47 protein-coding genes (1 of these 47 only partly in view) are annotated in these 46,016 nt (G+C 31.0%); 9 read left to right on the top strand and 38 right to left on the bottom strand.

The genetic code is table 11. The annotated features are described in order from the left end of the window. On the top strand, positions 1-234 hold the 3' portion of the coding sequence (locus HRU50_RS05495) for a YceI family protein (RefSeq protein ID WP_296348987.1). It extends 393 nt beyond the left edge of the window; only the last 234 of its 627 coding nucleotides appear in the window; its start codon lies beyond the left edge, outside the window; it ends in the stop codon at positions 232-234. A gap of 47 nt (positions 235-281) precedes the next feature. Here HRU50_RS05495 and HRU50_RS05500 read toward each other — a convergent pair whose 3' ends face one another. After that, complete coding sequence (locus HRU50_RS05500) at positions 282-980, bottom strand: tetratricopeptide repeat protein (protein ID WP_296348989.1); 699 nt, start codon at positions 978-980, stop codon at positions 282-284. A 103-nt stretch (positions 981-1,083) separates the two neighbouring features. Further along, on the bottom strand, positions 1,084-2,016 hold the full coding sequence (locus HRU50_RS05505) for a peptidylprolyl isomerase (RefSeq protein WP_296348992.1): 933 nt from the start codon (positions 2,014-2,016) through the stop codon (positions 1,084-1,086). 133 nt (positions 2,017-2,149) lie between these two features. On the opposite strand from HRU50_RS05505, the gene HRU50_RS05510 reads away from it, so the two are divergent. Beyond that, positions 2,150-2,584, top strand: a complete 435-nt coding sequence (locus HRU50_RS05510; RefSeq protein WP_296348993.1) for a hypothetical protein — start codon at positions 2,150-2,152, stop codon at positions 2,582-2,584. Positions 2,585-2,592: 8 nt separating this feature from the next. Here the strand turns inward: HRU50_RS05510 and HRU50_RS05515 are convergent, their stop codons facing one another. From HRU50_RS05515 to HRU50_RS05525, 3 genes are all read right to left on the bottom strand, one after another. Continuing rightward, positions 2,593-3,990 (bottom strand): S41 family peptidase, encoded by a 1,398-nt coding sequence (locus tag HRU50_RS05515; protein ID WP_296348995.1) that lies wholly within the window; start codon positions 3,988-3,990, stop codon positions 2,593-2,595. Between the two features lie 59 nt (positions 3,991-4,049). After that, positions 4,050-5,180, bottom strand: a complete 1,131-nt coding sequence (locus tag HRU50_RS05520) for an AraC family transcriptional regulator (protein WP_296348996.1) — start codon at positions 5,178-5,180, stop codon at positions 4,050-4,052. 102 nt (positions 5,181-5,282) lie between these two features. Then, positions 5,283-7,484: an ATP-dependent DNA helicase RecQ gene (locus HRU50_RS05525; RefSeq protein ID WP_296348998.1), complete on the bottom strand. Its 2,202-nt coding sequence runs from the start codon at positions 7,482-7,484 to the stop codon at positions 5,283-5,285. A 221-nt stretch (positions 7,485-7,705) separates the two neighbouring features. Between HRU50_RS05525 and HRU50_RS05530 the strand changes: the two genes are divergently transcribed. The 4 genes from HRU50_RS05530 to lptB all read left to right on the top strand — a co-directional run bounded on the left by HRU50_RS05530 (position 7,706) and on the right by lptB (position 10,648). Further along, positions 7,706-8,671, top strand: a complete 966-nt coding sequence (locus tag HRU50_RS05530) for a KpsF/GutQ family sugar-phosphate isomerase (RefSeq protein ID WP_296349001.1) — start codon at positions 7,706-7,708, stop codon at positions 8,669-8,671. After that, positions 8,671-9,495: a twin-arginine translocase subunit TatC gene (tatC, locus tag HRU50_RS05535; RefSeq protein ID WP_296349003.1), complete on the top strand. Its 825-nt coding sequence runs from the start codon at positions 8,671-8,673 to the stop codon at positions 9,493-9,495. Before HRU50_RS05530 ends, tatC begins: the two co-directional genes overlap by 1 nt. Next, on the top strand, positions 9,488-9,835 hold the full coding sequence (locus HRU50_RS05540; RefSeq protein WP_296349005.1) for a carboxymuconolactone decarboxylase family protein: 348 nt from the start codon (positions 9,488-9,490) through the stop codon (positions 9,833-9,835). Before tatC ends, HRU50_RS05540 begins: the two co-directional genes overlap by 8 nt. A 72-nt stretch (positions 9,836-9,907) precedes the next feature. Then, complete coding sequence (gene lptB / locus HRU50_RS05545; RefSeq protein WP_296349007.1) at positions 9,908-10,648, top strand: LPS export ABC transporter ATP-binding protein; 741 nt, start codon at positions 9,908-9,910, stop codon at positions 10,646-10,648. Here the strand turns inward: lptB and HRU50_RS05550 are convergent. The 3 genes from HRU50_RS05550 to HRU50_RS05560 are packed head-to-tail and all read right to left on the bottom strand — an operon-like array spanning position 10,645 to position 12,561. After that, positions 10,645-10,953, bottom strand: a complete 309-nt coding sequence (locus tag HRU50_RS05550) for a hypothetical protein (protein WP_296349009.1) — start codon at positions 10,951-10,953, stop codon at positions 10,645-10,647. The genes lptB and HRU50_RS05550 overlap by 4 nt on opposite strands. Before the next feature lie 12 nt (positions 10,954-10,965). Next, positions 10,966-11,784, bottom strand: a complete 819-nt coding sequence (locus HRU50_RS05555; RefSeq protein ID WP_296349011.1) for a tellurium resistance protein TerC — start codon at positions 11,782-11,784, stop codon at positions 10,966-10,968. Between the two features lie 18 nt (positions 11,785-11,802). Then, positions 11,803-12,561 carry a CDP-alcohol phosphatidyltransferase family protein gene (locus HRU50_RS05560; protein ID WP_296349013.1) on the bottom strand — a complete coding sequence of 253 codons (759 nt, stop codon included), beginning with the start codon at positions 12,559-12,561 and terminating at the stop codon, positions 11,803-11,805. 145 nt (positions 12,562-12,706) lie between these two features. Here HRU50_RS05560 and HRU50_RS05565 point away from each other — a divergent pair, with 145 nt between their 5' ends. Beyond that, on the top strand, positions 12,707-13,777 hold the full coding sequence (locus tag HRU50_RS05565) for a PorV/PorQ family protein (RefSeq protein ID WP_296349015.1): 1,071 nt from the start codon (positions 12,707-12,709) through the stop codon (positions 13,775-13,777). Between the two features lie 9 nt (positions 13,778-13,786). Then, positions 13,787-14,956 carry a DUF4105 domain-containing protein gene (locus HRU50_RS05570; RefSeq protein ID WP_296349017.1) on the top strand — a complete coding sequence of 390 codons (1,170 nt, stop codon included), beginning with the start codon at positions 13,787-13,789 and terminating at the stop codon, positions 14,954-14,956. Positions 14,957-14,959: 3 nt separating this feature from the next. Here HRU50_RS05570 and HRU50_RS05575 read toward each other — a convergent pair whose 3' ends face one another. From HRU50_RS05575 to HRU50_RS05665, 19 genes are read right to left on the bottom strand one after another with little or no spacing between them, the layout of a single operon-like run. Continuing rightward, a complete protein-coding gene (locus HRU50_RS05575; RefSeq protein WP_296349019.1) occupies positions 14,960-16,354 on the bottom strand; it encodes an exopolysaccharide biosynthesis polyprenyl glycosylphosphotransferase in 1,395 nt (464 codons plus the stop codon). 54 nt (positions 16,355-16,408) lie between these two features. After that, positions 16,409-17,416, bottom strand: coding sequence for a glycosyltransferase family 4 protein (locus HRU50_RS05580; RefSeq protein ID WP_296349020.1), 1,008 nt, complete (start codon positions 17,414-17,416; stop codon positions 16,409-16,411). Then, positions 17,370-18,725 carry an O-antigen ligase gene (locus HRU50_RS05585; RefSeq protein WP_296349022.1) on the bottom strand — a complete coding sequence of 452 codons (1,356 nt, stop codon included), beginning with the start codon at positions 18,723-18,725 and terminating at the stop codon, positions 17,370-17,372. Before HRU50_RS05585 ends, HRU50_RS05580 begins: the two co-directional genes overlap by 47 nt. A gap of 10 nt (positions 18,726-18,735) precedes the next feature. Further along, positions 18,736-19,812, bottom strand: a complete 1,077-nt coding sequence (locus HRU50_RS05590; protein WP_296349023.1) for a glycosyltransferase — start codon at positions 19,810-19,812, stop codon at positions 18,736-18,738. Next, the gene (locus tag HRU50_RS05595; protein ID WP_296349025.1) at positions 19,812-20,927 is read right to left on the bottom strand and encodes a glycosyltransferase; all 1,116 of its coding nucleotides are present in this window, start codon (positions 20,925-20,927) and stop codon (positions 19,812-19,814) included. Before HRU50_RS05595 ends, HRU50_RS05590 begins: the two co-directional genes overlap by 1 nt. After that, complete coding sequence (locus HRU50_RS05600) at positions 20,924-22,072, bottom strand: glycosyltransferase family 4 protein (protein WP_296349026.1); 1,149 nt, start codon at positions 22,070-22,072, stop codon at positions 20,924-20,926. The genes HRU50_RS05595 and HRU50_RS05600 overlap by 4 nt, the downstream gene beginning before the upstream one ends. A gap of 1 nt (position 22,073) precedes the next feature. Further along, on the bottom strand, positions 22,074-23,447 hold the full coding sequence (locus HRU50_RS05605) for a hypothetical protein (protein ID WP_296349028.1): 1,374 nt from the start codon (positions 23,445-23,447) through the stop codon (positions 22,074-22,076). 8 nt (positions 23,448-23,455) lie between these two features. Then, a complete protein-coding gene (locus HRU50_RS05610) occupies positions 23,456-24,163 on the bottom strand; it encodes an acylneuraminate cytidylyltransferase family protein (protein WP_296349030.1) in 708 nt (235 codons plus the stop codon). Then, the gene (gene neuC / locus HRU50_RS05615; protein ID WP_296349032.1) at positions 24,163-25,320 is read right to left on the bottom strand and encodes a UDP-N-acetylglucosamine 2-epimerase; all 1,158 of its coding nucleotides are present in this window, start codon (positions 25,318-25,320) and stop codon (positions 24,163-24,165) included. Before neuC ends, HRU50_RS05610 begins: the two co-directional genes overlap by 1 nt. Beyond that, positions 25,317-26,327, bottom strand: a complete 1,011-nt coding sequence (locus tag HRU50_RS05620; RefSeq protein ID WP_296349034.1) for an N-acetylneuraminate synthase family protein — start codon at positions 26,325-26,327, stop codon at positions 25,317-25,319. The genes neuC and HRU50_RS05620 overlap by 4 nt, the downstream gene beginning before the upstream one ends. A 34-nt stretch (positions 26,328-26,361) precedes the next feature. Further along, a complete protein-coding gene (locus HRU50_RS05625) occupies positions 26,362-27,438 on the bottom strand; it encodes a glycosyltransferase family 4 protein (protein WP_296349035.1) in 1,077 nt (358 codons plus the stop codon). Positions 27,439-27,440: 2 nt separating this feature from the next. Further along, entirely contained in the window at positions 27,441-28,454 is a 1,014-nt protein-coding gene (locus HRU50_RS05630) for a glycosyltransferase family A protein (RefSeq protein ID WP_296349037.1), read from the bottom strand. A 12-nt stretch (positions 28,455-28,466) separates the two neighbouring features. Then, positions 28,467-29,189 carry a class I SAM-dependent methyltransferase gene (locus tag HRU50_RS05635; RefSeq protein WP_296349039.1) on the bottom strand — a complete coding sequence of 241 codons (723 nt, stop codon included), beginning with the start codon at positions 29,187-29,189 and terminating at the stop codon, positions 28,467-28,469. A gap of 5 nt (positions 29,190-29,194) precedes the next feature. Then, a complete protein-coding gene (locus tag HRU50_RS05640; protein ID WP_296349041.1) occupies positions 29,195-30,130 on the bottom strand; it encodes an NAD-dependent epimerase/dehydratase family protein in 936 nt (311 codons plus the stop codon). Continuing rightward, positions 30,127-31,011, bottom strand: a complete 885-nt coding sequence (locus HRU50_RS05645) for a glycosyltransferase family A protein (RefSeq protein ID WP_296349043.1) — start codon at positions 31,009-31,011, stop codon at positions 30,127-30,129. The genes HRU50_RS05640 and HRU50_RS05645 overlap by 4 nt, the downstream gene beginning before the upstream one ends. Next, positions 31,008-31,790, bottom strand: coding sequence for a glycosyltransferase family 2 protein (locus HRU50_RS05650; protein ID WP_296349045.1), 783 nt, complete (start codon positions 31,788-31,790; stop codon positions 31,008-31,010). Before HRU50_RS05650 ends, HRU50_RS05645 begins: the two co-directional genes overlap by 4 nt. Before the next feature lie 4 nt (positions 31,791-31,794). Next, positions 31,795-33,018 (bottom strand): glycosyltransferase, encoded by a 1,224-nt coding sequence (locus tag HRU50_RS05655; RefSeq protein WP_296349046.1) that lies wholly within the window; start codon positions 33,016-33,018, stop codon positions 31,795-31,797. A 2-nt stretch (positions 33,019-33,020) separates the two neighbouring features. Next, a complete protein-coding gene (locus tag HRU50_RS05660) occupies positions 33,021-33,773 on the bottom strand; it encodes a glycosyltransferase (RefSeq protein WP_296349048.1) in 753 nt (250 codons plus the stop codon). 2 nt (positions 33,774-33,775) lie between these two features. Then, on the bottom strand, positions 33,776-34,612 hold the full coding sequence (locus HRU50_RS05665; RefSeq protein WP_296349050.1) for a glycosyltransferase family 2 protein: 837 nt from the start codon (positions 34,610-34,612) through the stop codon (positions 33,776-33,778). Between the two features lie 106 nt (positions 34,613-34,718). Here HRU50_RS05665 and HRU50_RS05670 point away from each other — a divergent pair, with 106 nt between their 5' ends. Beyond that, entirely contained in the window at positions 34,719-35,390 is a 672-nt protein-coding gene (locus tag HRU50_RS05670) for a sulfotransferase family 2 domain-containing protein (RefSeq protein ID WP_296349051.1), read from the top strand. Between the two features lie 70 nt (positions 35,391-35,460). On the opposite strand, the gene HRU50_RS05675 is transcribed toward HRU50_RS05670, so the two are convergent. From HRU50_RS05675 to HRU50_RS05725, 11 genes are all read right to left on the bottom strand, one after another. Then, positions 35,461-36,675, bottom strand: a complete 1,215-nt coding sequence (locus HRU50_RS05675; protein WP_296349054.1) for a glycosyltransferase family 1 protein — start codon at positions 36,673-36,675, stop codon at positions 35,461-35,463. 1 nt (position 36,676) lies between these two features. Next, the gene (locus HRU50_RS05680; protein WP_296349056.1) at positions 36,677-37,435 is read right to left on the bottom strand and encodes a class I SAM-dependent methyltransferase; all 759 of its coding nucleotides are present in this window, start codon (positions 37,433-37,435) and stop codon (positions 36,677-36,679) included. After that, positions 37,428-38,537: a DegT/DnrJ/EryC1/StrS aminotransferase family protein gene (locus tag HRU50_RS05685; protein ID WP_296349058.1), complete on the bottom strand. Its 1,110-nt coding sequence runs from the start codon at positions 38,535-38,537 to the stop codon at positions 37,428-37,430. The genes HRU50_RS05680 and HRU50_RS05685 overlap by 8 nt, the downstream gene beginning before the upstream one ends. After that, positions 38,534-38,962, bottom strand: a complete 429-nt coding sequence (locus HRU50_RS05690) for a hypothetical protein (RefSeq protein WP_296349060.1) — start codon at positions 38,960-38,962, stop codon at positions 38,534-38,536. Before HRU50_RS05690 ends, HRU50_RS05685 begins: the two co-directional genes overlap by 4 nt. Next, positions 38,962-39,927: a sulfotransferase gene (locus HRU50_RS05695; RefSeq protein ID WP_296349062.1), complete on the bottom strand. Its 966-nt coding sequence runs from the start codon at positions 39,925-39,927 to the stop codon at positions 38,962-38,964. The genes HRU50_RS05690 and HRU50_RS05695 overlap by 1 nt, the downstream gene beginning before the upstream one ends. Positions 39,928-39,933: 6 nt before the next feature. Then, complete coding sequence (locus HRU50_RS05700) at positions 39,934-41,208, bottom strand: ABC transporter ATP-binding protein (RefSeq protein WP_296349064.1); 1,275 nt, start codon at positions 41,206-41,208, stop codon at positions 39,934-39,936. After that, positions 41,205-42,074: an ABC transporter permease gene (locus tag HRU50_RS05705; RefSeq protein WP_296349065.1), complete on the bottom strand. Its 870-nt coding sequence runs from the start codon at positions 42,072-42,074 to the stop codon at positions 41,205-41,207. The genes HRU50_RS05700 and HRU50_RS05705 overlap by 4 nt, the downstream gene beginning before the upstream one ends. Positions 42,075-42,224: 150 nt before the next feature. After that, entirely contained in the window at positions 42,225-43,202 is a 978-nt protein-coding gene (locus HRU50_RS05710; RefSeq protein ID WP_296349067.1) for an SDR family oxidoreductase, read from the bottom strand. 14 nt (positions 43,203-43,216) lie between these two features. Beyond that, positions 43,217-44,512: a nucleotide sugar dehydrogenase gene (locus HRU50_RS05715; RefSeq protein WP_296349069.1), complete on the bottom strand. Its 1,296-nt coding sequence runs from the start codon at positions 44,510-44,512 to the stop codon at positions 43,217-43,219. Further along, positions 44,502-45,098, bottom strand: a complete 597-nt coding sequence (locus HRU50_RS05720) for a sugar transferase (protein ID WP_296349072.1) — start codon at positions 45,096-45,098, stop codon at positions 44,502-44,504. Before HRU50_RS05720 ends, HRU50_RS05715 begins: the two co-directional genes overlap by 11 nt. 13 nt (positions 45,099-45,111) lie before the next feature. Further along, positions 45,112-46,016 (bottom strand): CpsD/CapB family tyrosine-protein kinase (locus tag HRU50_RS05725; protein WP_296349075.1); only part of this gene is annotated, 905 nt, incomplete at its 5' end.

Here is a 46,016-nt window from a genome sequence, read left to right on the forward strand (position 1 = left end):
ACAGCTACCTTAACTATGAACGGCGAAACTAAAGACTTACCACTTGAAGTTAATATTACCGATGAAAGACGTGTAACTATGAATGCCGTAATGCAACTTAAAGACTGGAATGCTCTAGATGCTTTAGCGTCCTTAAACAAAGTTTGCTACGAATTACATAAAGGACCAGATGGTATCAGTAAAACATGGGAAGAAGTTGGTATTGAAGTTAGCACTTACCTAAGAAAAAACTAAACTCAATTACTAAATAAAAAAAGGTGCGGTAATTACCGCACCTTTTTTTATTTGTCCTCTTCTGAAAGATAAGCCTTTAAATACTTCTCAGCTCTAAAATTATTCGGGTTTCTCTCGAGAGCTTTTCTGTAATTATTATAAGCCTGCAAGCTATCACCACTTTGTAGGTATGCATCTGCTAAACTGTCATAAACATTATCACTATTTGGGTGAAGTTTAGTGTTTAAAGTAAAAACATCTATAGCTTTTTGATAGTCTTCATCTCTTAAATGCCTATAACCTATGCGATTGAATTCCCATTCTTCAATATAAGAACTTGTAGAATCTTGAGCTTTAATTTCTAGATAACCAGCAAGAGCTTTCTCATAATTTCCTTCTTTAAGATACTGACTCGGTGTCTTATAGTCATCCGATAATTTCTTGTAATTATAAGAAATCTTGGTTTCATCATCTTTAGAGATTACAGATAAGTACATCACTTTAGTTTCAGGATGTTCAACAAATTGAAATTTCTTATACATATCTGGAATAAAAAACTCATTGTCGTTCAAAACAACTGGTTCTATTTTTCCGCCTTTAAAATTGAAAAAGATCTTATTACCGTCATAAGATACTGTCATTATTTCGTCTGGATGATATAAATACTTGCCTGAAGTTTCATTTTTATATTCTTCTGTAAATTCAACAGAATTTGAGCAGCCCAATATGAATAGCGTAAATACAAGTAATAGAAGTTTAGATTTCATTTTTTGATTGGTTTGGTTAAATGACAAATTATTTGAAACAAAAAAGTCTCACTAAAAGTGAGACGATTTTATTTAAAATATGTTACGACTATTACAAAAAGTCCTACTTAATAGCCATTAATTCTACGTCAAAAACCAAAGTTGCATTTGGTGGAATAACACCACCAGCACCAGCTGCGCCATAAGCCAAGTCACTAGGAATTACTAAACGTGCTTTATCACCAACATTTAATAAACAAATACCTTCATCCCAACCAGGAATTACTTGTCCTACACCAACTTGAAAATCTAAAGGTGCATTTCTTTTGTACGAAGAATCAAATACAGTTCCATCAGCTAATTGTCCTTTATAGTGTACAGAAACCATATTTCCTTTTTCAGCTTTTTTACCATCACCTTTTTGGATGATTTGGTAACGTAAACCTGAAGCTGTTTCTTCAAAACCTGAAGCAAGTTTATCTAACTCAGCTTTAGCAGCTTCACGCTCAGCAGCAATACGTGCTTCTCTTGCACCTTCAAAAACTCTAAACGCCTCAATAGCATTAAAATTTTCTGCATCTGCACCAACTCTGATGATTTCTAATTTTTCAATTTTATCACCTTGTGCAACAGCATCAACAACATCTTGTCCTTCTACTACATTGCCAAAAACAGTATGCTTGCCATCTAACCATGGTGTTTCTACGTGCGTAATAAAGAATTGACTTCCGTTTGTTCCAGGACCAGCATTTGCCATAGATAATTTCCCAGGTGCATCATGCTTTAAATCTGGATGAATTTCATCATCAAATTTATAACCAGGATTACCAGTTCCTGTTCCTTGTGGACATCCACCTTGAATCATAAAATCAGGAATTACTCTATGGAAATTTAATCCGTCGTAGTAAGGATTACCTTGAGGTTTAGCCGAGTTTTCCATATTTCCTTCTGCTAAAGCCACAAAGTTACCAACTGTTCCAGGTGTTTTTTCAAATTCTAAATTCACTAATATCTCACCTTTTGAGGTGTTGAATTTTGCGTATAAACCGTCTTGCATGTTTTTGTCTTTTGTTTAAGGCCGCAAAGATAATCAATGATTTACGATTTACGAATTATGAGTTAGGATTTTGCTATCGGCTTTTGACTTTTAAAAAATTATTTTTTATGTAGCTTTGGCAAAATTTATTTTCATGGGGTTTTCATTTTCAAAATTATTAGGTAGAGATAAAATAGCATCTGAGGATACAATTGAAGCAATAATAGCGTCTGTTGAACACAAGCCTTATGGTATATCGGAATCAAATGTACTTTTCTCTGGTATGAATGAACTTGGTGGCTATTTATTCTTTCAAACTGTAATTGTTGGTGACCTTAGCACGAAAGTAAAAAATGGTGCTACGCTGACATTTAAAGGTAACGATTTTGAATTAACGTTGAGCTCAGATTCCCTAGAATTTGAATCTAGTCCAACGGAAACTAAAGGCAGAAATGCTACCAGCATAGATTTTCAGATTGAAGAGTCTGATATTAAAAAACTGCAAAACGCTAAGCTTAAAGAGATTGTTTTAAAAGTTAAAAAGCAAGAGATTTTGTTTAAAAAATATAAAACGAGATCTGATAACTAATAATCAATTTATCTCTTTAATCTTTTTAAAAGGCCTTCTACAATTTCATCTTTTTCATCTAAAAGATGGTCTCTAATAATTATTTGTGGTATAAGACCATTGCGACTTTCTTCACCATTAATTCTATATATTTTTCCTTTAGGAACGTCTACTTTAATACCGGTAAAAGGAAGCTTATAGGTAAATATAGAAGCTAATAAAGTTGGATATTCAGCTGTTTCTTCACCTACTATTGTACCAAAATTATAGTCTTTTATTAGAGCTGCTGTAACTGTAGACTGAGAATAAGAATGTCTATTGACTAGGACGTATACTTTTCCTTTAAATCTCTTTGATTTTTCTTGAGGTTCAAAAGGGCTAAAATTGTAATTAAAAATTTCTCCATTTTTATGATTCAAAAATGCTTGCCAATACACATTTGTAGTATCCTTTGTTTTTATCACATTTTCCTTCAATAAACTGCTAGTTTTTAGTTGAAATTTAGAATTCCATTGAAATGGTTTGTCAGCAAAATAAGAGACCAAATAATCGCCGTATATATCATCACCACCAGAGTGATTCCTTAAATCAATGACTAAATCACTATAATTCTGTTTATTAATTTCAGTAAAGGAGGAATCTATAAACTTTTTGTACTTATCTAAATCTCCACCAAAACTACCTGGTCTTAGATAAGCAACAGATGCACTTAAAAACTCTAATACCCTATTGTTTTTAATGATACTTTTCCATTTAGATTCATATGTATTTGCTTCAATTGCCTTAATCTTAATTCTTTTTAAACTATTCTGCTCACTAATTTCTACATCAAATGCATTCTTTTCCCCAAATACGCGCCAATAATATCTAGGAAATGTAAAACTCTCTATCAATGCATTACGAAAATATTTGCGTTCAGCAGAGACATATGGATATATGCGATCAAGGACCTCCTTTATCGGAATACCATTTATTGATTTGATTTCCGATCCGATTTTTATACCTCTATTGTCTGACCAATTTCTTCTTACATATACTCGATTATCCTCTATGGCAAGTTCTAAGGGAAATACAGTTCCATTTTTATCCATATGAGCAACATAAGATTGTACCTGATCATAAAATTCTATTCTTGTGTGCCCGTTGTTTACACTTGCTACTAGCCTTTGAAAAAGCATGGCCACCTCAAAGTACGAAAGGCTATCTTCTGCGATTTCCATTCTAACTTCATTATATTTTTTAACGAAGTCTTCTTTGGCTATATGATGATATAAATCAAAATGTGTCCTTTCCAAGGAGGATCTCAAATAGTCGAGATCTGAAATAACATCTTGTTTTGAGAAATTTTGTGTAAATACGATTAAACTATTTGAGAGAATTAAAACTCTAATTACATTTTTAATCTTAAAGATACTTATCACCTTCATTGTATTTTTTTATTGCAAACTTAGTCACTTAGGTAAGTACTCGCGACCGAATGCTTCCATTAGGACTCTTTTTTCAAACTCTTAAGATACTCGCTTGGCGTTTGTTGAGTCATCTTCTTGAAAGCACTATTAAATGTAGACTTAGAATAAAAACCACATTCTAGCGCATGACCTAGTAATGACATCTTTGATTGATTCTCAGATTGTAATCTCTCTTTAAATGCTTCCACTCTATAGGAATTAATTAGATCGTAGAAATTCTTCTCACAGTTTTGATTTATTTTAGTTGATAACTGTTTTGGTTTTAATTCTATCATTTCAGAAAGCATTGTTAAATTTAAATCTGGATTTAAGAATGGTTTTTTTGTTTCCATCAAATTCTGGAGCATTGATAAAAATTCTTTATCTTTTTCTTTGATGATTAACTTTTCTGAATTGTTAGTATTAGAAGTATAATAAGTAATTTCTTGTTCTTTCTGAATGTAGCCTTTAAAACCAATCCAACAAGTCACAGCAGCAAGAATCACAAAATTGGGTATAAAATAGTACTCTCTTAAAGTTTTATCAAAAGCAAATCGATCTATTTCTGTTATTAATCGCCATAAAAAATGGTAGCTTACGTATATTATAATAGGTGTTTGTAACCATTTTAAAGATAAATTCTCAATCTTTGAATAATAACTTTTGAGACGTTTATGGTACTTAGAAAGTACAATGATTGAAAGAATACTATATAACCAAATGGAAAAAACCCCAAGCCATTGTTGGGTAAAATATATGTACGAATAGGTTGGCATTTCTTCTAAATACAAACCATCTGAGCCAATACGATAAATGGATGTGCGATAAAAAATAAACTCAATCAATAACGGTAAAAAATGAACTAAATGTTTGTTTTGAAACTTAAACTTTGGCTGACTTATGCATTTAGTGTAGAAAAATATGGAGGGTCCAATACCAAATAGCATTTCCATTTGTATATATCTAAATACAAAGATTAAATCAAAATCTTTTAAAACATTAACGAGTACAATATTTAAACCAATTAAGGCATAAAAGAATACCATTAAAGCTAAAAAAATATTAGCTTGTCTTTTCGGTCTTTTCCTTAAGATGAGACCGCTAAGAACTATTGCTTGAAGTCCAAAAACACATATAATTGTAAATAATATTGGATTAGAAGTTACCATACGGATGTCTTCAATTTCAAGTGAGTTAAAAAGAACTTAAATGGATCCCAATTATTGTTTTTTTTTAACAATTAAATGTCCAAATAAGTATTGTCGATATAATTAATTAGCAACCTCACTAATAAATTTTATACGATATAAGCGTAGTTCTTCGTCCTCATAGTCACCATCAAATTCATCGATAGCATCAGAGATTTTATCGCTTTCAGATTCCATAAAGTAGTCATGGATTTCTTCTTGCTGGTCTTCGTCTAAAATTTCGTCAATCCAATAACTAATATTTAGCTTGGTCCCAGAATAGACAATAGATTCCATTTCAGAAATAAAATCTGTCATTTCCATACCTTTTGCTGAAGCAATATCATCTAGAGGTAATTTTCTATCTACATTTTGTATGATATATAACTTTAAAGCAGAATTAGAACCTGTTGATTTTACAACCATATCGTCCGGCCGCATAATATCATTTTCTTCCACATACTCTGCAATTAAAGCCACGAAGTCTTTACCATATTTTTTAGCCTTACTTTCACCAACACCATGTACATTGTTCATTTCCTCAATGGTAATAGGATATTTTAAAGCCATATCTTCTAATGATGGGTCTTGAAAAATCACAAATGGTGGCACACCGAGTTTTTTAGCATTGCGCTTTCTCAAATCCTTAAGCATTGTCATGAGCTTTTCATCTGCCGCAGCACCGCCACCTTTTCCGTTAGTAATAATACCATCATTAGAGGCTTCATCATACACATGGTCTTCTGCCATCATAAAAGATTCAGGTGTATCAATAAAAGCTTTTCCTTCATCACTTAGCCTAAGAACACCATAAGTTTCGATATCTTTCTTCAGTAGATCTGCAACAATAACCTGACGGATTAAAGCCATCCAAAAACGGTCGTCTTTAGCTTTACCAATTCCAAAAAAAGGTTGTGTATCCGTTTTATGTGAAGAAATTAAAGCATTAGCCTTACCAATGATTACTTGTACTAAATCTTTGGGTTTATACTTTTCGTTTGTGTTCTTAACTGTATCTAAAAGAATTTTAACCTCATCTTTAGCTTCGGTTTGCTTTTTGGGATTACGAACATTATCGTCCATATCGCCACCTTCACCAGTTTCGTTATCAAATTCTTCTCCAAAATAATGAAGAATAAATTTACGACGAGATACCGAAGTCTCTGCAAAAGCAACAACTTCTTGTAATAAAGCATGACCAACTTCTTGCTCAGCAACGGGTTTACCAGACATAAACTTCTCTAACTTCTCAATATCTTTATAAGCGTAGTATGCTAAACAATGACCTTCTCCTCCATCTCTGCCTGCTCTACCAGTTTCTTGATAATAACTTTCTATACTTTTAGGGATATCATGATGAATTACAAAACGCACATCTGGTTTGTCAATTCCCATACCAAATGCTATCGTTGCAACAACAACATCTGTATCTTCCATTAAGAACATATCTTGATGCTTTACTCTTGTTTTAGCATCTAAACCAGCGTGATAAGGCACAGCCTTGATACCATTAACTTGAAGCACTTGTGCTAATTCTTCAACACGTTTTCGACTGAGACAATACACAATGCCAGATTTACCTTCATTTTGCTTTATAAAACGTATAATATCTGCATCTACATTTTTAGTTTTTGGTCGTACTTCGTAGTACAAGTTTGGTCTGTTAAATGAGGCTTTAAAAGTCACCGCATCAGTCATTCCTAAACTCTTTAAAATATCCTCTTGTACTTTTGGTGTTGCTGTTGCTGTTAAACCCACTATTGGAATATTATCACCAATACGTTTAATGATGAGTCTAAGGTTTCTGTATTCTGGCCTAAAATCGTGTCCCCATTCACTAATACAGTGTGCCTCGTCAACAGCCATAAAAGAAATTTTAACTGTTCTCAAAAAGTCAACATACTCTTCTTTAGTTAAAGATTCGGGTGCGACATATAATAATTTGGTTACACCATTTGTTATATCATCCTTAACACGTTTTACTTCTGTCTTATTTAGTGATGAGTTAAGTACATGCGCCACACCTTGATGCTCAGAAACCGCACGTATCGCATCTACCTGATTCTTCATTAAAGCAATTAGTGGTGATACAACAATTGCTGTTCCTTCTTTTATTAATGCCGGAAGTTGATAACATAACGATTTTCCACCACCAGTTGGCATAATCACAAATGTATTATTGCCAGCAACCACATTTTGTATGACTTCTTCTTGAAGTCCTTTAAATCCAGAAAAACCGAAGTACTTCTTTAATGCGGAGTGTAAGTCAATATCTTCAATACTCATTAATCCCTTTTTGGTATTTGTAAAAATTTTGTTCTGTAAGAAACTAAATTTTGGTCGTTGAAAATACAAAATTTAGTTTGCTTCAATAGCCATTATATTTATAGACAATTTTTGATTCAATATGAGTTTGAAATTTACTATTGAAAAAAAATCGTGTACTTTTGCAATAACCTAAAGATAACAATTTCTTTAATTCTAAAAAAAGTAATAAAAATTTAGTTTTGAATCCTAAGTCATCCATTTTAAACACTGCAAAAAGCACCATAAATTTAGAAAGCGAAGCTATTTCTAATTTGGCGAATTTACTTACAGAAGATTTTGTAGAAGCGGTGGAATTAATTTATAATTCTAAAGGTAGAGTTATAATTACTGGAATTGGTAAAAGTGCCATAATTGCCAACAAAATTGTAGCTACTTTAAACTCAACAGGCACACCTTCAGTTTTTATGCACGCGGCAGATGCCATTCATGGTGATTTAGGTCTTATTTTAGAAGATGATATAGTCATTTGTATTTCAAAAAGTGGTAATACACCTGAAATAAAAGTGCTTGTACCGTTAATTAAAAACGCCAAGAATAAAATGATTGCGATCACAAGCAACAAGGAATCGTTTTTAGGTCAGCAAGCTGATTATGTACTTAATGTCTATGTTGCCCAAGAAGCGTGTCCTAATAACCTTGCACCTACCACAAGTACCACGGCTCAACTTGTAATGGGAGATGCCTTAGCAGTTTGTCTGTTAGAACTTAGAGGTTTCTCGAGTAGGGATTTTGCTAAATATCATCCTGGCGGATCCTTAGGTAAACGATTATATCTTAGAGTCAACGATTTATCATCACAAAATCAAAAGCCAAAAGTGGGATTAGAGGCTAACATACAAGAAGTCATCGTTGAAATATCCGAAAAAATGCTTGGTGTTACAGCTGTTGTAGAAGATGATAAAATTATTGGTATCATAACTGACGGTGATTTAAGGCGCATGCTAAGTAAGAATTCTGATTTCTCTAATTTAAAAGCCAAAGACATTATGAGTAAAGATCCACGTCGTATACAAGAAGATGCTATGGCTGTGGATGCAAAAGAAGTTATGGAAGAGCATGGTATTTCTCAATTACTTGTTGAACACAATGGTAATTACGCTGGCGTAGTTCACTTACATGACCTAATCAAAGAAGGCATTATATAATGGCAAAGAAAAATGTAGACGAAATGTCATTTTTAGACCATCTTGAAGATTTAAGATGGCACTTAATTAGAGCAACTTTAGGCATTGTTATTGCTGCTTCAATCGCAGGTTTCTTTTATAAGTTCATATTCAATGTCATTATTTTCGGGCCAACCGAGATGAGTTTCCCAACGTATAAGTGGCTTTGTAAAATGTCAGAACTGATAGGAATGAATGACACCACCTTTTGTGCCGATGAACTGCCGTTTATTATTCAGAATAGGACAGTTGCTGGTCAATTTTCAGCGCACATTTGGACATCTATTTATGCTGGCTTCATCATTGCATTTCCTTATGTTTTGTATCAACTTTGGAGCTTTATTAGCCCAGGATTAAGATCTAACGAAAGAAAGAATTCAAGAGGCTTTTTGATTGTTGCTTCATTCTTATTTTTCCTCGGTGTATTATTTGGTTATTATATAGTTACACCATTGTCTTTAAACTTCCTCGCAAATTATCAAGTAGCCGATAAAATATCTAACGAATTTGATATTAGCTCTGTAATTGCTTTGGTAAGATCATCATCGCTTGCTTCAGGATTTGTATTTGAGCTGCCAATAATCATTTATTTTTTAACTAAAGTTGGACTTGTTACTCCGCAATTTTTAAGAAAATACAGAAAATATGCACTAGTTATTGTATTAATTCTGTCGGCAATAATTACACCTCCAGATATTGCGAGTCAAGTGATAGTTGCTATTCCAATATTAATATTATATCAAGTAAGTATATACATATCTGCTATTGTTGTACGAAATCAAAAAAGAAAAAGAAAAAATGTCTGATCCAGTAAAAGAATTTAATGAGTACCGCACTAAAATGAATGATAAAATTTTAGCGGACAATAATAAAATAGTTAAACGCATCTTTAACCTAGATACCAATGCATTTGCTGAAGGTGCTTTAGATAAAAAAACTAAAGAACTTTTAGGGTTAGTAGCCTCTACTGTATTACGATGTGATGATTGTGTAAAATACCATTTAGAATCTTCTCATAAAGAAGGTGTTACAAAAGCTGAAGTCAGTGAAGCACTTGGTATTGCTACCCTTATTGGTGGTACTATTGTTATACCTCACCTAAGAAGAGCCCACGAATATTGGGAGGCAATTGAAAACCAAGGTTAAACTTTTTATAAAAGAAAGCTAAATCTATCTAATAGATATGATTTTGCTATTTTTAGCGTTACAAACGATACTATGAAGCTACGCGCAGAAAATTTAATGAAGTCATACAGCGGCCGAAAGGTTGTAAAGGATGTATCACTAGAAGTTAATCAAGGGGAAATTGTAGGTTTACTTGGTCCTAATGGTGCCGGAAAAACGACATCTTTCTATATGATTGTTGGTATTATAAAACCTAATGGTGGAAACATTTATTTAGATAATACAAACATTACCAAGTTCCCGATGTATAAGCGCGCACAAAATGGTATTGGTTACTTAGCACAAGAGGCTTCTGTTTTTAGAAAATTAAGCATCGAGGATAATATTCTTAGTGTTTTGCAACTTACCCAATTGAGTAAAAAAGAACAGCACGAAAAAATGGAATCTCTGATAGAAGAATTTGGTCTTGGTCATATAAGAACAAATAGAGGAGATCTACTTTCTGGTGGTGAGCGCCGAAGAACAGAGATTGCGCGAGCTTTAGCCACGGATCCTAATTTTATCCTATTAGATGAACCATTTGCTGGTGTAGATCCTGTGGCCGTTGAGGACATTCAGCGTATTGTAGCTAAGTTAACTAAAAAAAATATTGGAATTCTCATCACAGATCATAACGTACAAGAAACACTCGCTATTACAGACAGAACATATCTAATGTTTGAAGGAGGAATTCTTAAAGCAGGTAAGCCTGAAGAATTAGCAAGCGATGAAATGGTACGTAAGGTATACCTAGGTCAAAACTTTGAGCTCAGAAAGAAAAAGCTAGAATTTTAAAACGAGTCTTGTTTTTTTAATCTTTTAAAAACTCTTTTTACACCATAAACAATTACGGTTTGAATCATCAAATTTAGACCACCATAGATCGCCGTAATTAAAACACCTTCACCAGTATAAAAAGGAAGATTTTTATTAACTAAACTTAATGGAATACTGATAATTGCAATTAAAGTTGAAGTAATATCGGATATACCTGAATCACCCAGAAACAATTCCGCAGCAACAATTGCAGCATGTATTATTAATAATTGAAAAAAGATTTTAAAAAACTCTTTTAGCTTTCTTTTAGTTCTTCTTCTCATGGCTATATGTTTTTAAAGGCTCGCACCGTTAATCTCTTCTTCTTTAATCAATTTTTTCTGATATCGTCCTTGTACAATATCTACTATTACTAAGACAGCAATAACGAAATAAAAGGTTGTTTTGCTCATAGGAGTAATTTCATTACCAAAAATCCTTAAATGTGCTAAATGTCCACCTTCTGTCACCAACATTATTCCAACAATAAATAAAATAAATAGACCAAGTACTTCATACATTCTATTTTTAGCTAGAAACACTGAAATTCTATCAGCTAGCAGTAACATTAATAATCCGCTAATTACAATTGCAATTGCCATAACAATAAATGCGGTCGTTTCATTTTCTATATCACTTGTGAGTCCTATCGCGGCTAAAATAGAATCAAATGAAAAGACTAAATTCATTATCACAATACTAAATATAGCTGCATTTGCAGTTTTGCTTCTACTAGATTTCTCATCGGATTCAACATCAACTTCTAAATCCTTAGTAGAAATCATGTGCCAAATTTCTTTTAAGGCTGTGTAAATTATAAAACCACCACCGAGTAATACAATTATACTGTGACCATTAAACGCAAAGTCAAGCACATCATCAATATGACCAGTTAGAAAAGAAAATGGTTCTTGAAAAAAATCAATCAATGAAACTAGAAGAAATAACAATACAATTCTTAATCCTATAGCAATAAAAATACCCATTTTACGCACACGCTTACGCTCATTTTCAGGTGCTTTTTTAGACTCTAATGAAATGTATAACAAGTTGTCAAAACCCAGCACTGCCTGTAACATCACAAGCATAATTAAGGTAAAAATAGCTTCAGCCATAGCTTATAATTTGGTGATTTAGTTGATGTTTTTTCTATCTAGAATTGATAATATGATATATAAAGTCATGATAAGAGGAATCGCTGCAAATTGAAAAACAATTAATGTCACAATGCTTAATAGCATAAATAGATATCTCACCGCATTGTTTTTAAAACCCCAATCTTTAAATTTTAACGCAAATAATTTGATGTTAGAATTCAGTAAGTAGCAACTCAATAATGTCAATGCAATTAGAAACCATTTATTAATAATAATGGTATTCATCAAATCACTATTCTGGTACTCTAAAATTAATGGCAATGATATAATTAACAGCGTATTTGCAGGAACTGGTAACCCTTTAAAATAAGTTTGTTGATCTTCATCTAAATTGAACTTAGCTAATCTTAAAGCAGAAGCTAAAGGAATTAAAAGTCCAATTAAAGGTACAACTGATAATTTAAATCCTTGCCAATGAAAAACAGAATTCCAAGTATCTGAATAATCATTATACTTTGGTGCATCTACTGTGAGTGACAACAATTGAAACATTATAATGCCTGGCACTACTCCACTAGTAACCAAATCGGCCAACGAATCTAATTGAATTCCTAATGGACTTTGTACATTTAGTTTCCTAGCTAAAAGACCATCAAAAAAATCGAAGAATATACCTAAAAAAACAAAGAAAGCAGCAACAATGAAATTGTTATGAACAGCAAAAACAACTGCAATACAACCTGAAAATAAATTCAGTAAAGTAACAACATTAGGGATATGTCGTTTAATGCTCATGATTAGTTAGTTTCCGTAAAAATAATAAAGTATTTGAGTTACACTTAAAATAATTGTTCAAATACCTTGAAATAGGACAATAATAAGGACATTTCTAAGTTAAGTATAAAAAAAATATTGTGCATCTTTGTAAAAAAATTTGCTATTGAAAAATTACCTTGTAGTCTTATTATTTCTTGCTACAATTATATCTAGCGCTCAAACAACAAGAAAATATTCAAACGAATTTATGAATATTGGTGTTGATGCGGCTGCCTTAGGTATGAGTAATGCTGTAGTGTCTCACACCAATGATGTAAATTCAGGTTATTGGAATCCTGCAGGATTAATTCATCTTGAGGATAAACAACTTGCCTTAATGCATTCTAGTTACTTCGCTAACATTGCTAATTATAACTACATTGCTTTTGGTATGCCAATCGATAAAAAAAGTGCTGTAGGTATATCTATTATAAGATTTGGAGTTGATGACATTTTAGACACCACTCAACTTATTGACGACCAAGGAAACATCAATTACGATCGTATAAGCACGTTTTCTACCGCTGATTATGGACTCACATTTTCATATGCTAGAGATTTGCCTTTAGATGGTCTGACTTTTGGCGTAAACGCTAAAGTGATAAGACGTCTTATAGGAGATTTTGCATCGTCGTGGGGATTTGGCTTAGATGCTGGTATTCAGTTTGAAAATAAAGACGACTGGAAGTTTGGTATTATGGCAAGAGATATCACCACTACATACAATGCTTGGTCTATTAACGAAGATAAATTTGAACAAATAAGTGGTGCCGTAGATGGTCAAAATCAAGAGCTTCCTGAAACTACTGAAATCACTATACCAAAGTTAGAAATTGGTATGTCGAAAAGGTGGATTTTTAACTACGACTATTCTTTATTAGCGGCTGCTAACCTAAATGTTAGGTTCGAACAAAATAACGATATTATTTCTACCTCTTTTGCAAGTATAAATCCTGCAGTAGGATTTGAATTTGGCTATACAGATCTTGTCTTTTTAAGAGGTGGGCTTGGTAATTTTCAGAATGAATTACAAATAGATAATTCTGAAAATATCACTTTTCAGCCAAACTTTGGTGTTGGTTTTAAATACAAAGGAGTTCAAATAGATTATGCGTTTACGGATATTGGTGATCAGAGTGCAGCACTTTACTCTAATGTATTTTCACTAAAAGTAGATTTTAGTATTTTTAGATAATTCTAAAATATGAAACTTAACGTATCACTTCTTATTGCTTTCTTTACTGTGTGCATGGTAAAGGCGCAAAGTATAACTTTATCAGAACAAGCAGAAATCTCTGTTTTAACTTTTGGCCCTGGCACATCTCTTAACGATGCCTTTGGCCATAACGCCTTTAGAATTAAAGATCGTACTAACAGAATTGATTTTGTTTATGGTTATGGTCAATATGATTTTGACGCACCTAACTTTTATCTGAAATTTGCAAGAGGAAAACTCAACTATCTCATAAGCAAACATAAGTACCCTAACATTTATTATCATTATTCTAGTTATGATAGAACTATTGAAGAACAAGTTCTAAACCTATCAGTTACAGAAAAACAAAAACTATTTAATTATTTAGAGCATAACTACAGACCTGAAAACCGCGGTTACTTATACGATTTCTTTTTTGACAACTGCGCAACAAGAATCAGAGATGTAGTTCAAATAAACTCAGATAATAAAGTAAATTATAACTTTGACAATAGCACTCAAGGTAAAACCTTTAGAGACTTAATTTATGAGCATGTAGATAAAAACACTTGGGGAAGCTTTGGTATTGATATTGCGCTTGGCTCTGTTATTGACAAGGAAGCAACACTATATGAGTACATGTTTTTACCAAAGTATATTTCTAGTTCATTTGAAAATGCAGATTTCAACAACTCAGAAAAATTAGTAAAAAGTTCTGCCATATTATATCAGAGCCGAAGCACCGACAAAAGCCCTAATTTTTTGTTTAGTCCAATTTTGATATTGGGGTTATTTTCAGTTTTAATCATTTATATCACTTACAGAGATTTCAAAAAGAAACAAAGAAGTAAATGGTTAGATATAATAATATTTAGTTTAACTGGACTTGTTGGACTTGTACTTGTATTATTATGGTTTGCAACAGATCATACAGCGACCGCGTACAACTATAATTTGTTATGGGCTTTTCCTTTTAATTTAATTTTACTAACCCAGGTCTTCAAACCTAAAGCAAAAAAATGGGTTAAACCATATCTAAAGTTTTTAATAATCATGTTGTGTTTAATGACCATGCATTGGATTCTTGGTGTACAAGTTTTTGCAATTACCCTTATACCGGTTTTATTGGCTTTAGTAGTGAGGTACGTTTACCTGATTTCTACATTTGAAAAAAGCTAATTTTTACTGTCCACGATAATACAAGATTGTACTTAAGGTTTTTAAACAGATATTAAAATCTAGAAAAACACTACGATGCTTAATGTAGTACAAATCGTATTGTAATTTTGTAAGACTATCATCAATTGAAGAACCGTATCTCGTATTAACTTGTGCCCATCCTGTTAAACCAGGTTTAATAACATGCCTAGTTTCGTAAAAAGGGATAATTCTGGATAGCTCATTCACAAAAAATGGTCGTTCTGGTCGAGGGCCAATCACACTCATCTCACCTTTTAAGACATTATAAAATTGGGGAATTTCATCTAAACGTGTGCGTCTCAAAAAATTGCCAAAAGCAGTTATCCGCTTGTCACCTTTTGTTGCCCATTTAATACCATCAACTTCGGCATTAACCACCATTGTTCTGAGCTTCACTATTTTAATCTTTTTTCCATTTCTACCAACGCGTTCTTGGGTGTAGAATAAAGGACCTCTATTTCCTATTAAATTCCCAATTAATATTAATGGAGACACAAGTAAGCCAAAAGTTAAACCAATAACTGCAGAAATAATGTCAAAAGTCCTGTGAAAAAAAATGTAAAGCTTGTTTTCGGTATAGCGACTAAATGGGAAATACTTATAAAAATCTTTTCCTACAAATTGTACTGGTACACGTTTTAAAAGCTCTTCATACACCTGTGTGTAATCTCGTATCTTAAATCCTCTTTCCATTAGTAAAATCAAATCATGATAAATCTCAGTTATAATAGATTCCGCATTTATATTAGCTACAATAATCTCAGATATTCTTTCTTCTTCAATGACATTAAGGAACTCTTCGGCTTCAAACTCTTTTAAACCTTTAAATTTTATGGCATCGTCATCAACCTCTTCGCTATTAATAAAACCTACGATTTTATGATTTGGATCTTTCTTACCAAGCGCTTCAATTAAACTCTCTACATTAGAAACTTCAGCAACTAGTAATATTCTTTTATAAAATCTTGCAGATTCTATAAGCTGTGTGTATATAATACGCCAAAGCAGCAAGGACACTATTAATGATAGATAGAAAAATAAGATTTGGATTCTTTGTTCTGGTAATACTGGTGACAAAAATGGTGTAAACAAATAAAACAACACCACTGTTGAGGTAGTTAGAACAATGTTTCTAAAGGTTGTATCTAACTTACTTGCTTGTTGTAAATCATACAGCTCAAATACGGTTCCGAAAACGGTAAAATACACAAACAATAAAAGTAAGGGGACAGCATTTTCTTTGCTTAATATGATATAATCGAAATCTAAGAATAAATTTAAGGCGTAAAGTCCTAAGAAGACCATTAATAAGTCTAAAGACCTTAGAAGTACCTTTCGTTCAGATACCTCAAAGTGAATACCTTTTTTATGTCGCATTAGTAAGGGATGGGTTTGCGTAAATATAAAAAGACTTTAGCTTTTAACTAAATTTTATCTTAGAAGAGATTCCCATTTTGGTTTAACAACATTCCAATCAAAATTTTCTGCTTTTTTTCTCGAATTGTTTATCAGTTTTTCTCGTAGTGACTTATTTTCTTGAAGTTTTATAATTTCTGAAACCAATTCATTTACAGCATTAGGCGACACAAGTAAAGCTTCTTCATTTTGAGATACTAAAAATGGAATACCACCAACATCTGTGCTGACAATTGGCAACCCTAAAGCCATCGCTTCTATAATACTAACAGGAGTGTTATCAAAGTTTGTAGTATTAATAAAAACATTATGAGTATGAGACAACTCAATCCATTCTTCTTTAGATAGTTTCCCTGTAAAATTAACTTCTACCCCATTTTCCTTGGCATACTTTTTAGTTTCTTGTAATGAGCCATCAACTTCTGGTCCAACCATAGTTAAAGAAGCTTTGTAACCTTGATTCAATAAACTTTTTAATACTGATACGGCTAGTTTTGGATTATAAATTGAAGAGAATGACCTTACCCATAACAATTTAATCTGGTCTATAGAACGATTAGAAAAGGGATATTTTTCAATTTCTATAAAATTAGATATGTATAAAACTTCTTTATAACCAAAGTCTTCAAATGTAGATTTTAAAAAGTTTGAAGGTGCTACTAATTTGTAGGCATTCTTAAAAACTGAAGCACTCATCTTAGGATTGTTTTTTAAACGCGACTCTAGATTACCACCATGTAAAATCGGAATATATTTAAGTTCCAAAAACCTACACAACTGACTTATAATGTATGCATAATAAAAATTAAAAGTACTGTAGGTATCTATTAACACATAATCTGTATGAGTTATATTTTTAAAAACCAGCCACACCATATCTAATAACCTTAAAACTTTATTAGACTTTTGAGATGCTATCTTAATTGAACAAAACTCACCTAACCGTTCACCTAAGGTCTCTATAGTTGTAATGGTTTTACCTGTGCTCGATAAGGCGTTTCCTATGTACAGAACGTTTTTCATAAGTTATATTCAATAAGGCCAAAGCATAAATAAATCCTGGGGCAGCAATACGCATTGCCGAATGGTTAATAGTTGCAAACCAAAAAATTAAAAAGGCATAAAACAAGATATTTCGAGTATTATTTGCTCTGTAAAAAAGAGGTGCAAAGAATAAAATCACTAAAATAATTACACCTAAAATTCCATGTTCGGATAAAATCCTACTTAACTCATTATGCGTAGCGACAACCTCACCTGAGTTCTGCAATCTCTGTTCTTTCATCCCACTAGCCCCAACACCTAAAAATGGATTATCTATAAAACCCTCTAGTTCACCAATAAAAATTTCAACTCTCCCTGCGGAAATATCTTCTTTCTCTCTGCCTTTTGCATCCTGATTTGCATAACGTTTATCAATCAACCCACTCGTTTGGCTAGAACTTACAACCCAAGTTGCTACAGAGACTAATAGTAATAATACCAATGAAATACTAACTATTCTTCTATTTCTGTAATTTGATTTAAAATAATAAATAGTCAAAAAAGCCAGAATCATTAAAATGGCAGTAAAAATACCACCACGACTAAACGTAATTATACCTCTGTAGCTTATAGCAGCAAAAATCATAATATTTACGACTTGTACTAGCATACTCTTTGACTTTAGAAAAAAGTTAACACAAAATACAAACATACCAATACCAAGGACTGTTGAAACTTGGTTTGGGCCAAAACCACCAGAAGCCGCAAAATTAGATTGTGTTCCACTAAAAATATCTTCTAAACGAACCGTGTATAAGAACAGATAGGTTGTAAGACTTACTATGGGCAAACCTAAATAGAGTAGAATTGAATTGAGTTGATTTGAATTAATTTTTTTATTATAACAAAAGAGTGCTGAGATCCCTAAGCAAACTGGGCCACTTAATACGAAAGCAATATTCTTTCTTAAGTTAGAATCTAACCCTATATTGGTTGAAGCCACAACTATAGACGGGATAAGCAAAAACAAATACAATAAATAAGGATAAGACCTGTTAGACAGACCGCTAAAAATCATTCCCATAACCATAAATAGTATGACCAAATACTTTGAAGATTCATAAAAAATCCCAGCTTTCGTCATTCTAAATAAAACCTCAACACCAACAATATAAGCACATGCACTAATTACAGAAATAGTTTTTTCATTAGGTAATGCTTTTATTATGTTGACTAAAAAATATGCTATAACTCCAAAGAAAAATAGACGTGGAAAAAAACCAACATAGTAAAGCAAAAACCCAAAAACGATGTGCAACGCTATTTTAGTTAGGTAATTGAATTTCAAAATATAACGCTTATAAAATGGATTTATAAATTTCTAATATGTCTGATAAAATTCGTTTTTCAGAATAGCTTTTGGAAACTTTCTTATTAAAATTCTTTGCACAAGATAATCTATAATCTTCATCTGAAATAAACATCTTTATACTGTCGGCAAATTTTTCTACATCATTACTTTGAACCAATTGACCTAAAGAATTATCACTAACCAACTTTTTACAGTCTCCTACATCAGTAACTATTACTGGTAGTTTTACCAAGCCATATTCTAACAATGCCAATGGTAAACCTTCAGATTTTGAGGACAATAATCCTATTTGGCATTGACTTATAATATTTAACACATCAGATTTACTATCGTAAAAATGCACATTATCTTGAAGGTTTAACTCTTCTATTTTATTAAAAAATGTCTTAGAATATTCATCTTTAAAATCTTTACCAACACAATGTAATGACCAATCTGAGAATTCAATATTAACCCTTTTAAAAGCCTCTAACAGCATTAGATGATTCTTCTGATCTCTTAGATTAGCCAGACATAATAAACGTTTTCCGTCTTCTCCTTTTAAAATTGTGAGTCTTTCTTTTTTCTCAATTAATACAGGAAAGTTTTTTATATACTCAACGTTGTTAGATCTTAAGTACTTTAAAGACCATTCTTTCAAATTTTTATTAACACTAAACACATATGAAAAAAAGCTCGAACAAAGACTTAATACTCGCTTTGGTCTTTGGTCTAACATCTCACTTTTACCATAATGATCGTGCCAAACAACCTTTACCCTTGGTATTAAAACCTTCACTAAAGAAGCTATAAAATACGATGAAGAATGCGCATGTATGATATCTATATTATTGGACTTTACATATCTTCTCAATCTTAAAATTGCTTTTATATCTATAGTAGATGCACGCTTTAAAAACAAATAACCAATAGCATTATCTATCGCATCTAACAATGAACCTTCATCTCTTGTAGTGCAAAGATGAGACTCAACTCCAAGCTTGGACAAACCATTTGCATAGTTTACAGCTAAACGTTCAGATCCGCCAGCTTGTAATGTATCTATGAGCTGTAATACTTTCATTAATGCGCCAATAGTTTTTGAATTTCTTCCTCAAAATAATCTAAATTATATTGTTGAGACCAATCTTTTGCAGCTTTTGATATTCTATTTAAATTCTTTTCTTCAATTGTGTTAATAATTTGGCTTACACACATGTCTTCATTATCGTCTACCAAAACTCCTCGTTCTCCATAATTAAGCATCCATGGCACACATGACACTTTGCTCGCTACCGGAATAACCCCATAAAACATAGCTTCTGCTATAGCCTTTGGCCAACCTTCGCTCTTAGATAATAAAATGCTAAAATGAGCTATTCTTAGTGCTTTTTTAATATCATCTTTAGATACATTGCCTTTGAGATGAATTCTGGTTTCTAGATTATTCTCTTTAATATAATCTTTTAATGATTGTCTTAAAACGCCATCTCCATAAAGATCTAAAGTAGAATCAATACTTTTTTTGTTCAATTGTTCAACAATTTGAACCGCTTTTAAAGGTTGTTTTCCTTCTACTAGACTTCCTACAAACACAAAACGAAGCGTTGAAGTAAAATCTTTTTGAATGGATTTCTCAACTTCTGAAGCATTAAATGATGCCGTAAAAAATGACTTTATATTTTTAGTTTGCTTAGGCCAATTACCATAAACCAAAGTTTGCATTCGCTTTGTAAAAAAAGTATTCCTCAATATCTTTTTCTGAATTCTATAGCTTAAAGGTTGTTTACTTTTTGGATCCCAATTACCAGCATATTTGGCTGTTTTAAACTTATACGGAAAGCATATCTGAATAAACGCACCAAACATACCAATATTTCCTGGACATCTTAAATGTATATGGTTTGCACGCATACAAGCTACAAAAATCTTCCACTTTATTACTGGTATCTTAAAAAGTGATTTTAGAGCATGTGTAAAAGATGTAAACTGAATAATCGGAATTTTAGAGAATCTGAGATTAGAATGTACATAACAAGCATCTATTTTGGTCAATTCACCTTTTTTTAAAGGTGCTACAACTTCAACCTCATCAACATGTTTTAGCCACAAATTCATTTCTTGTATGTATGGTTCATAACCATAATACTTTCCTTCTTTTTGAATATGTTCTACATGTGTAATTATGAGGAATTTCATCCTAATGATTTATAAAATGCTATGTTTTTATCTACTATCGTATTCAGATTAAAGGTACTTTCTACATACTTTCTTCCGTTTTTTGCTATTTCAATACAAATTTCAGAATTATTTAATACCCACAAAATGTTACTAGAAATAGAATCTATATTGTACGGATTACATAGCAAACCTGTTTCTTGATGATTTATAGTTTCTGGACCTGGACCTAATTCGGTAAACAGCACTACTTTTTCCATTGCCATAGCTTCAGGCGCAACTAAACCTTGAGTTTCCATTAAAGATGGAAACACACAAACTCTTGCCGAAGCATATTGCTCTGAAAGCTCTTCTAAAGATACTACACCTTTAAAAACTATATGATTTTTGTACTCACCTAATTGAGGAATTACATAATCTTTTAGATATTGAATGTATGAACGTCCATCTTTAAAAAACCAATCTCTACCATATATTTCTAGTATGGTTTCTGGATAAACTTCTAAGACTTTTTTCATCGCAATGATTAACTGACGTATACCTTTCTTTTCACATACAGTTCCTGCAAATAATAGTTTATTATCATCAACTTTTATCTCAGGTTTTGGTTGAAATCTATCTAAATTAATTGGGTAATTTATCTTCGCATTAGGCTTGTTATGATAGCTTAAATACTTTGAAGTATGACTTTTCACATAGTCTGAAACTGCTATAAAACCATCTGCTTTTTTAAAGGCTCTTTTTTCCTGAAAACCTTTCCATATATCAATACCTCTTTCTTCTGATTCTGCAAAAAAATGGTGTCCACCATGAAGCCTAATCACATATTTTATACCAGATATCTTCTTTATAAAAGCTAATCCTAATTCTGGAGTTTCAACAATATCAATTGAATTTGCTATATGCAATTCTTTAATTTTTTTATTGAGTGATTTAAAATTAAAAAACCACGTTAACCATTTAATCTTTTTCAATTTTAATCTATAAACATCTACACCTTCATCATTATACACTTCATCTATAAAGTCATATTGATTTACACCAACAATAGATACTTTGTGTCCTTCCTTAACCAAAGCTCTTGCAAATGTCTGTATAAAAGTACCTATTCCACCATGTGGATAGTTTGCCTTTGGATACTCGTGTGTAATAAAGCAAATATGCATACTACTCAATTAATAATTTTGAAATTTCTTCTGAGCTATTTATAGAAGAATCGTTTATAACTTTAAACCACTCTTTGCCTTTAGAGCTATTATCTTGCATCACCTTTTCTATTAAAGGAATAAAATCCTCTTTAGAGTTAATCCAATACACAACATCTTTATGAGGCATTGACCTGAAGTGCTGGTACTTGTAAATTGTTTTCACAGACCAATTTTCAGCTGGCTTTACATCATAATTTAAATATGCAGACGCATTATTAAAATACGTAAAATCATGCGCCATTGTTGAACCTAAATTAATTACCAAATCGCAATGCTTGCAAATATTAGCTAATAAGTTGACATCATCATAAATTGGATATATCTGAGTCCATTGTTTTTTTGTATTACTCCATACAGGCTCTATAGGAATAATTAAATGTTCATATTTATTTACAATTTCATCATATCTACCAGAAACATCTACAGGACTCCTTCTAAACACAATCTGAACTTTGTCTTTGTAATCACTAGAATTTATAGATTGTGCCAAATGCTCTAAATAATTTGGATCGTTAGGTGATGTGCGAACATCATCACCAGAAAAACAAATGGTAAACCTGTTTGTGTCTAAATTATTATGCTTAAAAAATGTAACTCTTTCTAGTATGTTTGCATTTTCATATAAACTGAATTGTGGTGTACCTGTAATAATTACATTGTCTTGTGAAATCTCTGGATAATACTTCTTAAATTCGTTTTTCATATGTTCTGACCATACCAAATACTTACTAGTTTTTATTGCTAATCTGGCTTTTGGTAAATTATCCCAAGAATATATTGCGCCTATAGTTTTTATCCCTAAAACTTCCGCTGCTTTAAAAACCGGAACTGCGTTAATAGCTCTTTGATGTGTGCAAAAAATTGCATCTGGTTTGTATTGCTTTAAAAACTCTAATTCATTAACAATGCTTGTTTCAATAGACTTCTGATATTTCTCTTCGAGCTTTAATATCTTGCTATAACTCTTATGCTTTATTATTCCATAGAATTCAACTAGTTTATAAAACCACTTCTTTTTACCTGTATGCGTTTTCTTCCAAGTGGCTAATAGTGTTGGATTATCTTCTAGCTTTACGTAAAATAATAACCTTGCATAACAAATACTTTCTCTTAAAAATTTCTGTTGTAAAGTCTCACTATACTTTGGTAATTGTTTGGTAGTTAACTTAATATTATGCAATTGTTCTACTTCTGTAATAGCATCTTTGGAAAGCACATGATAAATGAGTAATTCTGTATTTGATTTGAGTAAATAAGAGATTAGTTCAGAGAATAAATAGTTTCTTATTCCTGTTCCGTCAGGTACTACAAATATTATTTTTTTCTTTTTCAAGCTTTACTCTATTTGGAAAGTTTTTTTCTATTGACTAAATATTCTTCAGCTAATTTCCAATCTTCTTCTGTATCAATATTTATATCTTCTTGATTTGGTGATTCAATATAAGACATCTTAGAACCGTAAAGAGAATTCTCTTCTAATACAATACTAGACTTAGTAATGTAAATACTTCCATTTCTATGATAAGCATCTGGTAAATCTTGTCTACGAGTTATAATTTCTTCATCTCCTGTAGCAATATTTAGATAACCATCTTTATTTGACACAAAAGCCCAATGCGGGTTATAAACATGCGGTATTTTGGATACAGAGATTAAAGAATCTGAATCTTCTTTAATGAATTTATCTATAGCTTCATCTAAAAAATGAACCTCTCTAAATGGATACGTTACTTGCAATAAACAGACAGCATCAAAAGCTTCTCCTCTTTCTTTATAAAAATTTAATGTATGCTGAACAACAGATAAAGATGTTGAGTTATCTAAAGACAATTCACTTGGTCTAACAAAAGGTACTTCTGCGCCAAGAGATTTAGACACTTCTATAATCTCTTCATCCTCAGAACTTACAATAACACTGTGAAGCAGACTAGACTGTTGAGCTATTTCTATTGTATATTGAATTAAAGGTTTACCATCTAATAACTTAATATTCTTTCTTGGTAGGCCTTTAGATCCACCTCTAGCTGGTATTAGACCTAATATTTTCATTAATAACTAATAGTTTTATGAAACTTAAGTTCTACTTTCGCTAAAACATCTGCTATCTTTTCACCAGAATTACCATCACCGTAAATGTGTTCGCTTTTAATATAATTAGCGTTCATTTGAGAACGAATAGCTTTTATAATATCTTCTTTATTATAATCTACATCGATTACATTATTTCCTCTAAGTCTTCTATTCTGTCTTGTACCTATATTGACAACTGGCACTCCTAAAAATGAACATTCTCTTATACCGACACTAGAGTTTCCGACTAAACATTTAGAATTATACAATAGCTTTAAAAAATCATTAGATTCCATATTCTTAAAAAATCTAATGTTCCTAGGTTTTTCTAACTCTCTAAACGAACGAATTCCGTTAGAAGTACCATCTGCACCTGCATCTACATTAGGCCAAAACCAAAATGTTGGAACATCGAGTTCCTTTATAGCATTTAATGTTTTTAATACATCTTCTTTAGCTTGGCTATATTCATTGGTTACAGGATGCTGCATTACAACAACATAACCACTTTTCCAATCTTCTATTTCTCCTACACCACCATACTTTTCTACAGGATTAAAATCTAATTGAGGTTGAGACAATACATGCTTTGCGATATCAATTGATGGACAACCTGTATTAAAAACAACCTCGGGATTTTCTCCCATTTTTATTATACGTTGCTTAGCATCTTCTGAAGCTACCAAATGTATATCTGCTAATTTAGTATTAGCGTGTCTTACTTTTTCATCAATATTACCCGTAACTTCACCACCTTGAATATGAATTAAAGGTATATTTTGATATGCTGCCGCTATGCTGGTAGCAATAGTCTCAAATCTATCTGCTATTGTAATCACAGCATCTGGTTTTAGATTATAAAACACATTAGAAAGCTCCATAACACCCAAACCTGTGGTTTTTGCCATGGCGGTTTTATTTTCGCCTTCTAAAACCATAAAAACTTTTTCGTCTATTTTAAAACCATCTTTCTCTATAAAATTTATTGCATTGCCATATCTATCTAATAATGCCGAGCCTGCAACTACCAATTGCAACTCAAGATTAGCATGATGTTGTATTGCTTTTAGTACTGTTTTTATTCTACTATAAGATGGTCTTGCTGTTATAACAACACATATTTTCCTTTTACTCATACCAAATCATTATAACTCAAAAAATCCCATTTCTTTTTATCAACTGCTAAAGTCTTACCTATTACTTCTTCAAACTCATTGGCAGATATTCCTTGTGCTTTTGGCTTTTTAGCTTCTAAATCATCAAAAGTTATGGTATAACCTGCTTTTAAATCTTTATTTATAGCCAAGGATTTTTCAAAAATATTTTTTAATTCTGTATATTTTGTATTATCAGTTTTATCTACTGGATGCTCTATTGATGTTGAAATTTTTCTAACCGACTTTACTAATTCTTTAGTTTCATCTATTGTAAGTGATGACTTTGCATCTGGCCCAAACATTTCTTTATGAAATACTACATGAAATTCTAAAATTTCAGCCCCTAATGCTGTAGCTGCAATACAAGTTGATATATGTGAAGAATGATCTGAAAATCCAATACTAACATCATATCTTTCTTTTAATTCAGTTATAACATTAAAACCAAAATTTTCTGGAGATGTAGGGTATGATGTTGTGCATTGAAGTATTGAAAACTTAACATCTCTTTTCTTTAAAAAGTCTACCGTTTCATCTAACTCAGAATATGAACTCATCCCAGAAGAAAGTATGACTTCTTTTCCTGTATTGGCTATTTTAGAAAGCATTAATAAATTATTTACTTCTCCTGAACCAATTTTATAATACTTAACATCTAGTTTCTCTAGCCATTCTACAGCTAAATTACTAAACGGAGAACATATAAAGTCTAAACCAACTTCATCACAATGTTGCTTTATCTCTTTCCATTGCTCAAAAGAAAAACTTGTACGTTTCCAATAATCAAACCTTGTTTTATCCTCATAAGAAAAATTAATCCTAAATGGTTCGTGCACACTACTTTCTGCTTCAGCAATATGCATTTGAAATTTTATAGCATTTATTCCTGTCGAAGCTAACACGTCTATATAAGAATGAAGCACACCAAGACTTCCATCATGGGCTTGTGCTATTTCTGCAATTATATAGGGTTTTTTACTATTCATTTCTATTATTAAAATTACAAAGATTAGTGTTATTTTATGCTATTGCGTTATAAAACTTACCTTCCCATTCATCATACGACCATACTGATGAAGCATTTTCTTCAGTGATTTTTAATTTTCCAAAACTTGTTTCTTTTCTAGCTTGTTCTAACTTATTCAGCCATAAATCAAAATTGTATTCGTCTTCTACTTGATAAGAATAATCTAATCCTGCCAATACTTCTGGAATTGCACCTTTGCTAGTTGTAATAACAGCATTACCTGATTTATAGGCTTCTATAAGTGAAAGTCCAAATCCTTCTTCGTACAAAGTGGTGAACATATAATAACTTCCAATCTGTAAATATTTTGCGACTTCGTTATTTGGAATACGCCCTACATTAAAAACATTTGGATGATTTATAACTTGCGACGTTCCAATTAATATAATTTTTATTTCCTTATTACGTTTTAGTAACTGGTTTGTTATTTCTTTAAAAATATGAAACCCTTTTTTTGGTCTATCATTAGCCATCCAAATTAAGATCTCTTCATCTTCTTTATAACCTTTTATCTTTCGTGCAGATTTATAATCTTGAAAACTTAAAGGATAAAAAAGTTGAGAATCAACTGCATTACCAACTACTATTGAATTTGGAAAAGATTCATAATTAAGTCTATTCTTTTTATGTGCCAATTGAGATAACCATAAAATTTTATCAACTGATTTTAGTACTTTATCATCTAGATTAAGATTAAAACCATGAAACGAAAAGACGAGCTCCACTTCGCATTTTAATTTACTTTTAATTAAGGTGATCGATTGCAATAAATACTGATCATCCATTACAACAATAACTAATTTATCTAATGTTTTTGATAGTCTTTTAAGCGCTTTTATATAATCTTTAGATACCCAACGCAGAAGTTGAATATTTCTAAGTGATTTCTTCCATGTAATAAAGTTTCCCTTTTTACAGTATAACGAAGATTTTAAAGCATCAGTAGGTGACAAAATATGAAGAAAAAAATCGGGATTATTGTCAATAAACTTCTCCATTCTTGTTGTCCAACTACCAATTTTGGAAGATGGTAAAGCTCTATTACTAACTAAAACTCTAGCTAATTTCATTATTAATATGGAACATTAATTCCTTTTAATTTGAAATACTGACTCTTAAATTTCTTAAAAAGTAAAATCCGAAATAACTTACCTATATGGTATTGCAATTTTGACATAGATTTTGCTTCTGGAAGTTTTTCTAGTATTTCATTATTTCTAGAACTACTTATAACTTCTGCCATTTTTTCTTTCATCCAAGGCTCAAAAGCATTACCCAAATGATACGCATAGTTATTTTTTGTTGCTAAACGAAGAAATCCGGCTTCATCATTAGGAATATCAAAATATAAATTTTCACTTCCGCCAACAATTTTATGCTGACATACTTCTAATGGTGCACTTTTAAACACTTCTGCTCTTAGTGTTGCTACAAAATGTCCACAACCTACTACTGCTGTATCTCTTCTGTTTGAAACAGTAAGGTACTTTTCTAAATGTATGGTCTTATACATTTCTCTACCTATACTTTCTTGAAATTTTTTAAGACCATCTGGACTTTCAACATCTTCAAACCTAATTTTACCCTTAAAGACCCCATAGTACACAGTACTATTTACAAACTTACTTCTGTAACCTAAACTACTTGGCACAGGTGATACCATACCAGCCTCAGGAAAATTAACAAATACTTTTTCTACTTCTGATTGCCAATTTTCTAAAAACATTACATCTGCATCTGCAATGGTAATTAGTGGTTCTAAATTACTTTTTACTGCCGAGTATATAGCATTTACCTTTCCTAAATTAATTTTAGAATTTAATAATTGGTCAATACAATCATGTTCTTTATACAGACTTTGCAGATATTCTATAACTTCATTACAACAACCATTATCTATAAGTGAAACTTTTGTCTTAGAGTGAATGGTCTTTAATAATGACTGAATGCATAGTTTTAATATTGCAAGTCCATCTTTAAAATAATCTTCTTCTAAATTAGGAATGTAAACTGGTATAACTACACGATGATAGTGTTCTACAGATAACTGATTATTCTTTTTTTCTGGATTAGCTCCTATCCTCATATTTAATAAGTTCTAATGACTTAATGGTTTGGTTGAAAAGTTATGACCTTTGCTAATTGTTGCATATATTTTTTCAATTTTTAATTGTCCTTGACATTGTTTGTTCCACTGCTCTGCTATTTCTTTTTCACCTATTCTTCTAATATCATCTAAAAAAACGCAAAATGAACTTGCTAATTTTTTTTTCAAACTAGGTAACGCTGGATATCTCATATATATTGACTCTGCGGTACTAGGACCATCTACAACAACTAAATCTATATCCTCTAGTTTTTCTATTGCTGCCTCAATTACTTCATTTTCATACCAGCTATTATTGTTATAAAATAAAAAATCTGGATTTTTATTTTTTTTAATTTCTGCATGAAGAAGAGTAAGTGCATCAGTAGCTGAATATTTACCAACCTCTTTTACTACTATTTCTTGCCAATTTTTATTATGGTCAATACTTAATATTTTAGTATCCAAATTATTAACCTTTATAAATTGAGCTATAATAATTGTAGAAATACCTGAGCCAAATTCTACAATCTGCTTTCTTTGATTTAAAATTATATCATTAAGAACATGAACAATAGTATATGGGTTTAATGAGAATGGTGTAAACGGTAAATAAGTACCATTTTCAAATAATTTTTGAATTATCTGTAAAGCGTATATATCATCATTACTACGATGAATTTTATCTAAATATCGCCTATAATTAATAAATTGTTTGATCCTCTTATGCAACATAACACCTAATGTTGATTATTGTAAAAAGAGATTAATTGGTTTAATCCATGCTTTAATGTTATTAAATCTCGTCCTAGTAAATCTTTCATCTTTGTATTATCTGGACATCGTCTTTTCATATCGCCTTCTTTTAATGCAGGTAAATGTACTATTTGAGATTGAGAGTTAGTTAGATTGATTACACTTTGCGCTAATTGCAAAATAGTCATTTCTATATCACTACCAATATTTAGTACTTCATTGGTATGTTCTTTACTGTACATAGCTTTTATGCAAGCATCTACATTATCATCGACATAGCAAAATGATCTTGTCTGGCTTCCATCACCATAAATGTAAAGTGGATCATTAGCAATTGCTGCTTTTAAAAAACGAGGTACAACAAAATCATCACTTTGATTAGGACCGTAAGTATTAAAAAATCTAAAAATGGTATACTCTAAACCATATTCGTCATAATATGACCTAAAAAATGCTTCTCCAACATTCTTTACAATTGCATATGGTAATCTAGAATTTAATGGCGTAGTTTGTTCATTTTGTGGAATCTCAAATGGCTCACCATAAACTTCTGAAGAGCTAGAATAAAACACACGTTTTACTCCTGTGTTTTTAGATAAATTAAGGATATTTTTAATGCCTTCTATATCTTCTAAAACAGACATTGGATTTTCTAAAGTACGAGCAACTCCTACAACTGCAGCATAATGAAATACGTAGTTAAAATCATATCTACCAAATATTGCAACCATGTCATTATAATTATTGACATCTGCCTTTATAAAAACAACATTCTCTGTCTTAGGAATTTTATGCTTTCTACCTGTTGTTAAATTATCTACTATAACAACCGTATTATTGGTGTTTTGGACTAATTTACTAGCCAAAGCACTTCCTACATTTCCTGCTCCACCTGTAATTAGAATTGTACTTCCTATCATGTGATTACTCTTTTTACAATAACCTTTAAAAGTCGAAAGTTAATCATCCAAAATGGATTAAGCTTGTTTAAATTTAAGAATGTTTTTAAACAGCTTATATTTATATGTTTAGCTTGAGACTTACATATATTATTTAATAAGATTTTGTATTCGGTTTTGCTTATATTTTCACTTTTTATTTCGTTATCTATAATCTGCTTTAGGTGTAATGGCAAATCAACATACTTTTGCTTGGTTGCCGAAATATTATCTTTATGGACTCTATACAATGCTAATGACTTATCTAAATAGTAGAATTTGGTGTAAAAACTACATCGTGTCCAAAATTCTACATCTTCTAATGCAGATGGAATATTAACATTAAATAATCCTATACTATCAACAACAGAACGTCTTATTAATGGTGTTGGCATTTTTAGTGTCCAATTACCAATCATTTTATATCTAACATCTCCATGTTTATCATCTAAACGCTTTGGTCGTCCTATAGACTTACCTGTTAGTTTACCGTATTTATCAATAACATCACAATAACAATGTACTAAACCAAATTCTAGATTATTCTCTAAAATCTTAACTTGTTCTGTTAACTTATTTGGTTGCCACAAATCATCATCATCTAAAAATGCTATGTATTGTCCATTAGACTTTTTAAAACCATAATTTCTTGGAGTCGCAGGTCCACCACTATTTTTTATCATGTAGTAATTTACCTTAGCATATTGGTTGCAAAGTACCCTATTATTATCATTAGTTGAACCATCATCAACTACAATAATTTCAATATTAGGATATGTTTGGTTAATGACACTTTCTAAAGTTAACTTTAAATAATCTGTACGATTATATGTAGGTATAATTATAGAAACTAAAGGATTCAAAATAATCGTTTAATTTTTTTTATTGCTCGGTTAAAAACACCATTGATAGTTTGTCCTTTGGCAATACTTAACGCTTTCTTTAGTTTAAAAAACTCTAAATAATCTTCATAAAACAACCCAAAGTGTTTCTTAAACATGTGTTCATCTTCTTCTTGCTTTAGACTCTTATATTCTTTCGCATTACTTTTTCCTGAGAGATCAAATAATGATAAGGCAATAGGAATATGAGAGAACTGTAATTTTCTACTTAAATAAGCTCTAAAAAAATGTTCTCTGTCACCTATAATTTTATAATTCTCATCATAATTACCAATAGTTTGAAAAGTCCTTTTACTAATTAATGTACTTTGATGTGGTAATGAAGAACGCATAAAAAACTCTGGTGTTAACTGATTTGGATACTCTTTTTCTCCTTTTTCAAACTTATAATCACCATAGATAATATCTCCTTTAAATTTAGAATGATTTACAAAACTATTAAGTACTGTTGCTGAGGTAAACACATCACCAGAATTAAGGAATAATAAATAATCACCAGTTGCTTGGGTAATTCCTTTGTTCATTGCATTAAAGATGCCACTATCTTTCTCACTTAGCCATAAGGAAATATTCTTAGTTTCTTTTTCTAATAGTGTTTTACTTCCATCATTAGACAAACCATCAATAATTATAAACTCAATATCTTGATAGGTCTGTTCCTTAACAGAATTAATCGTTTTTTTTAAACCATCAACATTGTTATAATTAATAGTAATAATTGAAATTTTTGGATAATTCATCTATCTAATTCAGTAGTCTATTATACACACTAATATATTTAGAAGCTTGATTTTTAAAAGAAAAATTATCCGCTGCATATTGCTTTATTTTATCCGTATCAAACTTGTTTTCTTTATTAAAAAAATCTTCAACAGTTTGTTTTAAAGATTTAGAAGTTAGGTCTTTTACCAATATTCCATTACTATTTTTATCTATATGTTCCTTCATACCACCAACCATAAAACTAATAACTGGTACACCATAAGAAAACGCTTCTAGCATTGTATTTGGAAGATTATCTTCTAAACTTGGTAAAACTAATACATCTGCAGCATTATAAGCTTTTGTAATTTTATCTATATCATTTACAAAACCTAATGACTTTACCAAAACATTAGTGTTAGCTATGGTAACTTCACCTTTACCTACTGTTAACAAAGTTATTGATATATCTATACTTTCTAATGCTTGCTTTAGGAGTTTCAATCCTTTTCTTTCAATTTCTATGGCATTAGAAACAAATAGTATAACCTTTTCAGTTGTTGTTAAACCTAAATCTGCTCTTGCCTCTTCTTTTGAAGTAAATGTCTTTGCAGATTTAATATCTATTGAATTTTGAATAACTTCTTGAGTCTTAAAATTGGAGAATACGCCTGTTTTTATGGCTTCATCTAACAACCATTTTGAAGGACTTACCAATGCACCATTATTAACATTAATTAAAGCTTCCTTTTTTATATTAAGCATATTTGCTTCCCAATCTTTAAAATCTGGATTTTTATTCTCATCCGTCTGATAGTGAAATATACCTTTAAAAGGATTCATATCATGCATTGTATATACAATTGGTTTTGAAAAATTATTAAAAAAAGTAGAATAATTTACCAAATCACCAACCCAATGCAAATTAATAATATCTGCCTCTAACACCAATGGATGTTCATGCAATTTGTACTTAGAAACAGGTAAAGAAACTATCTCACAATCTATTTTTTTCTTTATAGAGTTAAACTTAGAAATTAGTTGATTATTAGTACTTAGCGATATTTTTGCAATAAACCTCTTTAACAATGAAGGTTTTTTATATTCAAAAAAAGAATCTTTAATAATGTTGTTATTAAAATCGACACTTAAGCCTTTAGATATAAATGCAGATTGAATTCCTTCAACATGTAAAGCTTCATGCAATCTTAATGCTGCAATACCAGCTCCTCCTCTATTTGACGTATTGATATGTAAAACCTTCAATGTTAATTTTTAAGTATTAGTATGTGTACTATCTTTCTGGTAAAACCTCTAACATATCTTATTAGGTAAGATTTGGGATAGCTATAAAACAAATAATCTAAAATAACTGTCTTTATGTTTTTTAGAAGATTCCATATAGTTTCTCTTTCTTGTTTTTGTGCCCAAGAATGATCCCATAAATGTACTGCAACACTTTTTGAAGTTAAGAATTTATTAAAGTCCTCCTCTCTATTTTGATAAGTAAAGCTATAAAAGAATTCAGGCGAATATATGCATTCATTCTCTGTAATTTTTGAGTCATTTATTATTGATGAAAATGTATGTGTAATCACTGGTAATGAAAACTGATTAAAATGCATAGTGTCATAAAACTCTTGCATCAATTTAAAAAATCTATGTCCAGAGACTCCACCAAATAACCCAAAGGCTATTCTATCTTCTACTTCATATCCACTAAAGAATTTATATGCTAGTATATGATCTAAAGGCTTTAACAATAACATATCTAAATCCATATAAATACCACCATATTTATTTAAAACCGAAACTCTTATTACATCTGCTACAAAAGCATACCTTTTTTTACGATAAGCATCTTTGTAAAACTTATTATGAAATTGTTTAGTATTATCTTCATTCCATTCTTTAATTTCAAAATCTGGCGCATACTTCTGCCAACTTTCTATACACTTTAATGCTATCTCAGACTTTGGTTTACCTCCAAACCAACAATAATGAATTATCTTAGGAATCATTGCTAAAGCTGTTCGGGAGTTTTTCCTTTAGAAATAAATAACACTAACCTTAACCATAAGCTGTTAAGTTTTTTACAAAAAGTAGTTTCTTCTAACACTTTTAAGGCTTTAAATCTATTGTTATTGAGCAAAGTAATGTCTTCATAATCATCAATAAAAGTAGAAAAATGTTCTTGAAGGACTAAAGTTCTTTCATTTTGTTTTTTATCTTGACTTTCTATATCATTAGATACACCATTAGTATCAAAATCTGACACTAATATATCTAAATGACAGTATGTTGCATTAAACTTACAAACCGTACAAATAAAGAACTCCCAATCTGAGACTATCTCATAGTCTTCGTTATAATAAAATACCTTATCAAACAGAGATCGCTTTATTAATGTTGCCATATGAGGTAACGACCTATTATTTAAAAAATACTGAAACGTCAATTTCTTAGGATAAGACCTTATAAAGCGTTCTTTTTCTGAAATAAACTGCAAATTACCGTAAACTAAATCATAATCGTCAAGATTATTTACCATCTTAGAAATAACTTCATCATTATGTAATTTATCTCCACTATTTAAAAATAAGACATACAAACCTGAAGCATTATTTAAACCTTTGTTCATTGCATTGTATATACCACAATCAGGTTCACTTATCCAAAAATTTATTTCACTTTCGTATGATTTTATTATATCTAAACTATTATCTGAAGAATCACCATCAATAACAACGTACTCAATATTAGGATAACTCTGATTAACAACACTTTGTATTGTTGCACCTAAACCGCTTGAGTTATTATAATTAATAGTAATTATAGATATTTTAGGTTTTATGCTCATCTTTTGAATCTTATAACAAGATATCAATTTTTAAAAGTTGATATTTGTAAATATAAATCTATTTATTCCGAAACAAACAGTCATAACTTATTAATTCTTTCTGTAAATGATTTCAAAAACACACAAGTGTATTTTTATTCATAATTATAAAACAGGTGGCACTAGTATTGAAAAGAAATTAGGACACTTTAATGAGCTTAAAAGAGATGTCCAAGACCACAGAACAATTAAGGATATTGAATTAATATTTAACACCAATTATCATATAAGAAAAAGTCTTTATGCTCTAAAAATTGGCAAGCCTAAAAGTAGTTATCGCTTTTTAAATAATGTAATTAATCCTGAATTAACAAAAAAAGAGTTTAATGACTTTTATAAATTCTCTTTTGTAAGAAACACTTGGGCAAGATTATTTTCTTGGTATAGAAATGTAATGAAAGATGAGTTTTTACGAGCTTCTTATAATATTGAAGACATTAATTATCCTTTTCTTAGTTTTTTACAAGAAAAGATAGATCACAAAACATTTTCGCAATTGTATTTTATAACAAATGAAAAAGGTGATATTCCTTTAGATTTTATAGGGAGATTTGAAAACTTGCAAGATGATTTCAATATTATTTGTAATGCTTTAGATATTGAAGATAAAATTTTACCAAAGCTCCTTGTCAGAAAATATGACCATTACACTAACCACTATTCTCCTGAAATAAAAGATTTTATCTATAAAAATTACAAAAAGGAAATTGAATATTTTGGTTTTGAATATGGAGAATAAGTAATTAATTGAAACTTAGACAACAACCTTGAGTTACATACTTTGTAAAAGTTTATTATTATATCAAAAATTAAAGCTGGCTAATTAACGAGAGTAAATGTCTTTCAATCTTTGAAATTGCAAACTCTTCATTAAAACTAGAACTCGTTAACTCGTTGTATGCATTATCTAACAATGTTTTTCTTTTTTGCATATCTAAAACAGCTATCATACTCTCAAAAATTGATTTTTCATCTTCGGGTTTAAAATAGATAGCACCATTTCTTAATTGTTCTCTATGTCCCATAAAATCTGAACATAAAACAGGACAACCAATAACTCTAGCCTCTAATGGTGGCATGTTTGTTGGCCCCAATAATGTTGGAAACACTAGTGCAAGTGCATTTTTATACAATGTATATAACGCTTCGTTAGAAATAAATCCTGTAAATAATACTTTTTTTTCTAACTGTCTCAATTTCACTAGATCTAAAACATTGTTTAATTCTCCTTTATCACTTCCGCTTAGAACCAGTTTTACATTTGGATTAATCTTTAAAACATTATCAAAAGCAGAAATTAATCTCTCATGGTTTTTATGTTTCCAGAATTGAGCAGGATATATGTAGAAGTTATTTCTCTCTAGTCCAAATTCATCAAGAATGTGACCTTGTTCTGCTTCTTTAACATTAAGATGAATAATATTTCCTGGAAAAATTGGCACTATTTTTATTTTCTCTTCTGGTATTGATAAAAAATCTATTAACTCTTTTTTACCAGCTTCAGATTCTGTAAAAATGCAATTAGCATTAGGTAAAACGTTATTATACCATTTTGCTCTTGCCTTTAATTCTTTTGGTTCTGTGACTTCAGGAAAAGGTGGTAATGTTAAATGCCCTAAATCCCAATTTGTAGTAATAAACGGAAAATTAGGTACATGCCTTTGCATTGGTGATAAATAATATATTATGTCTATATTATTTTGCTTTACTTGCTGATGTACTCTTGCTTCAAACGCTTTTTTATTTTTTAATTGAATCTGTTTTTTTAATTGCTTTAATACTCTAAATTTTCTAGAAAATGAAACAATAAACTGATGCCATATTGAAAGTTTCTTAGCTGTAAGATCTACAGAGAAATACGGTTTATTTAACTTGAAACTAATAGCATCTGAACCAATAAAACAAACTTCTAGTTTAGAATTAAACTGTTTATCATCTATTAGCTGTACTAATTTAGACGTATACGAAAATCCACCACCTAATTTAGGATCCACAGAACTGTTTATCCAAACTGCTACTTTCATACTATCGTTTTTTAGCTACCACAACTACATTCCATGAAGAATTTGTAGGTTTTTCAAAGGTCATCCAATGGTAATAATCTTGGGTATCTAGTCCGTTTTTATCTAACATATATTTAAGCTCTGGAATAAAGAGATAGCGCATAACATGTGTTTCTTTTATCAACTCTTCTTTATCAGTACTTTTATCTTTTATTGCGATATCAAACAATACTTTTATTACATTTTGTACACCATCAGATTCTGGTGTTGCTTTTCTATTAACCAAAATAGCATCATTCTCTAACTTCTTTTCTCTTACTACTGGCGGATCTGTTAAAACTCCTGGACCATACCAAAAATCGAAAATAAAAAGTCCTCCAGTTTTTAAATGGTGCGCAGCGGTCTTAAATGTTTCTTCTAACTTTTCGTTAGTATTTTGATAACTAACAACATGAAAAAGACTTGTAACAACATCAAACTTTTTGTCTGACCTATACGAGTTTATGTCTCCTTCATAAAAACTAAGATTATCATCTCCTTTGTTTTTATGTTTTGCTATTTCTATCATCTGCGATGATAAATCTACGCCTTCAACTGAGTAACCTTTTTCAGAAAATAGTTTTGCATGGTTTCCGGTACCACAACCTAACTCTAATATTTCTATTGGTTTTTTAAAACCATAAGGCTCTATAAGCTGCTCTATATATGAAACTTCACTTTTATAATCTTTATCTTCATATAACAAATCGTAATATTTTGCGTAAAGATTAAATCTATCCATTTGCAACTATTTTAATTAAACTTTCTGCCACTTCTTCTATTTGCTCATTGGTTATCCCTAAGCCTGAAGGTATATAAAATCCATTTCTAGCTATTTTTTCTGCTACTGGATAACTTTCGGATTTAAAAAAGCCCATTTTATTAAATACTGGTTGTTCGTGCATACACCAAAAGAATGGTCTTGTTCCTATTTTTAATTCTCCTAGTTGCCTTTGTATTCTAGCACATTCTTCTTCTGATTTAGCAACAAGTCCATAAACCCAGTATATATTCTCAGCATACTCAGCTTGTGCTAATGGAAGTTGTAAATCAGCATTATTCTTTAGCAATTGATTATATAGATGTCCTATTTCTCTTTTTCTATCTATTGTTGTATCTATCTGCTCTAATTGAGCTACACCAAGTGCTGCTTGCATATTCGTCATTCGGTAATTCCATCCAATTTCATTATGCACAAATCTTCTTCCTTTTTCAAAACAAAGATTTCTTAGCTTTTTACAACGTTCTGCTAAGATAGAATCACTGGTAAGTATCATTCCGCCTTCTCCTGTTGTAATATGTTTGTTAGGATAAAAACTAAAAATACTTACATCACCAAAAGCACCACACTTTTTATCATTATAGGTTTGACCATGCATTTCTGCTGCGTCTTCTATAATTTTTAAATCATGTTTTTTTGCTAATTGAAGTATCGGATTCATATCTACAGGTAAACCATAAATATGTACAACGAGTATTGCTTTAGTTTTTGAGGTTATTTTAGATTCAATCTGATTTACATCCATATTCCAAGTTTCTTCATCAGAATCTATAAGAACTGGAACTAAACCTTCATTAATAACACTCTGTACAGGTGAAATTATTGTGAATGTTGGGCAAATTACTTCACTACCTTTTTCTAATTCTAAAGCTCTTATTGCAACATCTAATGCTGCTGAACCATTGGATACTGCAATGCCGTAGTTTTGACCGATGTATTTAGAAAACTCATTTTCAAAACGAGACACAAAAGGACCTTCTGAAGATATCCAACCTGTATCTATACACTCTTCTAAATATTTCTTTTCGTTACCATTAAGCTGAGGAATATTTACAGGAATCATTCGATGTTTATTTTGTTTGAATTAACTGGCTCAAATCTGGTTTTGTCTCTATCACCAGAATATGGACCTTGTTTTACTTCTATGATTTCACTCTCTTCTAGCATTTCAAAACCATGTCCACCAGATGCTAAAAGAATAATATCTCCTTTTTCTAACGCTCTACTTTTAAGATATGTTTTCTCATCATCATAAAAATCGACTCTTACTTTTCCTGATTTTATAAATAAAACTTCTTGCGTCCATACCACTTCTCGTTTTACAGGATTATGTACATGAGGCTCTATCACATAGTTTTTCTCTCGCTTCATATAACCCAATTGTTGCGAAAAACTATTTGGTGTAAAAAAGGCAATACCTTCTTTTTCAAATTTTGAAGATATGATGATTGCTAACAACGTTCCGTCATTTTTTATTTCTTCCACCATTACAAACCTTTTTTATTAAGCTTTATTAAAATTCTTTTTTTTATTAATTGAAAAATACTCAATTTTTCTTCTCTATTTATTAGTAAATCTAAAGGAATTGAAAAAAGATTAGTCTTATCTGTACTATGCACTTTTAACATTTTTTCTATCTCTCTTATGTTATAACGAGAACTGTCTACTTGCTGTAACTTAGCTAAATATTCTAACGCTAATTGCTTCTTTTGTATTGTATTTATTGTCTTCTTCCATGAATCTAAATAATCACTTACTGGCTTAGAATGTTTATCTAAACTTTTGGTATCTACATGCTTAGAATTAGAAAAACTTCCTTTGACTTCATAATCCGCCTGCAAAGGTGTTTCTAAAGACAAAAAACTATTAATCTTCTTTAGTGTATTATCTGTATTTGTAATTAAATCTTCATAAGATATAGTGATGCTATCCTTTATAATTTTAATTCCTTCTTCAACTAGTTTCGGTGCTAAGAAAAGGTCGTCTATTCTATCTTCAGACTTTAAAAATTTCTTATAATCACCTTTAAAATTATAGTCTAAAATTGAAGCAAATACTGCCAAAGGATTTCTTACTAAAAAAATAAACTTTGCATTAGGAAAGAATTCATACAACTCTTTTATAATGTGATAATATCTTGGGGTTTTATCTAAAAAATATTGATGCTCTCCTAATCGATCTTTGTATAAATCTAAAGCTAATTTTTTAACTCTGTTTTTATAATCTTCAAATCCGTCTTCTCTTTCGTCTAAATACCTGGTGAAGTTTTCTACAGCATAAAACGGATTATAACTAGAAGCAATATTATTCTTTTTATAAGTATAAATTAATGATAGCATCTGCCAAGGTTCTGGTGATGAAACTATTTCAATATTATTAAGTAATAATTGCTGTAATAAGGATGAACCAGATCTCGGTTGAGAGATTATAAAAATTAAAGATGAATCTGTCATAATAGTCTAATTAGTATTCTGAGATTCCCATTTACAATCTAAAAGAACACAACCCATATCATCTTTCTGATAGGTTTCAAATCCAGAACCTGTTTCTTCAATTTTAAATTGAATTAATCGATCTAATTTTCTAATCAATTTTTTCTTATGAATATGAAAGCCAATAGCCAATCTATAGTGACTTGGTAATAATATTGAATTAGGAATAGCTACTCGGATTGTATAAGTTCCTTGATTTGTAATTCCAACTTCAGATAATAAAGTATTAGATGTAAATACAACGCGTTCTAATTGGTCAATTGCTTTAAACCCTAACTTAGCTGATAAATCTTCTTCCTCTACTTTAATTTTATAAGAAACACTAACACTTTCATTAAAACCAAACGCATCGGCTAATTCATCCTTTTTAAGAACTTTTACCTCTAATATATCTGAACCTTCATTAGGCTCTTCATTAATATATAGCGATGTAGAAGATTTCATTGTATTGTTTAAATAATAATCTAAAGAATCTTCCACATTACCAGCAAATGCAACTTGCCCATGTTCTAAAACTATTGCTTTTGTACAAAGTGATTTTACACTAGCCATATTATGACTTACAAATAATACTGTTCTTCCTTGACCTTTTGAGATGTCTTGCATTTTACCTATGGCTTTTTTCTGAAACTCAGCATCACCAACAGCAAGCACTTCATCTACAACTAAAATATCTGGTTCTAAATGCGCTGCAACAGCAAAGGCCAAACGCACAGTCATACCGCTACTATAACGTTTTACTGGTGTATCTATATATCTTAAACAACCCGAAAACTCAATAATCTCATCAATCTTGGTAGTTATTTCTGCTCTGGTCATTCCTAAAATAGCTCCATTGAGATAAACATTTTCTCTACCAGTCATTTCTGGATGAAAACCTGTACCTACTTCTAATAAAGACGCTATTCTTCCGTTTGATTTTATGGTTCCTAACGTAGGGCTTGTTACTCTAGATAATATTTTTAGAAGTGTAGATTTACCTGCGCCGTTTTTCCCAATAATGCCTAAAACTTCTCCTCTATTAACTTCAAAATTTATATCTCTTAAAGCCCAAACATAATCTGAATTTGCTCCTGATGATCTATCATTAGATTCTCCTATTTTAAGATACGGGTCTTCTTTTCCTTTAATTTTATTCCACCAACGATTAAGGTCATGGCTAATTGTACCTGTACCTATTAGTCCAAGTCTATATTGTTTGCTCAGGTTTTCTACCTTTAATATTACATCCGAATCTATCATACAGTATCTATAAATGATTTTTCGGTTTTATTGAATACAACTAATCCAACCAAGAATATTGAAACACAAATTATAGACGTGATTATTAGTTTGTTTAATTCTAAGGCACCTACATTAATCACCACAAACCTAAAACCTTCTATAATTTGCGACAATGGATTGTATTCAACTATTTTACCCACAAGATTAGGAAACTTTCCTTTAGCTTCACTTAATGGATATGGAACCGCTGATAAATACATTAGCAATTGAACGCCAAAACTTACTAATACTGTTAAGTCTCTATATTTAGTGGTCATTGCAGATAATAACATACCAATACCCAAACCAAACAACGCCATTAATAAAACATACAATGGTAACAACCACATGTAAATTAAATTAAATATTAAATCATCACCTTGAACAGCAAGAAAATAAATATAAAACCCTACTAAAATCAACAACTGAATAGCCAATTTTAACAAGTTAGATATAGTTACTGATATTGGCATTATTACTCTTGGAAAATATACTTTTCCAAAAATATTCTGATTTTTAGTAAAGGTATTTGATGTACCTGTTAGACATTGTTTAAAGTAATTCCAAAGTGTAATACCTGTAAGATTGAACAAAAAAGGATCTACACTACCTGTTTTAATTTGCCCTAAATTATTAAAAATTAAAGTGAAAATTACCGACGTAAATAATGGTTGTATAACATACCATAGTGGTCCTAAAATGGTTTGCTTATAAGCGGTAATAATATCTCGCTTAACAAAAAGAAACAACAAATCTCTATAACGCCAAATATCAGCAAAATTGAAGTCAATCAACCTGTGCTTAGAGGATATCACGTACAACCACTTATCTTGAGTGTCCTTCAAACTATCAATTAATTTGTGAACGAATATACTAAATGAAATAATCCTTTAATATGATTACTCAGCCTTTTATTAAGAATGATTTTAACATCATCTCATCAGAAACAAAAAAACCATCTTAAAAAGATGGTTTTCAGTGTTATATTATAAAGACTAATTAAAATAGTCCCAAGTTATCTTCAATCCTTCCCGTACTGTATATTCAGGTTTATAACCTAGTAATTTCTCCGCTTTCGAAATATCTGCTAAAGAATCTCTTACATCTCCTTGCCTAGGTGGTCCATAAACGGCTTCTAATTCAGATTTAGCAGCGATTTTTAGTGAATCCCATAAGTAATTCACAGAAATACGTTCACCACAAGCTACATTAAACACTTCATTAGCAGCATCTTTAGAAGCAAAAAAACCTCTTACATTAGCCTGAACTGCATTATCTACGAAAGTAAAATCTCTAGTTTGCTCACCATCACCATTAATCTTAGACGCTTTATTATCCTTTAGAGCTTGCATAAATAATGGTATTACAGCTGCGTAAGCTCCATTTGGACTTTGCTTAGGTCCAAATACATTAAAATATCTTAACCCAATGACATCTGTATTATATGTTTTACCAAAAACATCAGCGTATAACTCATTTACATATTTAGTTACAGCATATGGCGACAGAGGTTTACCGATATTATCCTCAACCTTCGGTAAAGATTTGCTATCACCATAAGTAGAACTAGAAGCAGCATACACCATGCGTTTCACACTAGAACTATCTTTTATAGCTATTAACATATTTAAAAAACCCGAAATATTAACAGCATTAGAAGTTGCTGGATCATTAATTGATCTTGGAACAGAACCTAAGGCAGCTTGATGAGACACATAATCAATTCCGTCAATTGCTTTTACACAAGTATCTAAATCTCTAATATCACCTTCCATTAATTCAAATGCAGGATTATCTTCAAATTCGGTAAGATTTTCTCTATATCCATTAGAAAAATTGTCCAATACTCTAACTTTTTTCGCCCCATAATTCAATAGATACTCAACAATATTAGAGCCTATAAATCCTGCACCACCCGTAATCAAAAAACTTAAATTTGATAAGTTTTCTGAATGATATTTATTTAAATACATTTTCATAAAATTAATTATAATCTCGCGTCCACACTTTCTTTAGGCAATAATGACTTCACATCAAAAATCACACATTTATCTGACTTTAAATCCTTTAAAGACATATCTAAAAATTCCTTATGTGAAACAGCTAAGATTATTGCATCATAATCAGAATTTAACTCAGATAGAGATGTTTTCAGGTCTAGTTTATATTCATGATGCACCTCCTCTTTTGAAGCCCATGGATCATAAACATCCACATTTACATGATAAGATTGTAGTTCATCAATTATATCTATAACCCTAGAATTTCTAATATCGGGACAATTTTCCTTAAATGTAATTCCTAATACCAAAACATTAGAACCTTTAATTGTTGCTCCTTTATTAATCATCATTTTCACGGTCTCAGTTGCAACATAGGACCCCATACTATCATTCATTTTTCGACCAGCTAAAATAATTTCAGGATCATATCCTGATTCTATGGCCTTTTGCGCCAAATAAAATGGATCTACACCTATACAATGTCCACCAACTAAACCTGGTGAAAATTTTAAGAAATTCCATTTTGTTCCTGCGGCTTCTAAAACCTCCTTAGTATCAATATCGAGAAGTCTAAAAATCTTAGAAAGCTCATTAACAAAAGCAATATTAATATCCCTTTGGGAGTTTTCAATAACCTTAGCGGCTTCTGCCACCTTAATTGATGGTGCCAAATGTGTTCCTGCAGTAATTACTTTTTTATATAGTTGATCAACTTTCTCAGCAATTTCTGGAGTAGAACCTGAAGTCACCTTTAATATCTTAGTGACTGTATGGTGTTTATCACCTGGATTTATTCGTTCAGGAGAGTAACCAGCAAAAAAATCATTGTTATATTTTAATCCTGAAGTTTTTTCTAAAACCGGAATACAAATATCTTCTGTTGCCCCTGGATAAACAGTGGACTCATACACAACAACATCATTAGCCTTTAACACTTTTCCTACTGTTTCACTTGCTTTAATCAATGGTGTAAAGACTGGTTTGTTAAGTGCATCTGTAGGAGTCGGCACAGTAATGATATATATATTACAATTAGATAGCGCTTCAAGACTATCTGTAATATATAGTCCCTTTTCAATATTTAAATCTGATATAAGTACTGATTTAAGATGATCATCGTCAACTTCGAGGGTCTTGTCAACACCAGAATTTAGCTCTTGAACTCTTTGAGCATTAATATCAAATCCAACAACTTGAAATTGTTTCGCAAACTCAACAGCAAGTGGAAGACCCACATAACCTAAGCCAATAATTGCTATTTTATCTTCGTTAGTTATCATTTATTAAGGTAGATTTTAAAATGAGTTTCAAATCTAAACAAAAACTATAGTTCTGAACATAATATTTATTAATTTTCACCTTATCTACCCAAATAACCGTTCTATTGTATGTTTCTGGATCTAATTGCTGCTTTAGAATCTCCTCTTCATTTTTATACTTAAGTGTTGCTGAACCTGTTACACCAGGTTTTACTTTTAATATAACCCGATCATCCCCTTCAAGTTTATCTGCAAATCCGGGAATATCTGGACGAGGACCAACAAAACTCATATCACCTTTAATAACATTAAACAATTGAGGCAATTCGTCTAACTTAGTTTTTCGTAAAAACCTGCCAAATTGAGTTGCTTTATTATCTAAATGACCTAGTTCATGCGTTCCTTCTCGAAGTGTTCTAATTTTATAGATTTTAAAAAACTTGGCATTTTGACCAACCCGTGTTTGCGTAAACATGCCGTATTTCCAGATGTCTATTGTAGCTACAGTAACTAAAATTAAAATTGGTAAGATTAAAATTGGCAAAAGAAGACAAGCCAAAGTTAAATCAAAAAAACGCTTAACAACTAATTGAGTATTCGTTATCACAAAATATGAATTCTTACTTTCTTCTATATTTAGGTTTAAACTGATTTTTCAACTTTTGAATTATTGAACGATTGTCTCTCTCATGGTATGCATTTCCGTACGAGCCATAACCGTAACCGTATCCATAACCATAGCCATAGCCATAATTATGTGTACTTTTATATTTGTAAAAGTTAAGCAAATAACTAATATTTTTTAACTCCCCCTTTTTATATTTACTATCAACCAAACGCAACATTCCTTTCTTAGTATAGTCTAATCTGACCATAAAAATTGATGCATCCGCATAGTGAACAAGCTCTAAAGCATCAGCAACTAAACCTAATGGCGGTGTGTCAAGGATTATCATGTCATATTCATCTTTCAGGATATTTATTAATTCACCAAGTTTGTCACTCATCAATAATTCCGATGGATTCGGCGGTATTGGTCCTGAGGTAATTAAATCTAAATTTTCAATATGAGTATTTGTTATTATTTCTTCTAGAGCTGATTGACCTATTAAATAATTTACTACACCTTCTTCGTTCTTAATCTTGAAATCACCAAATATTTTTGGCTTCCTTAAATCTAACCCTAATAGTATTGTCTTCTTACCTGACATTGCATATACTGAAGCAATATTAATTGAGGCGTAAGTTTTTCCCTCTCCACTCACTGATGAGGTTATCATAATTGTCTTAGCTCGAGTACCTGATTCATTACTCTTAAGAATAAATTGCATACTAGACCTAACCGCCCTAAAAGCCTCAGCTACAGCTGATTTTGGCTTTTCAAATGCCACTAAATTATTATCGTGTTTATACTTACCAATCAAGCCTAAAATTGGGATTTTTGACATTCGAGTCACTTCATCAGCATTGTGTATGGTATTATTTAAAAGGTAAACAAGAAAAATTATGAAAATTGGCACAAAGA

This window comes from Winogradskyella sp. (assembly GCF_013213835.1).
Lineage (GTDB): Bacteria > Bacteroidota > Bacteroidia > Flavobacteriales > Flavobacteriaceae > Winogradskyella.

What these genes read in the sequence shown, in the direction of transcription:
- HRU50_RS05500 (WP_296348989.1), bottom strand. Translation starts at nt 980, where the DNA reads ATGAAATCTAAACTTCTATTACTTGTATTTACGCTATTCATATTGGGC.
- HRU50_RS05505 (WP_296348992.1), bottom strand. Translation starts at nt 2,016, where the DNA reads ATGCAAGACGGTTTATACGCAAAATTCAACACCTCAAAAGGTGAGATA.
- HRU50_RS05510 (WP_296348993.1), top strand. Translation starts at nt 2,150, where the DNA reads ATGGGGTTTTCATTTTCAAAATTATTAGGTAGAGATAAAATAGCATCT.
- HRU50_RS05515 (WP_296348995.1), bottom strand. Translation starts at nt 3,990, where the DNA reads ATGAAGGTGATAAGTATCTTTAAGATTAAAAATGTAATTAGAGTTTTA.
- HRU50_RS05520 (WP_296348996.1), bottom strand. Translation starts at nt 5,180, where the DNA reads ATGGTAACTTCTAATCCAATATTATTTACAATTATATGTGTTTTTGGA.
- HRU50_RS05525 (WP_296348998.1), bottom strand. Translation starts at nt 7,484, where the DNA reads ATGAGTATTGAAGATATTGACTTACACTCCGCATTAAAGAAGTACTTC.
- tatC (WP_296349003.1), top strand. Translation starts at nt 8,671, where the DNA reads ATGGCAAAGAAAAATGTAGACGAAATGTCATTTTTAGACCATCTTGAA.
- HRU50_RS05540 (WP_296349005.1), top strand. Translation starts at nt 9,488, where the DNA reads ATGTCTGATCCAGTAAAAGAATTTAATGAGTACCGCACTAAAATGAAT.
- lptB (WP_296349007.1), top strand. Translation starts at nt 9,908, where the DNA reads ATGAAGCTACGCGCAGAAAATTTAATGAAGTCATACAGCGGCCGAAAG.
- HRU50_RS05550 (WP_296349009.1), bottom strand. Translation starts at nt 10,953, where the DNA reads ATGAGAAGAAGAACTAAAAGAAAGCTAAAAGAGTTTTTTAAAATCTTT.
- HRU50_RS05555 (WP_296349011.1), bottom strand. Translation starts at nt 11,784, where the DNA reads ATGGCTGAAGCTATTTTTACCTTAATTATGCTTGTGATGTTACAGGCA.
- HRU50_RS05560 (WP_296349013.1), bottom strand. Translation starts at nt 12,561, where the DNA reads ATGAGCATTAAACGACATATCCCTAATGTTGTTACTTTACTGAATTTA.
- HRU50_RS05570 (WP_296349017.1), top strand. Translation starts at nt 13,787, where the DNA reads ATGAAACTTAACGTATCACTTCTTATTGCTTTCTTTACTGTGTGCATG.
- HRU50_RS05575 (WP_296349019.1), bottom strand. Translation starts at nt 16,354, where the DNA reads ATGCGACATAAAAAAGGTATTCACTTTGAGGTATCTGAACGAAAGGTA.
- HRU50_RS05580 (WP_296349020.1), bottom strand. Translation starts at nt 17,416, where the DNA reads ATGAAAAACGTTCTGTACATAGGAAACGCCTTATCGAGCACAGGTAAA.
- HRU50_RS05590 (WP_296349023.1), bottom strand. Translation starts at nt 19,812, where the DNA reads ATGAAAGTATTACAGCTCATAGATACATTACAAGCTGGCGGATCTGAA.
- HRU50_RS05595 (WP_296349025.1), bottom strand. Translation starts at nt 20,927, where the DNA reads ATGAAATTCCTCATAATTACACATGTAGAACATATTCAAAAAGAAGGA.
- HRU50_RS05600 (WP_296349026.1), bottom strand. Translation starts at nt 22,072, where the DNA reads ATGCATATTTGCTTTATTACACACGAGTATCCAAAGGCAAACTATCCA.
- HRU50_RS05610 (WP_296349030.1), bottom strand. Translation starts at nt 24,163, where the DNA reads ATGAAAATATTAGGTCTAATACCAGCTAGAGGTGGATCTAAAGGCCTA.
- neuC (WP_296349032.1), bottom strand. Translation starts at nt 25,320, where the DNA reads ATGAGTAAAAGGAAAATATGTGTTGTTATAACAGCAAGACCATCTTAT.
- HRU50_RS05620 (WP_296349034.1), bottom strand. Translation starts at nt 26,327, where the DNA reads ATGAATAGTAAAAAACCCTATATAATTGCAGAAATAGCACAAGCCCAT.
- HRU50_RS05625 (WP_296349035.1), bottom strand. Translation starts at nt 27,438, where the DNA reads ATGAAATTAGCTAGAGTTTTAGTTAGTAATAGAGCTTTACCATCTTCC.
- HRU50_RS05630 (WP_296349037.1), bottom strand. Translation starts at nt 28,454, where the DNA reads ATGAGGATAGGAGCTAATCCAGAAAAAAAGAATAATCAGTTATCTGTA.
- HRU50_RS05635 (WP_296349039.1), bottom strand. Translation starts at nt 29,189, where the DNA reads ATGTTGCATAAGAGGATCAAACAATTTATTAATTATAGGCGATATTTA.
- HRU50_RS05640 (WP_296349041.1), bottom strand. Translation starts at nt 30,130, where the DNA reads ATGATAGGAAGTACAATTCTAATTACAGGTGGAGCAGGAAATGTAGGA.
- HRU50_RS05650 (WP_296349045.1), bottom strand. Translation starts at nt 31,790, where the DNA reads ATGAATTATCCAAAAATTTCAATTATTACTATTAATTATAACAATGTT.
- HRU50_RS05660 (WP_296349048.1), bottom strand. Translation starts at nt 33,773, where the DNA reads ATGATTCCTAAGATAATTCATTATTGTTGGTTTGGAGGTAAACCAAAG.
- HRU50_RS05665 (WP_296349050.1), bottom strand. Translation starts at nt 34,612, where the DNA reads ATGAGCATAAAACCTAAAATATCTATAATTACTATTAATTATAATAAC.
- HRU50_RS05670 (WP_296349051.1), top strand. Translation starts at nt 34,719, where the DNA reads ATGATTTCAAAAACACACAAGTGTATTTTTATTCATAATTATAAAACA.
- HRU50_RS05675 (WP_296349054.1), bottom strand. Translation starts at nt 36,675, where the DNA reads ATGAAAGTAGCAGTTTGGATAAACAGTTCTGTGGATCCTAAATTAGGT.
- HRU50_RS05680 (WP_296349056.1), bottom strand. Translation starts at nt 37,435, where the DNA reads ATGGATAGATTTAATCTTTACGCAAAATATTACGATTTGTTATATGAA.
- HRU50_RS05685 (WP_296349058.1), bottom strand. Translation starts at nt 38,537, where the DNA reads ATGATTCCTGTAAATATTCCTCAGCTTAATGGTAACGAAAAGAAATAT.
- HRU50_RS05690 (WP_296349060.1), bottom strand. Translation starts at nt 38,962, where the DNA reads ATGGTGGAAGAAATAAAAAATGACGGAACGTTGTTAGCAATCATCATA.
- HRU50_RS05695 (WP_296349062.1), bottom strand. Translation starts at nt 39,927, where the DNA reads ATGACAGATTCATCTTTAATTTTTATAATCTCTCAACCGAGATCTGGT.
- HRU50_RS05700 (WP_296349064.1), bottom strand. Translation starts at nt 41,208, where the DNA reads ATGATAGATTCGGATGTAATATTAAAGGTAGAAAACCTGAGCAAACAA.
- HRU50_RS05710 (WP_296349067.1), bottom strand. Translation starts at nt 43,202, where the DNA reads ATGTATTTAAATAAATATCATTCAGAAAACTTATCAAATTTAAGTTTT.
- HRU50_RS05715 (WP_296349069.1), bottom strand. Translation starts at nt 44,512, where the DNA reads ATGATAACTAACGAAGATAAAATAGCAATTATTGGCTTAGGTTATGTG.